The sequence below is a fragment of the Photobacterium piscicola genome (assembly GCF_900166965.1).
In the GTDB taxonomy this organism is placed as follows: domain Bacteria; phylum Pseudomonadota; class Gammaproteobacteria; order Enterobacterales; family Vibrionaceae; genus Photobacterium; species Photobacterium piscicola.
This window is the reverse complement of record NZ_FUZI01000003.1, coordinates 230687-288357: the sequence shown is the minus strand read 5'-3', so window position 1 is coordinate 288357 and position 57671 is coordinate 230687. Positions and strand designations below refer to the sequence as shown.

Genomic DNA, 57671 nt, shown 5'->3' with positions numbered 1-57671 from the left:
AAAAGAGATCTATCACTTGTGAGTGTTTTAAATTCACATGTTGAGCATATTATTCCTAAATCTATTTATTCTAAATTTATATTCGAGCCGAAAAATTTGTGTGTTATATGCGCTGATTGTAATCAAATAAAAAGAGGTCAGGAAGTAATGCATTCGATTCCAAATACAGTGAAAAAGGAATATAAAAGATATCCTCGAACATCAAAATCATTTTTAATTGTACATCCTCATTTTGATAATTGGCATGATTATATTGAAGTTTATAATGGTGCTTATGTTGGTAAAGATGATCATAAAGATAGAAAAGGGTCTTTTACTATTTATGCCTGTGGTTTAAATAGGAAATTATCAAAATTTGGATATGAAAAGGAAGTTTATAGTGATAATGATTTAATGGAAGCTGCTCGGCAACTAGTGGATGGTAGAGATCTGTTAACAAAAGCATCTGCTATTAGTATGCTAAAAAAAATTCTTTGTGATAATTAATAAGAGTAAAAAGTTTCATTAAAATGAGTATTATATTATGAACTTTAAAATTAAAGCAGCTCGTTCTGAAGATATTATGCAGGCATTTGTATGGGTAACTAATACTAGTGGCTTTGATAAATTTCAAATTGTAAAGATTAAGAATTTATCTAATAAAAAAATCATATGGGTTACATTGCTACATGCAGATCAATCTTTTATAAAAAATTATAATAATAAAGAAATAAGAAATACAATATCTATTACTAGTGATGAACAGTGCTTAATAATTAGTGAATGGTATCGAGATTTATTGGAGATAGAAAAAAATAAGATTCATAAACTTGATATTAAACAGTACAGTATAGGGTGCATTAAGTCTCTTTTGATGAGTAAATATCATCCAGATACAACTGTTCGTTTATCGGCGACTCTTGGTTTATTTTCAATAGTATTAGGAATTATCGGTATATCTCAACCAATTAGTGATTTAATAGTAAATTTTGATCTTTTTAGGATAAAAGAAGTTATGGATTGTCTAATACAAAAAACATTTAACAAATTATATTAATAGATATAAATTAATAATATCGGCAGCAATTCAATATTAACTACTCGGCGAGATTTGTTGTTTAGGTATCTATAATTACTTAAAGGTAGTTTATTCTATATTAATTATCTGATGATAATTTTGATATTATAGATACAATTTTCTTTGTTTTTATAGCTATGTTGTATATAACAAATTGAAAATAAAAATAGCAATATCGTCATGTAATTATACTGATGGATTATGTTATGAAAAACTTAGTTACCTTACAGATAATAGAACAGCTAAAAGACACAAGTCATCCTCCAATTGTTCTATTAGATGGAGCATGGGGGGTCGGTAAAACTTACCTTATTGAAAATGGAATAAAACCACAGATAGAATTAGATAAAGCATGTTTTGGTGATTTCCATTATTTATCTGCATATGGAATGAGAAGTGTCACTGATTTTCAAGATCAGGTTGTATCTTTGTATTTAAGTAAGCAAAAGGAATGTTCTGATTATATCAGAAAGACAGAGAAAGACAGGACAGCCATAACTTTCTCTTCATAAAACTGATAATTCTTATGCTATTATCTAGGACTGATCATCGTCATGTCCTATAGTGAATGCTCTCGCAATGGCGAATCTACTTTCAATGGGTTGAATTTTAGTTAATATATGGTTGTCCTATATTTCGATGCGTTCATAATTAGTAAATCACGTCTTGCCCAATTGTTTAATGAGCCGAACTTATTCAGTGTGGATGAGCTACTGGCGATATCGAGTAATGTGAACAAAACTATTGCAGAAATAGCAAAGCTGCAAGATGCGCGGTTAAGCAGATGAAGAAGCAGTGAGAATAGAAGAGGCCCTGTATGGGCCTTTTTGTGAGCCGCCGACTGAAAGACGTTAGCTTTATATTTTCTTAAAACCATAACGCATTAATAAAAGCGAAATAATTAAAGAGAAGCTTTCTTAAGAAAATTAGTATAATCAGTTACTGTACGTAGACTTACCTGATCATTACCTTCTGTATATAAGCCTAATTGACCTGTTGATTTATTGTGGCCAAGAAAACGACCATCATAAAGATTACTTAACTTATTAGAATTTTTCACCCACAGCCAGCGCTGACTTAAACTCATATTACAGGTTTTTAGTTGACTCAATGATTCGCCATCTAAGCATAAATTAGTATTAGAGGCACTCACATAACGACTATGTTTATCATAAATAAAGGATTGTGAAACATTATTTTCAATACATTTATTACTAGTTAATATGCTTCCCATTGGAGATATCTCAATACATCGATCATTAAAGCTCCCTAGCTGTAAATCAACTAATCGACTGCCACTAAATACAGGATGTGCCCAATCAACAGTGAATTTAATATTTTTATTAACTCTCCTACGAGGCGTATCCTCTAAACCATAATATGCCTGATGTGCGCCAACCATATAATAATAGATATAAGTTCCATGATAGATAGGGCGTATATTAATAGAAGAATTAATATTAAAGTCTGTAGTACCTACTGTATCGGGTTCAGCTTCAAATATAACATCCATTTTAGGAACGAAGCTCTTATAACCAATTGGATTTATACGATTTTTATCCGCAGGATAAGTAGTAACCCATATCGCATCGCTAGAACGGTTTAGTAATGACTCTGCAGTAGAATAATGGTGACGATTCCATTTAAAACTCACATTATTACTATCTGTAGTACTTCTCTCAACACGGTAGTCTTTTGTTTGAAAAGTTAACCATCTTGATTGTGTATAACTGGCATTTGCACTTGCCGTAGCTTTAGGCCCGGCCTCAGCACCTACTGTAACCCCTACAGTAAACCCTGATATTTCTTTAGTTTCATAATTAGCATTTAGATTACTGCGTGGCACCGTCCTTAATATTGCCGCTTTTTTATTTGAAGTATTAAATGAAAAAGTATAATCCTGTGCAATCGCATCTGTAGCCCATTCAGTGGCATACCCTATATATACAATATATTTTGCATAACTATATACCGATGATAATGAATTATTTAGGTGAATACCTGATCCTGAGCTATCATCATCTAAACTTATACGGACAATTTTTGCGTCTGGTGTTTCTATCCCCTCAGTTCCATACGCAAATGAACGTTGCAAATTAACTCTGTAAATTAGTGATATATTTGCATTTTTACAAAAATATCTGTAACCATACTCAGACCAAAGTGTTGACCTCCTAAAAAGACATTCTCTACCGTTAATTGCTCTGTTTACATTCAAATAGAATGATAAATGAGGTAATGAAGTATTCTCATTTATATTTTGCACATCTTCTATACGTGCGGTTAAATCAACCTCATCAACATTGTCAGCCTCTAATAAACTGATGGCAGGGGCATTATCATCTTCAATTGGAGAAAACATTAAATTCCCTTTGTGCTTCGTCACAATTAAATAATCATTTGGAAATGAAATACCTATTTGTGTTCTTAATAGCGCTTTTGCTTTTTCTTTTTGAGATTCATCAATAATACGACTAAAGTCAACCAACGTCGGTTTGTTGTATTTTAATACATTTGTCTTTATCTGTTTCAAACTAGATTGAGGGTTTTTATTTATATACTGATTATTATCAATCAACCAGTTTTCTGCATTAACATAATTAACTTTTCTACTATCTTGAAGTTGACTCAATATTTGAACAGCTAACCCTTGTGGTAAATCATCGTTGGCTTTAGTTTCGGGGCTAAATATTCCAAAAACTGCATAAGTAACACATAAAGCCCATCTTCTACTTATTAACATACAACCTCCTATAAATATAAACTTTATAAATATATAAAGAGAGATAGAACTATATTGTTTATAGTTCTAATATTTATCAATGCAAATAAATTGTAAAAAAGGTTAACAAATATTGACGAACATGGAAGTGTGTTGCGATAAGCCATCATTAAATAGGGGATTACCTTACTCATGTTTCCTAATAAGTCAGTTGTAAGTAACAACCAAAATCAATGGCTGCATCGTCTCGATGATATCGGGTATCAGGCGGTAATATGTTATTTAGCAAGCGAAGCTATCGCGATTATTACTGAATACATGAGGCATTATGAGCAGAGCAATTGAGTTCTTCGCAAGAATGCATGAAGTACGTAGTGTGACTGCAGACGAGCGCGGTCGCCAAACATTAACTGGTGACGTTATCTTAGCTGTATTTGGTAAGGTCCAACATAAGATGCTATTGGGAATGGATTTGTTGATGGCCAAGTACGTTAAAAAAGACAGGACAGCCATAATATTCTCTTTATAAAACTGAGCATTATTACGCTATTATCTAGGGCTGATTATCGTCATGTCCTATAGTAAATGCTATCGCGATGGTTAGAGGGAATCTATTTTTAGCGGATTGAATTTTCAAAGTAAATATATGGCTGTCCTATATTTTTTAGAACCAAATGATCCGCTATTACGGTTTTTTATCAATGCGTCGTCGTGGAAATCTCTGCCGAAAGTTTATGCTGCTTTAGATATGAAAATTGAAGCAGAGCCAAAGATGCCATGTTACGCATCAATGCTCAAATGGTACGTGAAAGTCGATCCTTACGAATGTATTTTGTGTAAAAGCCGTTTGGTATTTAGGAATTTCCGAGTTGGTAATTCGGTAGCAGATTGGATCATGCCATGATCCAATCTGAATTAAGGGCCGCGTAATCATAGAAAATAGGGTAAGTGTATCTAGAAATCGCGAAATGAGGCTAAGGTTAAGTACTTCTCATCATGAAGTAAAGCCTCTGTGTTCTGCCTGTATTTGGTTAAACATAGGGGCTTAATTATCCTCACCCACCTAATTATCACTTTATCTACATTTCCATAGTAGCCATAAAAGGCACTGATAATACTAGTGCGTTATAGCCATAAGTATCACTGTTACCCTAACAGTAAGGACTAAGCTTTTGATCCAGATATTCTTATTGAAAAGGATTCGGAGATGATTCCTTGCCATTTTAATATTAACAGCCACTACTCATTTTTTTCTGCATGGGCAGCTAGGATATTACATCTATCACCCCAAGATACTTGAAGATTAAAGCTTGGGTTCTCGGATCCAATAATAACTATATTTATACCTTTCTGGGAGGAGTATAATAACTCACATGAAGGCATTCCCTCCACCGCAGTCAAATCTTCATTAAATTTAAAATCTACTCCACCATCCATATCTGAAGCTGTCATATGCTTAATGGTAACAGGAACGAACTGTAGTCCTTCTGTAGATAATTTCGAGTGATCAGGTGCCGCAAACACTGATGTAGAAGCTAACAACGACAAAAGTAGCGTTTTTTTTATGTGACATATCATAATAATCTCCTTAAACATAATTCTCATATGCACAGTGCAATTGAGTTTATATAAATTACAATCTGCCCAGTAGATACTAGTACAGGTAAAGAGAATTACTATTTTTATGCATAGCGATTTATTGTTAGAAGCTGCATCTAAATTTGAATAGTATATAGAAGCCATCCTAATGATGGCTTTTAATCAATTTCTTTGGTGGATGTTATGTAGAGTATTTTTTATTTAACTATTTATTTATACACTAAATATCAAAATGTAAATTCTTACTTATAGTGTGTAAAAGCGATAGTTGTTTATTTTTTTTGTGATATATATGTAATAAAGAAATAAAGTTCAGTTATGAATTCCAATAAAAATATTATCAAAATAATAAAGGAACTGTCATGAAAGACTATTTTAATACTGCATATCCATCCATCGATCTTCTAAGAAAAAAAGCCAAATCACGGTTACCGAAGTTTGCGTTTGAATACGTAGATGGCGGTTGTAACAATGAAATTGGTTTAAGACGAAACACTGATGATATTCGTAAGCTTGAACTTATTCCTTATTATTTAAGAGATTATAAGGATGTGTCTTTAAAAACCACATTGTTTGGTGAAACTTACGATGCGCCATTTGGTGTAAGCCCCGTTGGACTTCAAGGCTTAATTTGGCCGCAAGCACCTGAGATTTTAGCTAAAGCGGCTTTTGATCATAATATACCGTTTGTATTGAGTACGGTTTCTACTGCGTCGATTGAAACTATTGCTGAAATCACTGAGGGTAAAATGTGGTTTCAACTTTATCACCCTGTTGATGATGCTATTACGGATGATTTACTTGCCCGTTGTAAGGCGGCAGGGGTTAAAACCTTAGTATTATTATCGGATGTTCCCACCTTTGCTTATCGTCCTAAAGAAATAAAAAATGGATTGGCGATGCCGCCAAAAATGACAGCAGAAAATATGCTGCAAATTATGCTTTCTCCTGAATGGGCATTGGAGACATTAGTTAAAGGTAAGCCGGAATTTAAATCGTTAACCAAATATATGTCTGGTTCAATGAATATGCACCACTTAGCGTTGTTTATGGATAAAACATTTAATGGACGTTTAAGTGAAGAGAAAGTACGTAAGTTACGTGATAAGTGGGACGGTAACTTAGTGCTAAAAGGGTTATCTACTGTTGAAGATGCGAAAAAAGCGATTGAAATCGGTCTTGATGGGATTATCGTTTCAAACCACGGTGGGCGTCAATTGGATGCGGGTCCATCAACCATTAGTAAAGGTATTGAAATTCTTAATGCTTGTAAAGGCCAAACAACTATTATGATGGATAGTGGTATTAGAGAAGGTTCTGATATTGCTTGTACGCTGGCTGCGGGCATGGACTTTACATTTATGGGCCGTAGTTTTATGTACAGTGTGGGTGCTCTTGGTCAAAATGGGGGCTATCACGCGATGAATATGTTGAAAAAGCAACTTCAGCAAGTAATGGAACAAGTGTGTTGTGAAAAACCACAAGATTTGCCGAATCATCTGGCTCAAATTAAAAATCTTTGGTAATTAACTGTTTATTGATATTACAAATAAGCATGATAAGAAGGTGTACTGAGTGCACCTTTTTTATTGGTTAATGATGAAACGGTTAAATTCTATTTTTATCTTTAAATGAAATATTTGTACACTGCACCATTGCGTGATGTTCTTGCTGATGTTGGTGTAACAGAAGATATGGCACACTATAAAGTGCAACGTCGCTGTAAAAAATCACAGGGTGACGGCAGTATTTTATGTGACGTTTAAAACGACACTAAAGTAGTTGTTAACTACTGCTTGAATATAATCAGCATCTTTAAATTGTGAAATAAGCATAGAACCTTCTAATGACACAAAATAAAGGCGTGCGGCATCTGTGGCAATTAATTGTGATGGAAATTCACCGTTGTTAATACCTGCTGTTATTACTTGTTCTATCCATTGCTCATTAAAGGTAACGAATCGATCAAGCTGAATTTCTAAGCTATTAGTGAGAGAATAAAAATCCGATGCATACATACCACATAAACAAAGTTTATCTTCATCACGCACTGTAATAAAAATATTAGCTAACGCTTTTAATTTATCGGCAGCGGTTACATGTTGTTGTTCGATGGTTATTAACGCCGTTTTATACCGTGTAAGGTAACGTTCAAATACAACGATGGCTAAATCTTGTTTAGTTTTATAATGATAATGAATGCTGGCTGTTTTTATACCCAGTTCATCTTGAATATCACGAAAACTAAACCCGTTAAAACCACGACATTGAATGTATTTTTCGGCAATATCAGCAATTTTTGCTGCTGTAGGATTAATGTCTTTCATCATTGATATTCACATTACTAAGAAGATCAATAATCTATCATTTAGAATTAAAGATCACAATTTTTTCTACCTATGAGTAGAAAGGTAATGGCGACGTATTCATCGCCATTATTCAATAAAAAATGACTGTTATTGTTTCTGTGTATTAATTGCGTCCCGCCATCACGCCGCCATCGACGTCAAGCACCGTACCTGTGATCCATTTTGCTTTATCTGATAATAAAAACTCAATCGCATCTGCAATATCGGTGGTTGAGCCGATGCGTCCAATAGGGTGAAAATCATTAAATCCTTGTAGAGCGGTTTCAATTTCATCTTCAGCAATGAATGACTTATAGATAGTTGACAGTACAACCGCAGGGGCGACAGCATTAGCACGAATATTGTAATCTGCTAATTCCATCGCTAAATTGTGGGTGAACGCATGTAAGGCTGCTTTTTGCATTGAATAAGCCGATGATGGGGTTGCTTTAATTGCTTGATGTGCCCACATTGAACCAATATTTACGATTGAACCACCACCATGTTGTTGCATGTTTTTTGCAACGGCTTGAGTAATGAAGAAAAATGCTTTGTTGATATCTAATTGAAGATTGTAATCTTTTTCAGTATGTTCTAGAAAACTTACCGGTTTAAAAAAACCAGCAGCGTTAACTAGATAGCCAATATGGCGGTTTTCGTTTTCAAGTTGACCAATAAAAGTATTCACGTCTGCAGGGTTATATAAATCAACTTGTGCTGTTTCAACAATGCCGCCTGTACGTTGTTCTAAATCGGCTTTTGCAGTGGCTAGGTTTTCTGCATTGTGAGATAAAATCATAACAGGAATCCCTGCGGTTAATAAGCGTTCTGCGGTTGCTTTACCCATACCTGATGAACCGCCAACGATGAGTGCAATTGATGATGTAGTAAACATAATGTATCCCTTTATTATTTGACTACCTACTAGTTGGTAGGTGTGTGGCTAAAAAAAGAAGCGAGCATCTAAGTTAAATAGTTTGTGCTTCGCTTCATTGGTTTTAAATATAAGGTGATTTGTTTTTAACGTCAAATCATTTATCTACCTATCAGATGGTAGGTTTGTTATCATTTTGATTTTTAAAGAATTAAAATTATTACCTTTTGGCGCAACTGTTTTGTATTTTCGACTAAGATCACACTGCTATAAAGTGACTATGTATGCTCACATCCAATATGTATAACTCAAATAAGAGTGAAAAGGCATCGTATTTAAATTGGGCTTGCTCTGTTTCTTGAGATGTTAAGGTAAGTTATTAATGGTTTTATGCTAGATCATTGGCACTAACCGAAAGCTAGTGCCAATAGTATTAAGACTCTTTAGTTTATTGAAACACTGGTAATAATTTTTTGAGCAATATATTTGTGCATCGCTGTGGTTGGGTGGGTAACACCCCAGAAGACATATTTATCTGAACCGTGTTGTGCGCAATCATTGGTTAAACTATGGCTGATGAGATAATCCTTTGATGAACTACGATTGATATCCATACAAGCATCTTTTGCATTCACAAAACCATATTTTTGAGGTTCAGACGTGACGTTTTCAAATATCTGATATGCATCGACAAATGTAATATTGATGCCTTTTTGTTTATAATAAGCCGCTTGTTCTTTTATGAAAAGATTGAATTGTTTAATTTGCTGACTGACTAAAGCGACTTTATCTGCGGTGGCGAATTTAAATTGAGGCGCTTTACTCGCATCAGGTAATGTCATCAGTAAAATATTTTTGGCTCCGGCATCGGTTAAACGAATCAACGCTGTACTGTAATCACTTTTTACTTCAGTCACATTACGGTCGTAATTCATAAAATCATTAAGGCCAAACTCTAGAGTAAATAACGTATTTTCAATGTGATAATTTTTTGCAGATTTCATGTATATGTTGAACGATGAAATCTGATCATAAATACCAGTAAGAATGCCATATTCATTTACACCTGCAGCACCACCAACAGCCCAGTTATATAATGGCAGTTGTTTTGCGTTGGCAAGATATTCTGTCCAAACTAGACCATTACTGAAATGGCCTAGGAACCAGCTATTACTATTTGGAAATAGCCATTGTGAGCCATTAAAAGTATTTCCTGCATCTGAAAGGCTATCACCAAAAGCGACGATTCTATTGATTGTATTGGCTTGATTCGCAGTATCATTAGTCCAGATTGTATGACTATAAGATGCCTTTATATCTGAAGCAAAGAACGTAATGTCAGCATTTTCATTATGAGTATCGATAGATGCAGCGCAGCGTTGTGCGATTGCTTTATTTGATACATCAGTATAGAACATATTCTTAAATGAAATAGACGACCACCAGTAACCTGGCAGTTTATAATAACTATTATCATTATTTTTAGCCCACACCCAATCTGCGGCGGGTTCATCATGGCTGACACTGGTGCGATACCAGCATTTTACATAGGTATAAGTATTGTTAGTATCGGGTGTGACATTTTGTTGTGATGGATGATTTTCAATATGTTGAACGTTATCAGAAGCAGTTGTAGCAAAAGGGGTTAATAACGTTAATAGTAAATATGCCTTGTTCATGACAGTCCTTTATTTTAATAATTCTTTTTTAATTACAGTTGTTAATTACAGTTGTTAATTACAGTGATAAATAACATCCACAGGCAATGTCAGTGGTTGCATTGTTTTGCTACATTAATAGAGCCAGCAATAAGAGTCATATTTTATATTCCATAGTGGGATATTCTTCTAATAAATTGATTAATTAGACTATTTTGGTTTTGATATGCAAGCATATCGTATCTTTATTTAATCAACTGTAAATTGACATTATTCTTTATGTGAATAAATGAAGGTATGGTTTGCGGTTAAAGCGCTAAGAAAAGTGGTTGTGAGCGATGTTTTACCATGATGGCTAAATTATCATGGAAGATAACTAATATGCTGAAATATATTATTAAACAGTGATGATATTGTTAATTTTATGCGGAGTAATTGGGTCAGTCACGATGGGGATATGACAATTCTGTTTTATGTTATAATACCGTCAGTGTTTCCAATTAGATAAATGAACTATGCTTGGCTATTACCTTCATACAAAAAATGCGCAACAGGCATTAGATGCCATCAAGCAAGGACTTTCTAGCGTCCGAATATCGACAGATCTTAATCTCACAGAGCAAGACTTTATCGTAAATGATCAAGGTTTAATTCTTGATGAAGAGAATCATCTTTCTATTGCTGATCTGAAAAAAATCGTTAAAAAAACGCAAAGAATTTATCTTTGTAATGATGGCGAGATGGATCCGTTAGAAGATCGCAGTGTAGGTTATTACAAATTAGCACCAACAGAGGGTGCGCCACTGCTTGAGATAAGTGGTGTTAAAATGCATATCTCGAAAGGAACCGATCCTTTCAAAAGTGCATCAGAGATGGCGCAACAAGCGGTTCGTTGTGGTGATAATGTACTCGACTGCTGCAGTGGTTTAGGCTACGCCGCGATTGCCGCACACCGTTTAGGTGCTAAAAAAGTATTAACCATTGAACTAAGCGAATCTGTAATGGGTTTACGTGCTCAGAATCCTTGGTCAAGTGATTTGAACAATGATGGGATTGAACAACGTCAGGGCAGTAGCTTTGAGTTGATAGAGACAATGCCTTCGATGTCTTTTGATGCCGTTATTCACGATCCACCACGTTTTTCTCTTGCTGGTGAACTGTATAGCGAAGAGTTTTATAGTGAGATTTACCGTGTGTTACGTCAAGATGGACGTCTTTTTCATTATACGGGTAATCCGCATATCATGAAAAAAGGCAGCGGTTTTGTTGATGGAGTTATCCGTCGATTAAAAGCGGCTGGTTTTAAAAACATACAGAAGATTGATCACTTAATGGGTGTGAGTGCCCAAAAGTAATGCGGTAGAGTAGGAGCCGAAAATAATTATGCGCAGTTGCGAGTAATTGTCACGGCTCCTTTTTTATTGGTGCTTAATCACGATTATTTGTTTTTGTTTTTCTTTATAACATGATGCGCTTTATTGCCAGGATGATGAAATTTTGAATTGATCACTCTATTGTCAATAACGGTTGGTATTTCTATTTTTTGGCTGATCTTTTTGTTATTTGGGTTATGGAATTTTGAATTTATAACGTCAGTACTAGAGAAAGCAGATGTTGAAACAAATAATAAACAGAAAATAAAAGAAAGTTTCATATGAATTGTCCTTTTTTCATGTGCATACTTATAATTCTATATGTTATAGCTATATTAAATTATAGCTGTTATACATGTATGCGAATAAACTTACATTTATCCTTATGCCATTATAATGATTATTATCAAAGACAATTATTATTGATATGTGACCGACGTCAAACGTGAAATTATTTAAAATATGACATTATGGAAAGAGGCTAGATGGCCATTATGTTTTTATAATGGCTATCTCATTAAAATAACTACTTATTATCATTAAGAATAATATTGATATACATTTCTTTTGCCATCGGAATTAAATTGGTGTTTTTTGTTATTTGTAACGATGCAAGTAGGCCATTAAAGATTAATTCTGCTTGCTGTGATTTAAGTTCAGCATTATTAATATTATTTTCAATTAACAACGCTTTAATCATATCGACACGCATATTCTTATAGCCACTGCATATATCTGCAATACCATCGTCAGTATGGTTAAATTCACTATAGGCTAATTGAAAATAACACCCATTAAATAAATCATCTTTTACTAATGCGACTAAGAGATCAAACCGTTCTGATAGCTTTTGTTCGAGTGTTAGCGATGGGTCAGAAAACGTAAGATCGAGGTGATTCAAGGCGCGTTCACTGAATAAAATAAGCGCTTCTTTTATAAGATTTTCTTTTGAAATGAAATACTTATATATGGTTGCTTTTGATACTCCTGTTGCAGCCGTAATCGTATCCATGCTGGTGCCATGGAAGCCATATTGCGCACATAAAGTGATTGTTTTATTAATAATATTCAATCGCTTTTCTTGTTGTTTATTCATGGACCTTACCTCTTTTGTCATTCCCTTGATCATAACAAAATAAACTGTTTAGTTCAAAACTCTTGACAGGTAAACGCTTACACACTAGATTGAACTGAACAGTTTAGTTTAATCTAGTTAGGTAGGATCAATATGGAAAGTTTAAGAACAAATACAGTAGCACCACCAGCAACAACGGTAGGGTATAAATTAGGTGTTTTCGGCGTTGTGTTAGTTTTATTGTGGATTGGTATTTTTAAATTTACGCCAACGGAAGCGGCAGCAATTGAACCGCTTATTAAAAATCATCCCTTAATGGGGTGGACATACCATTTCTTCTCAGTCCAAACCGTGTCTAATCTGGTTGGTTTAAGTGAGATAGTGGTGGCCATTGGGCTTATTTATGGTTTCTTTAATCCTAGAGTAGGTTATTTTTCTGGTCTTATCGCTAGTGCTATTTTTATCATGACACTTAGTTTCTTATTTACGACACCTAATACTTGGAAAATAGTTGATAGTGTTCCTGTAGCGAACTTCTTTTTAGTTAAAGACATTCTATTTCTAGCAATTGCAATAATGGTTGTTGAACACAATAAAAAACTATTATCAGCGGCAAATAAACAATTATAAAACTCAACTCATTCTATAATATATAGCGATGCTCTTTGAACATAAAGAGGGTCGCTGTTATATGCTAGTTGAGACTTTAGGGGTAATATATTGTCACTTAATTAGTTTACATATAATCGGAGTAATAATAGTAATGGCATTACCGATAAAATTTATTGCAACAGATATGGACGGTACTTTACTGAATGATGTAAATGAGCTTCCGCATGATTTTTTAGACGTATTTAATGCGTTAGATGCCAAAGACATTTTATTTGCTGCCGCGTCTGGTCGACAATATTTCACGTTATTAAAAATGTTTGAATCCATAAAAGATAAGATACTTTTTATTGCCGAGAATGGCACTTTAGTGATGTATCAAGGTAAAGAACTTTACAGTGCAACCATTCCTAAAATTGAAACGGATACTATTATTAATACCGTCCGCAATATTGAACATACGCACATTGTTTTATGTGGCAAAAAATCAGCTTACACAGAGACTAAGGATAAACAGGCTCAGCAAGAAATCATGAAATATTGTCATCACATTATGTTTGTTGATGACTTATTAGATGTCGATGATGAGGTGATTAAAATATCAGTATTAAACTTTAACGGTACTGAAGAACATGTTTATCCATTCGTCACCCCTTTATTTTCTGATACCCATCAAGTTGTTGTTAGTGGTAAAACATGGCTAGATTTTATGGATAAACAAGCATCTAAAGGGCAGGCGATTAAGGCTATGCGTGATCAATTTGGATTTACATTTGAAAATAGTATGAGTTTTGGTGACTTCTTCAATGATGTTGAAATGCTTAATGAAACCTATTTTAGTTACGCAATGAGTAATGCCCATCCTGATATTAAAACATTAGCTCGGTTTATTGCGCCAAGTAATAATGAGCAGGGCGTTGTTACTGTAATTAAACAGCAGGTGTTACAGTGTCACGAATGATGGGTAATAGATGCCCTTTTTACGCTTAAGTGAGGCGATAAATTCCATTGACAAATATTGGTAATGAATTACATTCTTATTTGGGTTGTTGATACGTTGCATAACCAAGGCGCATTTTATGAATACAGATGAACTATTTCCTTTATATGTCATTATTTCTGTCGTTGTTTTTTTATTCTTTATGTTCTTTTTATTTATACAGTTATACCTAAAAGCAAAAAAAGAAAATATTGGGGGTTGCTGTAACGCAGAAGTAAAATCATCATCAAAGAAAAAAAGGAGCAATCATCATTAATTTTTCCGTTGAAAGAACACCATTATGCAATGTGATGGTGTTTTTTGTATTGAAAGATAAATAGATAATATGATGTGTTCGTTTTACTATAAATTTTGAGCATATTATTTAATGTAGATCAGCTTTTATCGCTCAAGTCATTGGCTTTTTGATTAAAATTAACCTCATTAACAGGTAGAATATTCAATATTAATAATAAAATGTTGGAATAATTACTGTTTATGACATCTTCAATCAAATTTATCGCAACAGACATGGATGGCACGTTACTGAGTGATGATAAGGTACTTCCTGCTGATTTTTACGAAGTATTTAATCAATTGGATGCTAAAAATATTCTGTTTGCTGCGGCGTCTGGCCGACAGTATCAGAGTTTAGCGAATACGTTTGAGCCAATTAAAGACAAGATGTTATTTATTGCTGAAAACGGTACATTAGTGATGCACCAAGGCAAAGAGCTTTACAGTTCAACCATTCCTACTCCTGAAATTCATGCCATTATTACTAGTATTAAAACGATTGATAATACCTTTATTGTTCTCTGCGGTAAAAATTCTGCTTATACTGAAACAACAGATAAACGCGCGCTAGAAGAAATTAAAAAATATTACCATAATCTTGAATTCGTTAATGATTTACTGGCTGTTAACGATGAATTTATTAAGATTGCGGTACTTAACTTTAATGGTACCGAAGCGCTGGTATATCCCATTATTGCGCCGTTATATTCTCAAACTCATCAAGTAGTGATCAGTGCTAAAGTATGGCTTGATGTGATGCATAAAACCGCCTCTAAAGGTGCTGCGATTAAAGAATTACAACGTATTTTTGATTTTACGTTTGAAGAAAGCATGAGCTTTGGTGATTTCTTAAATGATGTTGAAATGCTAAAAGAAACCTATTTTAGTTATGCGATGGACAATGCTCATCCTGAAATTAAACAACTAGCGCGCTTTCATGCACCGAGCAACAATGACCAAGGTGTAATGACAGTGATTAAAGAGAAAGTATTAAACTAAATATTGGGACAGAGTATTGATTTTATTTAGATATTAACAAATTATTCAAACTGTTTTGATGATGATGTTTTTAAATATAATGAAGCAATACAGTGAGTTGTATTTGTATACTTAAATAAAGGGAAAGGAATGTCACCTCAACGCATATTTGCCAGTGTTGCACTTGTTATTGCTTTAGGATCGCTAGAAAAAAGTATTGTTACTACACCATTATCTCTTATTGGTCAGGATCTCAATGCAGGACAGGCATTAACTTGGGTCGTAACGGCTTATTTATTAGCAGCAACCGCTGTTCTTCCTGTTTACGGTAAATTGAGTGATATTTTCGGCCGTGTAAAGATGCTCAATGTGAGTATTGTCTTATTCATGTTAGGGTCTATCGCATGTGGATTATCTGACACGTTAGGCCAATTAATTGCAAGTCGTGTTTTGCAAGGACTGGGTGGCGGAGGCTTAATTGCATTAGCCTTTACGGTGATTGCAGACAGTATTCCTGCTCGTATTGTCGGTAAATATCAAGGTTATATTTCGATTGTTTATGCGGTATCCAGTATTGCAGGGCCATTACTGGGTGGTTTTTTTGCAGAACATCTTAACTGGCGCTGGATCTTTTGGATCAATTTACCATTAGGTTTACTGGCTTTATTGATGGTTAATCGTACTTTATCTCATTTAAGTAAAGGTCGAAAATCGCCATTTGACTGGAAAGGGGCGGCATTGCTTATCAGTGTGACGACACTGGTGTTATTACTGTTATCTCCTGAATCTCAACTTCCAATAGGTTGGGTGTCAGGTGCGTTATTGTTATCGTTAATACTGCTTTATATTGTGGAAAAATTTGCGAAAGATCCAATCCTTCCTGCTCGTTTAGCGCGTTTGCCTGGTTACTTAGTTAGCGTGAGTTTAATTTTATGTTCACAGTTACTGATGTTTGCCGTGTTGGTTTATTTTCCTTTACAGCTTCAATGGCAAAAAGGATTAACCGCATCAGAGAGTGGATTATTTATGATGATCTTCATGTTTAGTATTACAACCGGCGCATTTATTGGCGGTAAGTTAATCGCACGTTGGGGTAATTATAAAATTTTCGTCATGCTTGGATTTTTAATGACTGCCTTGGCTTTATGGCAATTACATTTTGATTTTGAAGTGAAATTAGCACTTATTTTTGCTGGTCTTGGATTGGGTTTTACATTGCCAGCTTTAAGTGTGGTTGTACAAAATGTATTACCACCGCGAGATCGTGGTATTGGTATGTCATTATTTAATTTTGGACGTGAGTTAGGCGGTGCTATTGGTGTTGCTGTTTGTTCTGCGGTTTTCCATTTCCAATTGCCTGATAATGTGTTGGCGAGTAGTGAAAATGGTTTAGCGGGGGTTGATTCTCGTCTGTTAGAGTCTGGGTTTACTTCAACTTATCTTATGATGGCAGTCGTCGCTGTCGTTGCCTTGATTTTGGCTGTGTTTGCCTTAAAGAAACGCCCATTATCAGATGAAGTTGAGATAGATTCATAAATAAATCAATTGTGGAATAATGTGATACAAAGACTGAGGGTAATATCTAAATAAAGCGGGTTAATCACAGTATTATTATTCAGAGGCGAATGTTGCCAACTGAAAGTGATACAAATCTAACTATTGGGATTATTGAGTATCTCCTACAATTTGATAGGAGTAATGTCTTTATTCAAGAATACTACTATTCAGAGGTGATTATGAGTTTGTTTTATGTTGATAAAAATGCGCAAGATAACGGCGATCATGAAATTCATACAGCAACATGTAGCCACAGCCCAGGTTCAAAAAATTGTGATGCGCTTGGTTATCATACTGCCTGTAGTACTGCATTAGAGGCAGCTAAAAAGATATATCCTCAATCAAATGGTTGCTATTACTGCTCATATTCCAGTTATACATCTGAAAGTAAGTAAAATATTACTAGTGACGTAATAATACTGATTATTACGTCACTATTTTTTTGCCTGTAATTTCCTCCCTGTATTTCATCTTTGAACCTTATAGCAGTAAATTAATTGTTGATATTGGCACGTTATAATCACAATCTAGTGTAGTATTCACGCCATAGAAAGCGTTAGTGTCAAAGGGTTAAAATGGAAATCGATTATAAAGTTAATCATCCGATTACAGTAAATCAATACATTGAATTAATGAACAAAACAGCACTAAATGAATGTCGATCAATTGATGATGAAGCGATTGTCCAAGGCATATTAAACAACAGTAATTTAATTGTAACGGCATGGGTTGATGAGCAGCTTGTTGGTTTGGCGCGTGCAATGACAGATTTTTATGATTGTTGTTATTTATCTGATCTTGTGGTTGATGAAAGTGTTCAATCGATGGGCATTGGTAAATACCTTATTTTAGTGGCTGCAGAATCTGTGGCTGAGCGTTGTAAAATAGTTTCATTATCCGGCCCAAAAGCAGCAGGCTATTATTCTAAAATTGGTTTTAAAGAACAGAATAGTGCGTGGGTATTAACGGATATTAGTGAGTTAGTCCTGCCTTAATATAATGGTTATATTGCTTGTTATGAGTAGTACGTTATATAAAGTCATAATTACAGTGTAATAAGAAGATCTGATTATTGTCTTGTCTATCTATTGACCATGTTAGTAGATCAATGCAAAAAAATAGAGATTGGACTATCATATTACTTGCTATAAATCTGTATCTTGGTGTAATTTCTCACCACTATTTATTTTTGGAATAATGATCATGCCAAAGGCTAGTGATATTAAAAAATTTGCTGCTATTGAACTTAACGGTAAAGTAGCTTTAGTTAAAGAAATTACTAAGCTAACGCCTAGTGGTCGTGCAGGCGCAAGTCTTTACCGTATGCGTATTTATGATGTTGCAACGGGCTCAAAATCAGACGTTAGCTTTAAAGCTGATGAAATGATTACATTGGCAGATTTCCGTCGTCAAAAAGCATCTTTCTCATACATCGATGGTGAAGAATATGTGTTTATGGATGATGAAGACTACACTCCATACACTTTCACTAAAGAAGCAATTGCAGAAGAATTACTGTTCATCACTGAAGATACTAAAGGTATTGAAGTATTGACTGTAGACGGTGCACCTGTTGCACTAGAACTACCAGCAACAGTAGAACTAACAATTGTAGAGACAGATCCGTCAATTAAAGGCGCATCTGCAAGTGCTCGTACTAAGCCTGCAACATTGTCTACAGGTCTTGTTGTTCAAGTTCCTGAGTACATTGCAAATGGTGAAAAAATTAAAATCAACACCGCTGAACACAAGTTCATGAGCCGTGCTGATAAATAATAATTAGTTATTATTGTTTTATAAAGCCAGTGTCGTTTATTCGACGCTGGCTTTTTTATACTCATCGTAAACATAATGCATAGGGAATAATGTGGTTCAGACAATAACGATTGGTGTTGCTAAAAAAGAAGATTTATATGCGGTGTATCAGTTAGAACAGCGGTTGTTTGGTGAGCATGGCTATCCTGATTTTTTTATTCGCCAAGCTTATGATTGTTGGTCCGCTGGATTATTAGTCGCTCGTGATCTCGATAATGTTGTTGGCTATGTGCTGTGTGCGCCTCAGTTTAATGATCTGTCATTAACAGCATCAGAAGGGTGGATATTGGCATTAGCAGTTGATACTAGCGTACAGGGACGCGGTGTGGGTAAAAAATTAATGCAAGAGGCCATGGCTACATTAGCTGGATGCAAAAAGCTCTGGTTAACGGTACACCCGAATAATCATGCTAAAAAGCTCTATCAACAGTTGGGTTTTAAGGACGTTGAACAAGAAAGTGATTATTTTGGTCTCGATCAACCACGCGTAAAAATGGTACACGCAGTGGTGTGATCTGCGGTTACATAAAGAATAGTTATAAAAAAAGGGTATCTAAGATACCCTTTACTTCTTTCAACTGTTCGTTGAAAAATTAAACGCGCTCAACGTTAGCAGCTTGAGGACCTTTTTGGCCTTGCTCAACGTCAAAAGAAACTTTTTGACCTTCAGCTAGAGATTTGAAGCCTTCACCAGTGATAGCACGGAAGTGAACGAATACGTCAGCGCCGCCATTGTCTTGAGTGATAAAACCGAAACCTTTCTCATCGTTGAACCACTTAACGATACCAGTTGCTTTAGACATGTTATGTCTCCTGAAAAAATAAATTAATAGCGTGCATTACGCTGTTTTACTTATGTACAAAAGAATAATGAACCGCTTCAGGACAACTGTGAACATTTGAACAGTGTATCGAAGTTTTCTCTTTCAATTTGTTGCATAAATAGGCCTTTAATAAAACCATGAGTATTAGGCCATTTTCACTTTAAAAGGGCAAGTTTCTCTTGTAAGAACAAACCAATAATGTGACCCCTTTAACAAAATAACATGTTGGAATATTATGCTATTTCATGCTTATGGTGAGAAAGGTGGAAGTGGTCAAAAAAGGATAAGGTTTTTATGCTATATCAAATAGTATTAGTGTTTATTAAGCTTGCATTTATGCGGAGATCTATAACCAAAGAAGGTTTTTTTTATGCGTATTATAATGGCTGAAATAGAAAAAAGGGCCTAATGAGCCCTTTAATATTGTTACTGTTCAAGGTTACGTTATTAGACTCTTTCAACGTTTGCTGCTTGAAGACCTTTAGGACCTTGTTCTGTTTCGTAAGACACCTTCTGGCCTTCAGCTAAGGTTTTAAAGCCATCACCACTAATCGCACGGAAGTGTACAAATACATCAGCACCGCCGTCATCTTGAGTGATAAAACCAAACCCTTTTTCTTCGTTAAACCACTTAACGGTACCTGTTGCTTTTGACATGTTGTCTCCTGATCAATCTATTCATCACACGGTATAGCCAATATTTGATTACGGAGCGATTTGAGTGTTGAACTCTGTTGCTGATCATGAAGATGACAGCGAAGATATCCTTGTTCAGATTGCTTTAAATGTAAATAAGTACTGGTCTACTATGAAGATTAGGCGGTGATTGGTGATTTGCAAATCAAATTGATTATTTTTATGCAGAAAACATCATTAATTGTCGTGTCATCATTATTTCTTTGGTCTTTCATCTAAATGTCTTGTTTGTCAGTAATTATCTCAAATGTTTCTTGAACGAAATCAAAGCAAACTTAAATAAGAAAGGGCATAATTTAGCCAAGGAAATATCTTTGAGCGTATGTTAACGCATCACCTAGATGATAATCTGCGGGTATTACTTGAGTTTACAGCAGATTTTCTGTTATAACGATTTTAGAAAAAAACTGAGACTCGACGGTTATGTACTAGGAAGTGCATTTTTCCTAATTATTAGCATTAAATCAGTTTCACAAGGCTTTATTTTCAGACTAAGGACAAAACATGAACAACATCCTTGAACTTGTTCGTCAGACTCGCCGTAAAAATAAACTTAAACGCGAGATTCTAGATAACGATCGTAAAATTCGTGATAACCGTAAGCGTGTAGAATTACTAGAAAACATGCTGGATTATATCAAACCAGATATGAGTCACGATCAAATTTTAGAAATCATCGAAAACATGAAAGGTGATTACGAAGATCGTGTTGATGATCATATCATCATCAGTGCTGAGCTATCTAAAGAGCGTCGTGACGTTAGCAAAAACGTTAAAGACCTTAAAAAAGCAGAAATTACAGCACACAAACATAACTAATTTTATGTATGTAGGCTAATAAAGACCTGGGCTATTATGCTCAGGTTTTTTTTGCTTATTTTTTATGGCAATGTTTAGGTAAGAGTAAGCAAATAATGACAAGCCATAAAAAGAGCCCGAAACGATTCCTGTGTCGGGCTTAGGGGAATGGCTCACTAATGAGCCTTGCGCTAACTGGTTATGTCTGGAATTTGATTACACTATCAATATTAGTTTAGCTTTGACGATTTTCCAGTTTTTATGACAAGCTATTGCTTATTTCATCAATAAACGGGTGGTTAACTTTGGCGCATTGAATAAAATTAGATATCAAACAAGTTAGTATCGCGTACTAATTCGCGAGGTAAACCATTTTTAATTCGATTTCCAACCCATTTACCGATGCCAATAGGGTAATCACGGTAAGTGACAATAACTTCACCTTTACCTGTTAAGTCTTCAGGGCGAATATCTCGTCCCATAAACCACTCTTTAGCTTGTGCTGCGGTTAATGCGATAACAACGGACTCTTGACCTGTCGCCAGTGTCATGATCGCTTCATGCTGCCAGCGATAACCTTTCTTATGTTGTTCAGCAAGCTTAATACCGATACGTTGGAAACGAATTTCACCAATTAATGGTTTAATTTGTGACGGGAATAGCCACACTTCTTTATCACGTAGCCAAATATCACTGTTTGTCGATAAATGGATATTAAGATCGGTATTGAGTTGGTCAGCAATCAGTTGTTGTTCATCGGCTTTAACTTGAGTAAATGGGAATTTACCCATGCGCTTTTTAACTGGATCGGTATCAACGGAAGCATGTTTACGAATCCGTGCAACAAAGAAGCCTTCACTATCAAAAACCTGAGGATAAACGTGTAAGAAGCCTTCAGTCGTTAATGCTTTGGGTGCGCTTTCAAATAACCCCCCTAAAGATTCAAATTCAACGGCATCACCAAAGGTTTCTTTTAGGTAATGACAGACTTCTTGGTTTTCACGCTGGTTAAGGGTACAGGTTGAATACACCATAACGCCGCCTGGTTTTAATGCTTGGAATGCACTAACAATTAATTTGCGTTGTACTGCGGCAATTTCATCGATGGACTCAAGGCTCCAGTTCGCCATAGCATCATCGTCTTTACGAATCGCGCCTTCACCAGAACACGGTGCGTCGAGTAAGATTGAGTCAAACGCTTCAGGTGCCCATGTACCAAAGACACAACCATCAAAGTGCGTTAAAGCTGCGTTATGGACGCCACAACGCTGTAGATTGGCGTGTAATACTTTAATGCGGCTTGCAGCAAGTTCATTTGCTACTAATGCGCCTTTGTTTTGCATCGCACAAGCAATTTGAGTTGTTTTAGAACCTGGTGCTGATGCCATATCAAGCACGCAATCAAGGGCGTTGTTGTTATCAAGTAAAGCGGTAACCGGCATCATTGAACTGGCTTCTTGAATGTAAAACAATCCAGCCATATGTTCAGCAGTGTTACCTAATGAAACGCTTTCTTCATCCTCACGTTTGATCCAAAAACCTGTATCACACCAAGGAACAGGGGTTAAGGTCCAATCTTTATCAGCAACGCGAGTAAGAAAGTCAGCTACAGTTATTTTAAGTGTATTAACGCGAATGCTGCGACGTAGCGGCGTTTTACAACAGCTAATAAACTCATCAATACTCAGATTTTCTGGCATTGTATGCTTGATGAGATCAATAAAAGCGTCAGGAATATAGATATTAGGATGCAAGGTAGCACTCTCTGTCAAACTAGCAATGTCGGGATTCTATACTAAATAGGAACAAATATATATCAGCTATCAATGCTTCTAAGTTTGTTATAGATAAGGGCTGATTATCAGTTTTATATTGTGTACAAAAACCGTATTCATTTGCGTTAAGCGATCAAAAAAGGAGCATTAGATGCTCCTTTTATATAGGGTGTTTATGTGATTATTTAATAGGAATAGCGGTGCGCCAACTTACCCATTGTGGATTCACTTCTTTATTAAGTAAAAAGTGTTTACCTTGTTTTGCCTGTGGTGCCAATGGTTGTGTTGCAGGTGTTGCAAATGAAATCCCACCGCGTAGTAAGCTATCAAATGTTCCTGCTTTGACTTTAGCACCTGTAATACCTACATCAACATTTAATCCAGAAGCATTCCAGAAAACGCTGTTAGCACGAACAAGGTGACGATATTTTTGTTCAATTTGAACGGTAATTAATACCCGATCAGCCAATGTGCCTAAAGCAACATTAATGACTTGTCCAACTTGAATGTCACGGTAAAGTAGTGGTGTTCCTTCACTGACTGAGCCTCGTTGTTCACTTTCAAGAATAAAGGTTTTTCCTGCGTCAAATAATTCAGCAGAGCCTAATGTAAAACGATTAGCGCTGACACCATTACCCGGTTGCACTGCAATGTAGGAGCTTAATAATGAGTCTAAGTTTTCACTGCCACTTAAACTGATTTTTGGCTTCACAATCCAGAAGTAACTATCTTTACGCGCAATGATATTGGCATATTGAGGGAATAAGCGTGCTTCTACAGTGACATTATTATGGTTAAAGTTTGGCTTGATATTATCCACTTTACCAATGATGACACCTTGGTATTTGATCGCGGTTGATTTTGAAATCGAACGCGCATCATCAGCCGTTAAGGTGATCATTACACCAAAATGTTGAGCATCACTTAAACTTGAGTAAAGCTTATAATCATTACCTGAACGATTAACTACACCTTTAATTGAATCAAATGCAATGCCACCTTTTAATAGCGTTGAGAGTGGATCTGCTTTGATTTTAACGCCGTTAAGTCCGGCTTCAACTTCAACCCCTGAGCGGTTCCAAAAGACGGTATTACTGTCGATTAGATGGCGGTATTGCTTTTGTATATTGAGTTTAATTTCAACCCCTGAGGTTGTAAGTGAAAAACTGGTGATTTCACCTACTTGTAAATTACGATAAAGCACGGGGCTACCTTCAGAGATAGGTGGCAAGTTTTTCGCTACAAGTGTTAGTGTTGTAAAGCCTTTTAATTTATCATCAGCAAGTTTAGCTAAGTGTCTATTTTTAAATAGAGAATATTGCTTTTTAATCCCCGGTTTGCCACTTGCAGTAAAGCTTATTGCACTGCTTATTAGTTGGTCTGCTGCGGGAATAGAAACGTCGACACCTTTATTACTGATATTGGCTTCAATACCCCCATCAATAAAGAATCGACTGTGAGATCGAACTAAATGAGTATATTGCGGTTGAATTAATGCATCAAATCGAACCTGATCACCATCGAGTTTTACTGCTGTTATATGACCAACATTAATACCACGGAAACGCAGTGCTGTACCGGATTTTAAGCCATAGCTCTTGTCTGCAAAAAGAGAGAATACAGCAACACCGGGTTGTTGTTCTTCAAGTGCATTTTGGGTAATAGCGGTAAAGTGACGGGCTTTTTTACCTTCGCCGGGAATTAAGCGTAAATAGTTACCGCGTACAAGGTTACCAATATTTTTAACTCCAGAAAGTGAGACTTGTGCTTCTTCAAGTAATAATCGAGACCCACTATTGAGCAAATCACTCATGCTTGGCTCAATTGCAGCGTGAGCAATAATTTTATTGGTTTTATCATCTAACTTTAGATCGGAAATTTTACCAATTTGTAAGCCTCGATACATAATGGGCGCGCCTGAATTACTGACGTCATTGTTATCTGGCAATGTAATAGTGATCGCAATACCACGCCCAGCAGTATTAATGTCTGGATAGAGGTTAAATAAGTGTCCTTCATCAATCGGTTTGCCAGCATCAGGTGAATCAAAGGCAATTGCTCCGGCAATGAGTGCTGATAGACTTTCAAATTGAACATCAACACCATTAAAACCAATATTGGCATTTACACCGCTAACATTCCAAAAGCGACTTTTATTGGTGACTAAGTTGGCATAACGAGGCTTGATAAGTGCATCAATTAAGACTTCTTTTTTATTAGCACTAAGTGTGTAGTTATAAATTTCACCAACAGGGATCTTTTTATAAAAAATTTGGGAGCCAATACTTAAGGAACCTAAATTAGGGGCTTTTAATTGCAGGGTTAAACCATTGTGTGCAGGTAAGTTAGAGGGTTGATTTTCAAGTGCAGTAAACTTGGTCGCAAACTCACCAGTACCTGGTTGAAGGGCAATGTAGTTACCAGATACAAGGGCATCTAACCCGGAAATACCAGTAATGGATGCTTTGGGTTTAACGAGCCAAAATTGAGTATGTGTGTGTAACGTTTTGACTGCTTCCGGATAAATATCAGCAGACACATAAATACTTTTAAGATCTTTTGATAGTGTCACATCTCGAACGATACCGACTTCTAAGCCTTGATAACGAATTGTTGTACGGCCTGCAACTAAACCGACAGCATCATTAAAGTGAATTTGGATACGTTCGCCACCTTCATTAACTGCTTTATATAATAACCAGCCTGCGACAATAATGGCGAGAAGAGGTAATAACCATAGGGGAGATAAGCCGCGGTCACGACGAATATTAACCTTTTGGGGTTGTGTGTTATTTGCTTCGTTGTTCATATTTGTCCCAGATTAGACGAGAATCTAAGCTCTCTGCTGCTAACATTGTTAAAATAACGACCATGGCAAAAGCGATTGCTCCTGGTCCTGGCGTGAAATCAAGAATTTGTCCACGATCGATTAAAGCGACCATAATCGCGATAACAAAAAGATCCATGACTGACCATTTTCCAATCCAATGCACAATTCGAAAAATACGCATACGTTGTAGGCGGTGTCGATGCTGTTTAAATTGAATGCATAACAATATATATGCTAATCCAATAATTTTAGCGACGGGAACAACAATACTAGCCACAAATATAATGATGGCAATGCCTGTCATTCCTGTTTTAACGAGCCCAGCGACTCCTGAAAAAATAGTATCTTCAATACGCTTGCCATTATTCATAAAGATAGAAATAGGATAAAGGTTTGCGGGTAAAATGAAAATACTGGCGGTAATAAGGTAAGCCCATGTTTTTTGTAGCGACTTAGGAATTCGATGATGCAAGTGGCTATTACAACGGCGGCAATTGGGTAATGCTTCTTGAGTTAATTGACAGCAATGGCAAACAGTATCGAGCTTATCACTGATATGTTCATCTTCTGGCTGCCATGCATCCCAGTAACGACGAACACTAATTTTCGTTAGTAATACTGACAGTAAGATTTGCATACTGATTAAACAATATAACCCTACACCAACATAAATTTCAGCGACTTCTTGTACTTTAAAACATGAAATAGCCAAGCTGACTAAAAAGACTTCCAACATTGTCCATTGTTTTAAATGGGATAAAATCCATAACGATACTTTAAAAATACGGAAATGGCGAAAACGTAATGAGAACTGTGCCCCTAAAACAGCGCTGATAAGTAACAAGGGGGCAATGGCGCTACAAAAAAGTATTAATATGGCGACGGCGGGAAAAGTTGGAGCAAGTGCAATGGTGCCAGATGCCAATGTAGCAGGGATCATTTGACCAACAAGACGAATAGTAATTAGCGGTAAACTAATAGTGGGGATATAAATAATAAGACAAGCAACCGCAAGCGCTAATTCTGCATTAAAGTGTGCAATACCACCGCGATAGAGTCGAGTATGACAACGTGGGCAATAGGCACTGTGTCCTTGCGTTGCCATTTCGGGCAGCACAAGTAAATCGCAGCCTGGGCAGCGTCGAGCCTTCGACATGGTGCGTTTCTTCCTTTTGTAATTAGGTGCACAAAAGCGCTCATTGAGTGACGAGTTATCCATTGTTTATATAAACGATGAATACTCTCAATGAGCGCCGATCGGTGACACTATATTATTTTGCGTTGACGCTGGCTACTGCTTCGTGAGAATCGATATGATGAGAAGGGACGTCAGCTGATTGAATTGATCCATAAAGTGTTTGATACAGTCCTTGTGTATTGACTAATTCTAAGTGTGTGCCTGACTGGCTAACTAAACCATCTTCAAGTACATAAATAATGTCAGCTTGTTTTACTGCAGATAAACGATGAGCAACAATAAGTGTGGTTTTGTTTTTCAAAAAACCATTGAGTGCGGAATGTAGTGCTGCTTCTGTTGAGGTGTCTAATGCTGATGTCGCTTCATCAAGAATAACAAACTCAGGATTGGTTAGCACCATACGCGCAATGGCTAATCGTTGACGCTGTCCACCCGATAAGCGAATACCTTGACGGCCAATTTCAGTATCTAAGCCATGGGTTAAGCGTTCTGTTACATCAGCAAGTTGAGCGATATCTAACGCTTGCCATAATTGCTCATCACTAAATGATGCGCCAAGGGTTAAGTTATGACGTAACGTTTCATTAAATAGTACGGGTTGTTGTAATACCACCGCCATTTTTTCACGTAAGGCTTCATAGCTAACGGCTTCAATAGGATGGTTGTTTATTAAAATATCACCACTGCTTTTTTGATAAATACCTAATAGCAATTGAATTAATGTCGATTTACCGCCGCCAGAGGCACCCACCAAAGCCACACGCTTTCCTGCTGGAATATCAAGGTTTAAGCCGCAGAGCACTTCTTTGTCGTTATCATAAGAAAAATGTAAGTTACGAATTTTAATTGCGATAGTTTGATCGTCATTAAAAGGATAAACCGTTGCTGGTGGACGAGTTTCTTCTTCCAGTGATAATAAACTATTAAGGCGCTGCATTGCTGCAGATGCGCCATACCAAGCGAATTGAATACCCAATAATTCTTGAATTGGTCCTAGCATAAACCATAGATAACTAAAGACAGCTAACATTTCACCAATGGTTAAATTACTAAATAACACCATCAGCATGGCGGCAGCACGAAATATTTCAAATCCGATTAAGAATAAGAGAAAGGAAACACGACCAGCGGCTTCTGATTGCCATGCATATTTATCAGCGCTGTGGCGAATATCACTGGCATTACCTTTTAATTGATCTAAAAAATCACGTTCACGGTTAGATGCTCGTAATTGGTATAAGCCATCTAAAACTTCAATTAAACGATGTTGAAAGACTTCATAAGATTTGTTTTCTTTACTTTTTAAATTCTTAACACGACTTCCCATGAGCTTAGAGGCATAGACAACAATAGGGTTGATGATCAAAATAAAAAGTCCAAGCTTCCAATCTAGCCATAAGAGAACGCCAGCAGTACCAACGACGGTTAATAGCCCAATAATAAAGCGGCTTAGTGTATCGCCAACAAATTTATCAATCGTCTCGACATCAGTAATAAGGTGGGAACTAATACCGCCGCTGCCACGCTCTTCATACTGACGCATACTTATACGACCTAATTTATCCAGTAAATGTTGGCGTAAGTTATAGGTTATATCTTTTGATACTAATGTAAATTGTCTACTTTGCAGTATATTCAATGCCTGACTCGCCGTACGCATTAATACAACCAAGACTAGTACTAGTAGAATATACCCCGTCGCATTGTGCCAAGCCGAAGGTAATAGGGCGTTGAGATAAGTGATGCCTTCACCGGGTTTATGTAATAAAACTTCATCCACCATTAATGGCATTAAAAGTGGAATAGGGACACTGATCAAGGTTGCGATAACCGCAATAATGTTCGCAACAATTAATCTTGGTTTATGTAACGTCGCTTGTTGTAGCAACCAAGACCAATTAATCATAAGATGGTTCTTATCTTTCACTGTGAGAATAATTCCTATTATCAATTTTATTCTTGTTATTCTAACGGCTATATACGGAGTAAGCTATGGAAAATACACCCGCTTTTTATAATCGTCTCACTCAACAGGCATTGGCGTTGATTGAAGGTGAAACGGATCTTATTGCTAATATGTCTAATATTAGTGCGTTATTAAATATGGAGTTAGAACAAATTAACTGGGTGGGGTTTTATTTACTTAAACAAGACCAATTAGTCTTGGGTCCATTCCAAGGAAATCCAGCTTGTGTTCGTATTCCTGTTGGACGAGGTGTGTGCGGTACCGCGATTTCTGAGAATAAGGTGCAACGTATTGCTGATGTACATACTTTCCCTGGGCATATCGCTTGTGACGCTACAAGTAATTCAGAAATCGTAATTCCGCTTACAGTGAAGGGGAAATTAATCGGCGTGCTGGATATTGATAGCCCAAATTTGTCAAGATTTGACCAAAATGATGAACAAGGTCTAGTTTCTTTTGTAGAAGCACTACAAAAAGTACTCTAATTTCATGCTTTCGGTGGTTTTTCCTCGTTAGGTAATTATAATAGCAGCACTATTTCTTTTTGAACAAAGCACAAATAACGAGCAATCCTCGTTTATGTCAGGAAACTCCATGGAAAACTCTGAAAAGTTAACGAACAGTAAAGAAGTTATTGCATACATCGCTGAGCGTTTCCCAAAATGTTTCACTGTTGAAGGTGAAGCGAAGCCACTTAAGATTGGTATCTTCCAAGACCTTGCAGAGCGTCTTAATGAAGATCCAAAAGTAAGCAAGACTCAGTTACGTACAGCTTTACGTCAATACACATCTTCTTGGCGTTACCTTCACGGTGTTAAAGCGGGTGTGAACCGTGTTGATCTAGATGGTAACGATTGTGATGTTCTAGAGCAAGAGCACGTTGATCATGCGCTTAAAGCTTTAGAAGAAAGCAAAGCTAAAGTACGCACTCGTCGTAAAGAGCAAGCAATTGCAAAAGCGGCAAAAGAAGGCGAAGCTAAAAAAACACGAGCAAAAACAGTTAAATCTAACAACACTAAGCCAAAAACAGCTACTATTAAAAAGAAGCCTGTAGAGACAACACGTGTGCTTAATGCTGATGAAGTAATCGTAGGCAAAAATGTTCAAGTGAACATGGGTTCAGGTAACATGCCTGCGACTATTGTCGAAATTAACAAGGACGATGTGCGAGTTCGTTTAAATAATGGCCTAGTAATGGCTGTTAAAGCGGAGCACTTGCGTTCATAAAGGAGAATGCGCGACACATGAATTGTCGATTCCGTTTCTCACTGATAGCTGCTGGCATGGTACTAGCAGCTTCGGTTCAAGCCTCTGAGGCTAAGTATTCATTAAGTGATGTGCCGCATCTTGCTTCTGAAAAGCAGCATGCAACGGCGAGCACTAGGGTGGCTTCGCGTTATATGCGTTCTCACTATAAGCATTTTACGCTTGATGATCAGTTTTCTGGACAAGTATTCAATCGTTATATTGAAATGCTTGATTATAATAAAAGCTTTCTTAACGCAACAGATGTCAAACAGTTTGGTAAATGGAAAAGCCAGTTAGATGATCAACTGAAATCAGGGAATACATCAGCTGCGTTTGATATTTTTAATAAAGTCCTTCAACGTCGTTTTGAGCGGTATCAGTTTGCGCTTACGCAATTAAATACTGAAATAAAATTCGATGGTAAAGATGATTTTGTTATTGATCGTTCAGAGCTTGAATGGCCAAAAGACAATACTGAACTGAATGAGATTTGGCGACAACGCGTTAAATATGATGCGCTAAATCTTAAACTAGCAGGAAAGAAGTGGCCTGAAATTCAAAAGACGTTAACTAAACGCTATAACAATGCGATTAAACGTCTAACACAAACACACAGTGAAGATGTATTTCAGTTATATATGAATGCTTTTTCACGTGAGGTCGATCCACATACAAGTTATTTATCGCCACGTAATGCTGAACAATTTCAGGCAGAGATGAATCTGTCATTAGAAGGGATTGGTGCGGTATTGCAGGTTGAAGACGACTATACCAAAATTCGTTCTTTAGTTGCTGGTGGACCAGCGGCAAGTTCGAAAAAAATTACAGCAGGTGATCGCATTATTGGCGTAGGTCAAGAAGGCAAGAAAGTTGTTGATGTTATTGGTTGGCGTCTTGACGATGTTGTGCAGTTAATCAAAGGGCCGAAAGGCAGTAAGGTTATTCTGGATATACTACCTGAAGGCAATAATGCAAAGAGTTACACCGTAACTATTGTACGCGATAAGATTCGTCTTGAAGATCGTGCAGCGAAGTCGGAAGTGAAGACTGTCGATGGTAAAAAAATTGGTGTACTTGAAATTCCAAGCTTTTATGTGGGACTGTCAGAAGACACCAAAAAAGAACTGGTCAAATTAAACGATCAGAACGTTGATGGTGTTGTGATCGACTTACGTAATAATGGCGGTGGTGCATTAACTGAAGCGACAGCATTAACAGGACTCTTTATTGCAAGTGGACCTGTCGTGCAAGTTCGAGACAGTTATGGTCGAATTAAAGTAAATGGTGATTCAGATGATCAAATTTCTTTTGATGGCCCATTAACTGTATTGATTAACCGTTATAGCGCATCAGCGTCAGAAATATTTGCTGCCGCTATGCAAGATTACGGACGTGCTATTGTTTTAGGTGAACAATCTTTTGGTAAAGGTACGGTGCAACAACACCGGTCATTAAATCATCTGTATGATTTATTTGATAAACCATTAGGCCATGTTCAATATACTATTCAAAAATTCTACCGTATTAATGGTGGAAGTACTCAGAATCTAGGTGTTGTGCCTGATATTTCTTTTCCTTCAGCTATCGATCCTGCTGAAACAGGAGAGAGTGTTGAAGATAATGCATTACCTTGGGATAGTATAAAACCAGCAGGTTATAAGAAGTTACATAATTACACTACGCTTGTACCGAGACTAACCGCTGACCACCAAGCTCGTATTAAAAATAATATGGAGTTTGGTTTTATCAATGAAGATATTTTGACCTATAAAAAGGAAAAAGATATCAATACGATTTCATTGAATGAAAAGACACGTGTAGCTGAACAAGATAAAGAAGATTCAGATCGTTTAGCCCGCTTAAATAAACGTCAAAAAGTATTAGGTAAAAAACCTTTTGCTGATTTGGATGCGGTGCCAAAAGATTATGAAGCACCAGATGTTTATCTTGATGAAGCTGTCGCGATAACAGCAGATTTTAGTGATCAGAAACAATCGTAATATTGAGTAACGGAATGACATTACTGTGTTGATGTCTCTATTATTAAAGCGCTCTTAGGAGCGCTTTTTTTTGATCGTACTTTTAGTGTCTTATTATTGAGATAGATGAAATCACAAACTGTGATATTCCGCATATTTTTCATCGAGAATTAGGTTTCCCAACTAGCTTTAAGTATATGACCTCTGCAATTTGAAGAGGTGATACAAAAACTAAAATCTTCACCAAGGGGAAATGCGTATGATGAAGGCGTTTTATTTTTTCTGGTTATTTATCTTAAGCTTGTTTAGCTTTCATTCTTCTGCTGATGATATTACTGAATTTGATTATCCTTTCTTATTAGGTAATTGGTATTGGTTTAGTGATCAACAAGAAGGTATTGAAAGTGATGGTGAACGATACCGAGCAATGCATGTCATGTTCAAATCAGATTATCAATTTGCAATGCGTTTATTACGTATAGATGGTCAAGTTGAACAATGGACAGGTGGTTATGATATTGATGACACCAACATCACTTTTATTTCAGCGGGTGAAGATGATCAAATTCATACTTATTTACTAAGTTACAATCGATTTATTCTTGATGGTGCTCAGTTTACTAAATTAGCGCCTGAACATTTAGCGGGTAATTGGAGAACAAAAGATATTTCAGGCCAAGATGTTGCTGATAATATTTCAGAATTTGCCTTGTCATTACGACCAGATTTTTTATTTTCTGCTGAAATTTCTAATCAGGCAGGTAAAACGAAAGAGCACCGTGGCGTGTATTATTTAGAAGATGATCAAATTGTATTGTTATATGAAGAAGGACAACATGATAGCCGTTTTGTATTAAATGGACATAATACCTTAACGTTGACGAATAAACATTTTGGAATGGAAGCGATATTAAATCGAGAATAATATAATTAATAAAAAGTATTAATTATGGGTTTGGGGAATAATAAAAGAGCGAACAATAACTTGTTCGCTCTTTTAATTAAATAATGATGAGTAGGTTATTATTCGTTAACTAACTGAAATGCAGTACGCAATTGATCAAGATAGTCTTCATCACGACAAATACTTTTACCTGGTTCATCTGATATTTTGGCAACCGGTCGACCTTCACACTCTGTCAGTTTTAAAACGACATTCAATGTTTTTACATCAGGTAGATCACAAGTAAGTTGCGTACCAATACCAAAGCTAACATTGATGCGATCATTAAAGTGTTTATAGATCACTAAAGCTTTATCAAGTGTAAGGCTGTCTGAAAAAACCAAAGATTTTGTTTTTGGATCAATACCTAATGCTTGGTAATGTGCAATGGCTTTTTCACCCCAAGAAATAGGATCACCACTGTCATGGCGTAAACCAATAAAACGCTCAGATAAACGCTGATCGAAATCACGTAAGAAAGCATCCATATTGATGCAGTCTGTTAGTGCTATACCTAAATCATGTGGATATTCTTGTAACCAGCGGTTAAGTGCTAACTGTTGAGAATCAGCCAATTCACCAGACAGTTGTTGATGTGCTTGGAACCACTCATGAGCTTGAGTACCAACAGGGGTTAATCCGCGAGTATAAGCTAAATAGTAATTCGATGTGCCTTTAAATTCAGGCATATTATCTTTAAGATAATCAACAACATGGTGATGAACGTCTTTTGAAAAACGACGACGCGTACCAAAATCAACTAACGCAAATTGGCTCAAATCACAATCTTTTGCATCATGATAGAAACGGTCAATTTTTGTTTTTAGTTGTTCAATAGCAATGGCGGCTGTCGCTTGTGGATAAAGATGCTTACAGCGCGTTTCACAAATAATGGCAAGTAATGGTACTTCCCATAAAATGATGTCTAGCCATGTACCACGAATAGTAATCGCCAGTTGATCACCTGAGATATCAATATCAACGTTATTTGCTTTAAGTTTAAAATCTTTTAAGAATGCAAGGTAATCAGCATGAAAAAAAGTTAGAGTCGATAAGAAGTCGAGTTCACCTTGGGTGAAAGATAAGGTCGCAATGTGATCAATTTGTGCTTGAATTTCAGCAGCGTAAGGACGTAGATCTTCTTCGCTACGGCAATGAAATTCTGCCACAGCTTCAACGCCTGGGTATTGATGGAAAACTGCTTGTTGCATATGCAATTTATAAGCATCCGTATCAAGCAGGGAGTCGATAACCCCAATATTGTGTCTGTTATTATTCATACCTGGTAATAGATACTCAAATTAATAAACTTAAAGAATTTATTTTTATAATTATAGGATCTTTAAATTCAATGTCTTGGACATGGTTTATAAGGTTTAGTAAATAAATAACTAAACTATTTAACTGGTGTGAGATTGTGACCTAAGAGGTGAACTACGTCAAGGAATATCAAGTTTACGCCTTGTGACTGTTGCATTAATCATCTCAACGTGTATCACGAGTAAAACACGGAAACGATTTCGTTTGTAATAATATATATTGTCGATTAAGTCATGCTTGAAAAGTGTTAGTCGTGACACAATATTAATATATGACAGTCAACATTAATCGGTCGCTCATGCCTATCGCATTTGAGCAATCATAAAGGATATAAAAATAATGACAGAACATTCTACAGTGACTCAACCTGCGGCAAAATATCGTTCAGACTATCGCTCGCCTGATTACACCATTACGGATATCGATCTGACATTTGACCTTCATGATACCAAAACAACAGTTGTTGCTATTAGTCATGTAGTACGACTTAGTGAGCAAGAAAATGCTGAGTTAGTGTTAGACGGTGATGATTTAACATTGATCAGTGTGACTGTGAATGGCCAAGCGTGGTCAGATTACCACCAACAGTTAGGCCATTTGACGTTAACTAATCTTCCTGCTGATTTTGAATTGGCAATTACGACTGAAATTAATCCTGAAGCTAATACGCTACTTGAAGGTCTATATAAGTCTGGCGGTGGTTTTTGTACTCAGTGTGAAGCAGAAGGTTTCCGCCGCATTACGTTCTATTTAGATCGCCCTGATGTTTTAGCACGTTTTACTACTAAAATTATTGCAGATAAAGCCGCTTTTCCTTACATGCTAAGTAATGGTAATCGAATTGCGGAAGGTGAGCTTGATAATGGCCGTCATTGGGTACAGTGGCAAGACCCATTCCCTAAACCATCGTACTTATTTGCACTTGTTGCTGGTGATTTTGATGTATTGCGCGACACATTCACCACTATGAGTGGACGTGATGTTGCACTAGAAATTTTTGTCGATAAAGGTAATCTTGATCGTGCTGATTATGCAATGACATCATTGAAGAATTCCATGAAGTGGGATGAAGAACGTTTCGGTCTTGAATACGATCTAGATATTTACATGATTGTGGCGGTTGATTTCTTTAATATGGGTGCAATGGAGAATAAAGGTCTCAATGTCTTTAACTCTAAGTTTGTATTAGCAAATCCAAATACCGCAACAGATACTGACTATCAAGGTATTGAAGCTGTGATTGGTCATGAGTATTTTCATAACTGGACAGGTAACCGTGTTACTTGTCGTGATTGGTTTCAATTAAGTTTAAAAGAAGGCCTAACCGTTTTCCGTGATCAAGAGTTTTCTTCAGATTTAGGCTCTCGACCTGTTAACCGTATTGCTAATGTGCGTATTGTTCGTGGTCCACAATTTGCTGAAGATCGTGGCCCAATGTCTCATCCAATTCGTCCTGAAAAAGTCATTCAAATGAATAACTTCTACACATTAACTGTGTATGAAAAGGGCAGTGAAGTGATCCGTATGCTACATACTTTATTGGGTGAAGCAAATTTCCAAGCGGGCATGAAGCTATACTTTGACCGCCATGATGGTACAGCAGCAACCTGTGATGATTTTGCACAAGCAATGGAAGATGCTTCTGGGATTGATTTAAGCCGTTTCCGTCGTTGGTACAGTCAAGCAGGTACACCGGTCGTTAGTGTATCAACCGCTTATGATGCATCAGCGAAGAGTTACGCTGTCACTATTAAGCAGCAAACCTCACCAACAGCCGAGCAAGTTGAAAAGCAACCACTGCATATTCCGTTTGATATTGAATTATACAATAGTAAAGGTGAAGTGATTGCCTTACAAATCAATGGTGAAACAGTACATAATGTACTTGATGTAAAAGAAGCAGAGCAAACATTTGTATTTGAGAATATCGCAGAGCAGCCTGTCATTTCGATGTTACGTGAATTCTCAGCACCTGTGATCTTAGAATATGATTACACTGATGATGAGTTGATTTTCTTAATGGTTAATGCATCGAATGAATTTGCTCGTTGGGATGCGGGACAAATGCTATTAGCGAAATATATTCGTCAAAATGTAGCCCAAGTACAACAAGGTCACAGTGTAACGTTACCTGACGCTGTTATTGATGCGTTCCGTGGTGTATTACTGGATGAAAATCTTGATCCTGCTTTTATTGCTGAAATGCTAACACTGCCAAGTGAAAATGAAATTGCAGGTTGGTATACAACTGTTGACGTTGATGCGATCAATCAGGTTGTAGGTGCATTTACCCAGTTACTTGCTTCTGAAATGGAAGATGAGTTTAGTGCGATTTATCATAGCTTAACGCAAGGTAGCTATAGCTTAGATCATGCGGCAATGGCACAACGCGCACTGCGTAATAAATGTTTGTCATACTTGGCATATACCGCACAAGGTAATGCATTAGTTGCAGCACAATATAAAGCAGCTGACAACATGACAGATACGATGGCCGCAATGTCAGCAGCCAATAATGCGCAACTTGATTGTCGTGCAGAGCAAATGGCTGATTTCAGTGATAAGTGGAGTCATGATGGCTTGGTGATGGATAAGTGGTTTATGCTGCAAGGCACTAATCCTGCGGCAGATGCATTAGAAAATGTGCGTCAGACAATGAATCATCCTACATTTAGCTTGAAAAATCCTAACCGTACTCGTAGTTTAGTTGCAGGTTTTAGTGCTAATAACCCAGTACATTTCCATGCTAAAGATGGTTCAGGTTATGCGTTTTTAACTGAAATATTAACGATTCTAAACACCAGCAATCCACAAGTAGCGGCACGTTTGATTGAGCCTTTACTTAAACTTCGCCAATACGATGCTAACCGTCAACAACTGATGCGTGAGCAACTTGAAAAGTTAGCCGCGATGGATAATTTGGCTAAAGACTTGTTTGAAAAAGTCCAAAAAACACTTGTTCAAAAATAAGTGATTGATGTTTTAACGTGAGTGTAAGCGAAAGCCAGTGACTGATTGATAATAGTCACTGGCTTTTATTTTATCTTATTGTTTTAAAGATTTTATATAACAACGAATGGGGGATTAGCGATGCGCAGTTTTACGTTTACCATTAATATTAGTTACACTCTTTTTCTGCAACATTATTCAGGTGCCACCAGTAGTGTGGTGGTTTTAACTGATACTGGCTTAAAACTTCAACTTCCTGCAGTAAGGTTGCGAGGTTTTTTAACTCATGCAGGTATTACAGGGAAATTTCGTGTCATCGTTAACAGTGATAATAAATTTGAGGCAATCGAACGCCTTTAACTGTGGTTTTACCTATTTTTAATAGCGACAAATAACGAATGGAAATAATCTTATTGCATGCTATTTTACAAAGTGATCATTGTTCTCACTGCATTAAATGCCATCATTAATCTTGTTTGTTTAAATAAAAAAAATAAATAATAGCAAAAATGAAAAGTAAGGAAATACACGTTTGTGGTTAACCGTTTACTCAATCTTTCGTCTACACCTTATTAAAATAAAAAGTATATTTGTTTACTTTTAGTGTAAATAGAATGTATCAGTTAATATTATTGTGTGTTTCAAATGTTACTAGATAGTGCGTTTTACTTGAACTCACGAAAACGTTTGCTTTTGATGATAATTATTTGAAATTAATGCTACTCATAAGCCATTGTAAATATTGATATAAAATATAAGTCCATGTTTTATTGATAATAATCAAATGAATAGGGATTGTATTTAGCCTTATAACTGTGAATAATACCACCCCGTTTATACGGGATTTTTAATGGAGTTATAATGTTATATCGCATCGCACGATCCGCTATTTTCCAGTTGGATGCAGAAAAAGCACACGACCTCGCTATTCAGAATTTTTCTCGCTTTACTGGTACTCCACTTGATCTCTTTTATCGTCAACATGTTCCTGAGCGTCCTGTTGAAGTTATGGGTATTACGTTTAAAAATCCTGTCGGTCTAGCGGCTGGCCTAGATAAGAATGGCGAATGTATTGATGCATTTGGCGCAATAGGATTTGGTTTTGTTGAAGTTGGTACTGTAACACCTCGCCCTCAGTCGGGTAATGATAAGCCGCGTTTATTCCGTTTGATTCCTGCTGAAGGTATTATTAACCGTTTTGGTTTTAATAACCTCGGTGTCGATAATTTAGTTGAGAATGTTAAGAGGTCGACTTATGACGGTGTGATTGGTATTAATATCGGTAAGAATAAAGATACACCGATTGAAAAGGGTGCTGAAGACTATTTAATCTGCATGGAAAAAGTTTATCAGTATGCAGGTTATATTGCCGTCAACATCTCATCACCAAACACACCAGGATTACGTTCGCTACAATATGGCGAAGCATTAGATGATTTATTATCACAACTAAAACACAAACAAACTGAGCTAGCTGAATTACATGGCAAGTATGTACCGCTAGCACTTAAGATCGCCCCTGATCTTGATGATCAAGAAATTGTTCAAGTTTGTGAATCACTCATTCGCAATAATATTGATGGCGTTATTGGTACTAATACCACATTAGATCGTACCTTAGTTGAAGGTATGGATCATTGTGATGAAATGGGAGGCTTAAGTGGCCGTCCATTACAAAATAAGAGTACTGACGTTATTCGTAAAATGGCAATTGCGTTGAATGGTGCATTACCGATTATTGGTGTGGGGGGTATTGATTCTGCAATGTCTGCTCGTGAAAAAATCCAAGCTGGTGCGCAATTGGTTCAAGTTTATACTGGCTTTATTTACCATGGTCCACGTTTAGTAAAAGACATTGTTAACGGCCTTTAATATAAACAGCTAAGCTCATCCATCATACGATATTTATTGATAAGCCAAATTGGATCATGCATTCAATTTGGCTTTTTTATATCTACAAATTAAAAAATTAATAAAACTACATAATTAATGATGAAATATTGTCATCATTTTTCCCCTTTTAATTTGTCATCTGTGACGTAAAATTTTATCTATAATCGTTGATACAGAGTAAGAGAGCGAGGGATCCATGCTAACTCCAAACAATTCTTGGCACTGGCGGTTTGATATAAAGCGCAATACATTGATGCTCGATCTTGGCAATGAATTATTATTTTGTGTTTCTATACCAACAAAAAAATTAGTTGAAGAAGCTAGATCAACATTAAAGCAAGTCTTTACGGTAACCGATGTTGCTGCTTACCAAGCGTTTAAAGAAGGGATGGATGAGTTATCACTATCTGAAGCGCGTAAGTCTGAACTGGCACTAAATGCCGTAGCAACGTATCGTTTTCAAAAACCGATAATGGCTAAAAGCTGGTTCTTTACGCCGCAAGTCGGAGCTGATCCTCATTGGGGTGAAGTGGTTATGTTACAAACTGAACATGGCTGTGCTCGGTTTATTGTTATTGAAAATGACGGTAATTCAAGCCTTTGTATGTTAGCTGATGTGACACCCATGGCATTAGATAATAATAAAGTAATGAGCTTTTCTGATACGATCCGTGTGATGAATAATCGAATAACGTCTTATTTAGGCTCTAAGTCAATGAACTTTGCTTTAGTAGGGTAGGGAATAGTTATTTCGTTATTCTCTATCTGCTTTAGTCAGCTGTTTGTAACATGCTTTATCACCTATTTTCGAAGTTATCCTCACGTAATAACATGCCTTATTCATTGATATAATAATAACCTGATCCTATCTCTTTTTACTCTTCCTGCTTTGTTTATATTTTATCACTGTTATCACTGTTATCACTGTTATCACTGTTATCAGCTTGGTTATTTTCAATCGGTGTTTGTTATACCGTCCTACCTACAAACCATCATTTCTTAATTTCTTAATATAGCTATATTGGCTTATATATTTAGCGATATAGTCTTGCTCTTATTTTACCTATTACCTTATTAGTGTGCTGGTGGTTTTAATTAAATTGCGCCAAAAAAGTGATATTAGTATCAATATCTGTGTGATCTATGTCAAAAAAATGATCATTTGAGTGTGAAAAATGAGCAATATAGAGACGACTATAGCCAAATAATCGCTCTATATTGTTACAAACAACCTCATTATTTATCTGTTAATTTCCTTATTTTAAAAACACCAACCTTGTGGTTGCAAAAGAGTAAGTTAAATTATTCCAATTATTCCCTTTGGTCGGTTTTACGTAACTATGGTGTTTTGATTCGATGTGGTATTTATTATTTTAATGTGGTTTTTTGCTTATTATACTTTTATTAATCAACATCCTAGAAATTGTCTTTGTGTGGGCACAATTGTTTTTTTAGTATTTTGTTTAATAATAAATGGTTGAGGTGAGCTATATTGTTTCCGTGAGGGGTTAATGCTGTTTTTGATAGGGTGAATGATCTACTAGTAAAAAGATGCGCTGAATTTGTGTTCAAAAAACGAGGTTAAAAGGCCTATCAGTTATCAAAGGCTGGTTTTTTCATCTAATTAGGAAATTGATTGTGGTAAAAGCGAGGTATTTAATGTGATTTCAGTTATAATTCGACGCAATATTAGTGTGAAAAGAACGCCATGAATCAATATTTAGCGATTACTTCCCGCGGCCTAGAAAACTTGCTTGCGGATGAACTAGAACAATTAGGTGCACAAAACATTCAAGTTGTGCATGCCGGTGTCCGTTTTAAAGCAGATCAAGCAATGGCTTATCGTTGCTGTCTATGGACTCGTATTTCCTCTCGAATCATCCAAGTGTTGAGTGAGTTTAATGTCCGTGATGATATGGACTTATACTTAGGTGCAACGGCGATTAATTGGATGAGCCACTTTGATAGCAATACCCGTATTGTGGTTGATTTCAATGGTACTAACCGTGAAATTCGTAATAGCCAATACGGTGCGATGAAAATCAAAGATGCGATTGTTGACCGTTTTACTAAAGCGGATCTTCGTCGCCCTAATATCGATCGTGAAAATCCAGATCTACGTATTCATATGCGTCTTTCTGGTGAGAAAGGTATCCTTGGCCTAGATATGGCAGGCAGCGGTTTACACCAACGTGGTTACCGTAGCGAAGCCGGTCGCGCACCTCTTCGTGAAACTCATGCTGCGGCATTAGTGATGAAAAGTGGCTGGACACCAGAAACTGCATTGTTAGATCCAATGTGTGGTTCAGGTACGTTAGTGATTGAAGCCGCTATGATGGCTGCTGACATTGCCCCTGGCCTTAAACGCAAGCGCTGGGGTTTTGAGTCAATTAAAGACTTTGACAAAGAAGCATGGTTAGAGATTCATGCTGAAGCGACAGTGAAAGCGCGTCGTGGTCCTGCAAAAGTAACCACAAAGTTCTTTGGTCGTGAAATGGATCAACGTGTATTAGCGATTGCTCGTGATAACGCGGGTCGTGCTGGTGTGAAGAGTTTGATTGATTTTGCCTATGGTGATGCAACACAACTGATTCGCCCAGAAGGCTTTGATACTGGCATCATTCTTTGTAACCCTCCTTACGGTGAGCGTTTAGGTACAACATCTGAACTTATCTCATTGTACAAAGAGTTTGGTAACCGTTTAAAACTTGCCTTTGAAGGTTCAGTTGCGGCTATCTACTCAGGTTCAAATGAATTGCTAAGTTGTATGCGTATGCGTGCAGACAAACAATTTAAATTAAGTAACGGTGCATTAGATTGTGTACTTAAAACATACTTAATTACGGCAGGTAGTGTTAAGAAAGAAGACGGCGAAAAAGAAGGCGTTATTGTTCAAGAAGACGTAGCCCCTGATTTTGCCAACCGTTTGAAGAAGAATATTGCTAAGTTAGGTAAGTGGGCTAAACGTGAAGGCGTTGAGTGTTACCGTATTTACGATGCGGATCTTCCTAACTACAATGCTGCTATTGATAAATACAATGATTATCTGATCATTCAAGAATACGCAGCACCAAAGACAGTTTCTGAAGAAACCGCACGTCGTCGTATTATGGATGTATTACGTGCCACGATTGAAGTAACAGGTGTTGAGCCAAATAAAGTTATTTTAAAAGTACGTGAGCGTCAAAAAGGTCGTAATCAATACCAAAAGCTATCAAGTGCAGAACGTCACATGACAGTGGATGAATACGGTATTAAGTTTAAAGTGAATCTTTATGATTACCTTGATACAGGCCTATTCTTAGATCACCGTATTACACGTCGTATGCTAGGTAAAATGGCAGCAGGTAAAGATTTCCTTAACTTGTTTGCTTACACTGGTTCTGCAACGGTTCATGCAGCAGTCGGCGGTGCTAAGTCGACAACAACGGTTGATATGTCGAATACTTACTTGCGTTGGGCTCAAGAGAACATGGAGCTTAATAACCAAGTAGGTGATCAACATGAGTTTGTTCAAGCTGATTGTCTCCAGTGGCTACAAGAAGTTGATGATACGTTTGATCTGATTTTTATCGATCCACCAACGTTCTCAAACTCTAAGCGTATGAAGCAGACGTTTGACATTGAACGTGATCACATCATGTTAATGGAAAACTTAAAGCGTATGCTGCGTCCAGAAGGACAGATTGTATTCTCTAACAATAAGCGTCACTTCAAGATGGATCTTGAAAAACTGACTGAACTTGGTTTGCACGCTAAGAATATTTCAGATAAGACTTTACCACTTGATTTCGCTAAGAATAAGCAAATCCATAACTGTTGGATTATCACTCACAAGGAAGACTAAGTGTTAATAACACTTTATAGCACACAAGGATGTCATCTCTGCGAGCAAGCTTATGGTTTGCTGGTGGAGATGGGTGTGCAGCATCAAGTAAGCATCGTTGATATTGCCTTTGACGATGCTTTATTCTCTCGTTACGGTGTAACAATACCCGTACTCTCAATTTCAAATCATGATGATCACACTATTTCGAAGCCAGAACTTCATTGGCCGTTTGATCGGAATAGGTTAACAGCATGGTTAACTACTAATGAGCTTGGTTAAAAAAAGATGGCACTAATTAAAATCAGTAACGCCCAACTAGCCTATGGCGATCATGCTTTACTTGATAAAGCAGAATTTCTTCTTCATTCTCATGAGCGTGTTTGTCTTGTTGGTCGTAATGGCGCTGGCAAATCAACATTAATGAAAGTGATTGCTGGTGAGGTATTACTTGATGACGGTAGCATTCAACGTCAAAACGAGCTGGTGGTTTCGCGCTTAGAGCAAGATCCACCACGTAATGCTGAAGGTTCAGTATTTGATTATGTTGCTGAAGGTCTTGCTGACGCCGGTCGTGTATTACGAGAATATCACCACCAGTTAGATTTAGTGACAGAAGATCCTAGTGAAGCAAATATTAATAAGCTAGCACGCATTCAAGAACAAGTTGATCACCATAATGGTTGGCAGCTTGATACACGCATTGCCGCTGTACTAGAAAGTTTAAAATTAGAACCACATACATTGTTAACTGACCTTTCTGGTGGTTGGCAACGTAAAGCGGCACTTGCTCGTGCGCTTGTATGTGATCCTGATATCCTTTTATTGGATGAGCCAACAAACCACCTTGATGTAACAACGATTGAATGGCTTGAAGGTTTCCTAAAAGATTTCCGTGGTTCAATTATCTTTATTTCTCACGACCGTGCATTCATTCGTTCAATGGCAACACGTATTATCGATTTAGATCGTGGTCAATTAGTGTCTTTCCCTGGTGACTATGAAGCTTACTTAGATGCTAAAACTGAACTATTACGTGTAGAAGAAGAACAAAACGCATTATTTGATAAGAAACTAGCGCAAGAAGAAGTATGGATTCGTCAAGGTATCAAAGCTCGTCGTACCCGTAATGAAGGTCGTGTCCGTGCGCTTAAAGCATTACGTAATGAGCGTAGTGAACGTCGTGACGTTGTAGGTAAGGCTGATATGCAGCTACAAGATGCTAACCGTTCAGGTAAGATTGTCTTTGAAGCTAAAAATATCGGGTATAGTTATGGTGAGAAGCAAATCGTTAAAGACTTTAGCTTTAATGTTATGCGTGGCGATCGTATTGCACTGATTGGTCCTAACGGTTGTGGTAAGAGTACGCTGATTAAAGTGATGCTTGATAAATTACAAGCAACAGAAGGTAACTTCCATTGTGGTACTAAGCTTGAAGTGGCTTACTTTGACCAATACCGTGAAATTTTAGATCCAGAGAAAACGGTAATGGATAACCTTGCTGATGGTAAGCAGGAAGTGACCATTAATGGTAAGACGCGTCATGCATTAGGTTACCTACAAGATTTCTTATTCCATCCTCGTCGTGCCCGTACACCGGTTAAAGCACTGTCTGGTGGTGAGAAAAACCGTTTGTTACTCGCAAAATTGTTCCTTAAACCTAATAATTTATTGGTTCTCGATGAACCAACAAACGATTTAGATATCGAAACATTGGAACTTTTGGAAGATATTCTTGCCAATTATCAAGGGACATTGCTTTTAGTGAGTCACGATCGTCAATTTGTTGATAATACTGTGACGACAAGCTGGATTTTTGAAGGCGATGGCGTTGTTAACGAATACGTTGGCGGTTACCATGATGCCCAATCTCAGCGTGCTAATTCTTATGCAAATCAAGCAAAAGAGCAGGCTGCTCAAATTGAATTAGCAAAAAAGAAAAAAGCAGATCAAGAACAAAAGCAGCAACAAGCAACACCTAAACGTGCAGGTAAGAAGTTATCTTTTACGCTTCAACATGAGCTAGCAGGCTTACCGCAAAAAATTGAAGACTTAGAGAATGAAATCGCAACATTGCAGGAGCAAGTTAATGATCCTGCGTTTTTCTCGGATCCGAAAAAAGATACTCAAGCGACGCTAACAGCTTTAGCTAAGCTTGAAGAAGAATTTGAAGTAGCTTTTGAACGATGGGAAGAGCTGGACGCGATGCAAAAGGAATCCTAATGCCACATAAGATGTTAAAGCTTTCTACACTTGCTATTTTAATTGCAGGGGCATCACAAGCGAGTGCTGCTGTATATACTGTTGTACCTGTTGCAAATGCTGATAGTGCCGGCGTTAAGCAACTCGCTAATCAAGATTATTTTGCAGAAGCTCAAGCTAACGCAAACAGTACGCCGATCACTGTATCAAGTACGGGTATTAAACCATCAGCTGAGAATGCTAACTGTTTTACAGGTACTGAGTGTGCTGTTGATGATTACACTGTTACAGGTGTTGCTCGTCGTGGTACAGAAGGTACACCGATTGCAGATGTAACGCCGTATAATCAAAATAGCCAAGAAATCGTTAATCAATATGAATTACGCCGCTATTGTGATGATTACTTAGGTTATGGCACTTGTGATGTTTGGGCTGAAAGTCAGTTTTTTGGTCTGAAATACACTGATGATGACGAATGGAATGGCCAAGGCGTAGGTGGCTTACAGAAAAAGTTAGCCGCTTGGGTATACGGTTACCATTCTAATGCTCAAGGCTTATTGAATGGTGAAGCTGTAGATTCTTTTGCTACTGATGCTACAAAATACGATGGTACTCAAAAAGCAAACCTTGGTAATATTATTGCCGACACTACAGACACGCTTGTAAAGGGCGCTGTAGGAACTAATTTTGTTTACGGTATTACGTCATCGTCATTATTTAAGAATGGCTCTGGTATGCCTCGCGCATTTGAAAAGCGCGGTTTTGTTAATACTAACGGTGAGTCTGTTCAATTAGCGCCTGTAACTACATCAAATGCGCTTGTTTCAAATATGGGACAAACACAGGCTAATGATGCTGTTGCTATGACTGACGGTAAGTTACTTGTTGTTGGTTCATCGTCTTATGCGCCTAGTTTCTTTGCTAAAGATAGTGATGGTAAAGATCGTGAAGATGATAATAAATTACCAAGCTCTGATGATATTTTAAATAATGGCTCACATCCGCTAAATTTTAACACAATGAAGCAATGTGCAATTAAGTCATCAGATAATCTGTATGCAAATTGGGAATGTCAGTTTAGTACGTTTGCAAACGAAGCTGCATATTGGCTGGTGGATACCGATGGGACTGTAACATCTCATGCCATTACGGCGGGTAGCGGTGATAATCGTGATGGTTTAGCTGTTATTGATAAAGACAATGACGCATTATCATTCCAAGCATCTGCTCAAGCGGTAGCACTGGATACTAATGGTGCTCCAATTGCTGTTGGTTATTCAACAACAGATGTTAGAGATGACTTTTACGCAATACAAGCAGCATATTTTACTCCAAAATCGGCTGATTTAACGTCATGGACACGTACTTTAATTCCTGGATTAGATATTAAGCCAGGTGATGATCGTGACTTTACTTACACTATGGCAAATGGCGTTAACAATAAGTCTGTAATTGTAGGTGATGCAAAAGGTAATGGTGAAAAGCCACAACGTGCATTCGTTTACAAAGCAGGACAAAGTAAAGCGCAGTTTTTTGATGATCTAGCTCCCGCTATTTTCTTCAAAGATTCAAACAGTAATGCAGCCGCAGTCAATGATAATGATCAAGTTGTAGGCTGGGTTGATATTGAAGCAAGTAAAGGTAAAGAAGCACGTCATCGCGCATTTACTTATATGACAAATAATTCTGTTATTAAGAATGCCAATGGTGAGGTTGTACTTGCTCCAAATAAAGCGTGGATGCTTGATGACCTAACTAATGATCCAAATGCTGGTGCGGGTTCTGTAGCAAACTCATACCGTATTTTAGACGCGACTGGTGTTAATAATGCGGGTGTAATTGCGGCAACTGCTTATTACTGTCAAGGTGGCTATGCGAATCTTAGTAACCTTGCACACTGTAATGGTACAGAGCAACGTGTCATCGTTAAGCTAGTGCCTAATGCAAATGCAACCGCTAATGATATTCAACCTCGTGTAAAAGATGAAGATGAACCGTTGAAGCGTTCTGGTGGCTCACTAGGTATTTTAGCTTTGACAGCGTTAGGCTTTATTGGTTTCAGAAGAAGAAAATAATTTTTTAATTAAATTGTTTAATTGCAACGGGCTCACAATTTGTGGGCCCGTTTTGTTTTTGAGCTTGATCAATTTTAGAATTTGACCCATTTTTAATAAAGGAGTCATAACACTCCGTCATTACTTTATTGTAATGAAAAGTACCAAACAGATAAGGATGAGGATCGAACTATGAAGAGACAAAAGCGGGATCGTTTAGAACGCGCACAAGCTCGAGGTTATCAAGCCGGTTTGAATGGCCGTTCTACAGATGATTGTCCGTACAACGGTACTGACGCCCGTACGAATTGGTTAGGCGGTTGGCGAGACGCAAGAGAGGAAATGCAACAAGGTCTCTATAAATAAGATAACCTCCCTCATGGTTAACCTTTCTGAGGCCCCTTAGGAGAAGGGGCTTTTTATTATAACAAGTATTATTGCTATCATTTTTGCGTGGCGTTGATGATTACCCTTGCACAATAAGCTATCTATTTTTGATTTATTGCTGTTGGAATTTAAATTAGCTAGCATTAATGTTGAAAGACAGTATATTTGTAGAAGTATTGCTTGAGGTAATTGCTTGAGGTAATTGCTGGTGGATGCGATAGAATATTAAATATTGTTCATCAGTATAAAACGGGTAAAAAAAAGCCCTGAAGAAAACTTCAGAGCTTTAATGTGTTAGCTTCTAATCGAATTAGAAGTTATCGGTATCTTTGAATAGACCTACTTTAAGATCTTTAGCAACATAGATTTCTTTGCCATCAACAAGTACGCGACCATCCGCAACTCCCATAATAAGCTTACGATTAATAACACGTTTAAGCTGAATATCGTAAGTGACTTTTTTAGCTGTTGGTAGTACTTGGCCTGTAAATTTAACTTCACCTACACCAAGTGCACGGCCTTTACCTTCACCGCCAGACCAGCCAAGGAAGAAACCAACAAGTTGCCACATAGCATCTAAGCCAAGACAACCTGGCATTACTGGATCACCGATAAAGTGGCAGTTAAAGAACCATAGATCAGGATTGATATCTAATTCCGCATGGATAAACCCTTTGCCGTGGTCTCCACCTTCTGCAGAGATATTCACAACACGGTCAATCATCAGCATATTATCTACTGGTAGTGATGGAAATTCAGGACCGTATAGCTCGCTTTTACCACATGCAACTAGTTCTTCGTGTGTATAAGAATTCTGGCGTGTCATTAGAATCATTTACTCCTTCAAAAGTATGCAAGCAATTTAGCTTACACGTGTACGCTAAACAACTCGGATCAGTTCTGGCCCAACCAGTTGGATATCATTAATCGAAGTCGATTCACAATACCAATCTCACTTGAAAGGTCACCATGGTGGAAATAATCGATGCGTTCTTCAATTAAAGAGAGGATAGTTTCGTCGTCCTCATTTTCACTGCGGAACGCTTTATTTGTAAGACGAGGGATTGCCTCATCAACATTATTTACCGCCCAAACATGGAATTGTTTCGCTTTAATTGCTTCAATCACTTCGTCGTTTAAGCAAAGACTAGATAGATTCGTATGCGGTAAAATCACACCCTGATTGCCAGTAAGGCCACGATGAACACAAACCTTATAGAAGCCTTCAATCTTTTGGTTGATACCGCCAACCGCTTGTACACGACCAAATTGGTCAACAGCACCAGTCACTGCAATCTCTTGATTAATCGGTTGCAATGATAATGCAGACATTAATGCACAAAGTTCAGCTAATGATGCGCTATCACCATCAACTTCTGAATAGGATTGTTCAAAAACAATCGACGCAGAGTAGGGAAGCGCTTGATCTAAATCGAGTGCTGTCGCAACAAAGGCTTGCATAATCATCATGCCTTTTGCGTGAATATTACCGCCAAGTTCAACTTTTCGTTCAACGTCAGTAATATCACCATCACCAAAGTGGACCACACATGAAATACGAGCCGGTTCGCCATAAGCGCTCGGGTGTCCTGGCATTTCAACAACAGTTAAGCCATTTACCTGACCAATTTCTTCGCCTTCAGTGGCAATTAATACTTGGCCATGATGAATATCTGCAATAGCACGTTCAGGTAAATATGACTCGCGGTATTCTTTTGCCCTTAACGACGCTTTAATGTTACCCGCAGTAATAGGCTTGCCTTCTGATTCGACTGATGCTTCTGACAGTAAATTTAAATGCCATAATGGACATAAAGGTAAACGTGTTTGATCTTCTGCGTGGCGAGCACCTGCCAGTAATAAAGCATGGATCGCATCTGAGTCAGCAAGAGCAGGTAAGTTATAGTATTGGCTAATACCTTTAACATAACGGATGTAATCGGTCAGCGTTGCTTCATTAAGCAATAGATCTTGCTCAAATTCACCATACATTGCCATACCATCACTTAAATCCGGCTCAGCAGCATCAAGCTCAGCCATGAGATAACGTTCGCCTATAATTATAAGCTTAACGTTAACTGTTTCTGATACTGGTATTTCATAGAGACGTTTATTCGTGATAGGTTGCCATTCAAGTTGGCCATCCATCAGAACATTTTTTAACTGTGGCCATAAGCTAGGATCACTTAAAATGGCTGTAATAGATAAAACAAGGTAACCGTTATGGGCTTGATGAAGTAGACCGTGTTTTAATTGTGGTTGTGTTTCACCGTCTTTAGCCGGATAAACTGCGCCAAATAACTTCTCATGAGTGACGTTGTCACCAGCAATGATGATGGGTTGTTCTACTGTGTTTCCATTATTTACACTTGATTTATTAATACTTTTTTTTAGCAATTCAATAATGTAATCACGATATAACGTGTTATCAGAAGCTGTAATGCGTAGAATGCGTGGCTGTAAATTCATCGCGGTGAAGCGGCGTATAGCATCTGACAAGCGGGACTGAAGGATGCCGACCAGAGTAGGTTCTAGATCATCATATTGATCTAATACGTGCTGATACGGGCTGTAATCTGGAAACATGTTACGCCAAGATTCTTCATGCATAAATTTATGATTTCTATTGTTACTGTGATAAAGATGTGCAGTATAAAGCAATCAAAGGGCTCATAATAGACACTTATCGTCTATATTTAAATTTCAATATTAAGCCGACTTAATATTAAGAGAATTGATTGTCATTTTACCGATCAAGAGTTACACTGTAACAGTTAACCTAAATAGTTTGAGAATTATCAATCCTATGAAATATCAGCAACTTGAGAACCTTGAAGCAGGTTGGAAATGGACTTATTTGGTGAAAAAATGGAAAGAAGGAGAGGCAATAACAAGCTTTATTGATCAAAGTGAAGCTGACGCAGCAATACAAACCTTGCTTGCGATTGAGCATGAACCAACCAAGGTTATCGAGTGGATTAATAATAATATGGCGAATAGTTTAGAAAATAAACTAAAACAAGCCATTAGAGCCAAACGAAAGCGACATTTTAATTCTGAACAGACGCATACCAAAAAGAAATCGATTGATCTGGATTATCGCGTTTGGGAAAAATTAGCTGAAAAATCACAAGAGTTAGGTTCAACGTTATCAGACACAATCGAATACTTGATCAGTGAAAGCTCTCGAACCGAACAAGCAAGTAAAACCGTTTCAAATTTGAAGAACGATCTTAACCAACTACTTAATTCAGATTCTTTTGAATAATATACTTTTTGATAAAGTCGTTGGGGCTTTTCTTTCAAGCTAAACTTTATTATTAAGGAGTGTGTAATGGAATATGTTCTTTTATTAGCTGTTGTGGTCATTTTTCTTGTATTTAAAGATCGACCTATAATGGTACTAGAGTTTAAAGATGGTGATCTTATCAAGACAAAAGGGCAAGTACCTACGGGATTTCAAACTGCGTGTCGAGATATTGCCCATAAAACCCCATTTTCTGGACGTGTAAAAGTATATAAAACACGATTTGCTACCAAATTAGATTTTTCAAATACAATTCCACAAAAAGTAAAACAACGTATAAAAAATGTTTTCCCTCATAATGTATCTACATCTAAACGTGGAAAAAGAGCGTAAATGTGGATTTTAAATAAAAAACGCTATCATTAACGGTGCGTTTTTTATTTAAATAAGGTTTAAAATGATAACTCCTTACGCAAAACGATTATTAAAAGGGGATGATCTACGTCATTCACTATTAGAATTTATTCAATTAAATAAGATACAATCTGGTTCATTATTAACAGGTGTTGGTTGTTTATCTCAAGCTAAAATCAGATTAGCAAATGAGCAAAAAATATTACATCTCGATGGACCATTAGAAATTATATCTTTGTCTGGAACATTAACACCTAAACATGTTCATATACATATATCTGTAGCTAATGGTGAAGGGCGGGTATATGGTGGTCATTTAGTTCCTGGTTGTATAGTGTCTTATACCGCAGAGCTCTGTATGATTGAATATAATAATTTAAGATTTGAGTGTGAATATGATCGTCAAACTGGGTTTGATGAATTGGTTATATCGAACAATAACTAATTAGCCCAAGTGATGCATTCTTGGGCTGTAATTGTTATCTAATAGATTTCATTAATGCTTCTTTACTTTGAATAAAAAAGGCTATTTTTTCTTTTAATTCAGCTAGTTCATTTTCTGCTTTTAATCGTAGAATTGTTTCTTGTTCTAATTTTTCACCTATTTCAACGGCTAAATAACCACCCTTAATTAATGCCTTTGTTGTTACATTTGTTTCTGTCAGAGATTTTAATGCTTCAATCATGTAATAATGCTGATCGATATCTCTAATTGTAATTGCCATAGATACTCCTTTTGTTATTAATAATATCAAGAAGATAGCAATCAGTGAACCTTTTATTCTAATGCACTATAACTTTTAATATATCTTATAAAAAAGCCACCTCTCGATGGCTTCAATACTCTAACTTATTGTTCTTTTGCCTATTAAAATCTCTGAGAAATCCGTGTTTTGACAAGAGAAAGGAGAGCGTGATATATAAATAGCATCACCAGAACGCAATGAATCTATAAAAAAGTTACTAAACATTAATTGTGAATTATTATTATCTAAATGTTCCATTCCTAATAAGTAATAATGATTTTGGAATCGTAGAAATAAACCATTAAAACGACTAGAATAATAATTATTCGTACTACATTTTCGTGAAATCACCATTGATGCATGACCATCATTTAATGTTAACTGTAATGTATCTTGTGTAGCGTTATTATTTTTTGTTGAAAACTCATATGTAGCTTTCGTATTTACCGAGCTGATAATTGCTTGGATTAATAAAAAAACAATAGCACTAATAATGCCAATAAGCGCTTTATTTAACACTACAAATTTCCTGTTTAACGGTTGATGAGAAATCAACAAAATGGCCATTACTTATGCTAAACAATTGATAATAATTACATCCTTTACTCATCGGGAAGGCATACCATTGGCTTATACTGCTATTATCATTCTGTAATATTGCATTCTGTACTGGCTTAGGTAAATCAATACCATTATAAATAACAGGTAAGCCCTCAACAGAAGTTGTATCAACAAAAAACAAAAAACGATAACAAATTATTAATGTAGTAAAGAAAAAAGCAAGGCCAATAATAATATCAAGAAGTTTAATATTGCGACTACGTGTTTTTTTAACGGTCACATTATCTAATTCTTGATGAATCAAATTTTCTTTTTTTTCTAAATTAACAATAGGTTGAGTTTCATTTATTACATGTATATTTTTGTCTTCATTACTTACAACATTATTTTTCGGAGGGTGAGAACCATCGTCAATCAGTGCTGTTTGCCGAATACAGTAACCTAATTTAGGCTCCGTTGTTATTATTTTATGTTCACCAATTTTAGTAAAGGCAGTACGTAAATTTTTAATTGCAACCGTTAATGAATTATTGGTAACAATTTTACCTTGCCAGCATTCAGCTAATAAAACTTCTCTATATATTGTATTATTAGCAGCTTCAGCAAGAAGAGTGAAAATTAAGGTTTCCGATCGTGATGCTTTAATAAAAGCACCATCACTAATCCGCGTTATGGTTCTACGTGCAAAATCAACATCGAAACGCCCAAGACGTTTACAACCGCCGTTTACTTCATCGTTCATTTTTATTCTTATCTATCAGTTTTAGCTATAAAACAATAACTAAATTGTCATCAAATACACAATATCAAAGTAGAGACAGTGTCTTAGTATTCTATACAAAACCGCTAAATATGCAATTGTGAAACGGGTATAACTATCATAAAACCTATAACTCTTCGACATGATTTATTCTCTTTAAAAGATAATCTATACATTATTGTCTTAAATCTAAGTATTTTTATCGTAAATGTTAATTTTCTGCCTGATTAATGCAAGATAACTTATATTTTATGATACTGATAGTGCAGAAAATTTAAATACGAAGAGCAAAACGCTGGTTTTTTATGGCTAAAAATAGGCAATAAAAGGGGATATTATTCATAGAGACTGATATATTTTGTTGAATTCTGCCTTAATCAATGGATGTTGATTACGATAAAAATAGTGTTAAATAAGCTATAGTGATAAAGCTAAGATTATAAAGCAGGGAAGTTAGGCATTTTTCAAACATCTAAAAAAAAACCAATTTCGATGACCATATTGGATCGCAATGGTGCCATCTGGACGATCAAGAACCTTAACGACTTGATGCACAAGCCATTGGTTTTCTTCAGTTGGATCAATCAAATAGATAACTTTGTCGTATTGAAATGTCAGTGATTTTGATACTTTTCTTGGCTCTTGCCATGCAAAAATATCATGTAATTCATCTGTAGATTCACGTAATGGCCGATGCATGTCTTTAGGATATTGAGCAGCTTTAGCAAAACGTTGGTTAAAATCAGTGATAAAGTCGGGGAGCCACGCATTAGCTTGTTCAATATTATCAATGTGTTGTAAACGCATTTCTTTGACTAAGCGATCTTGTAAGGTTTTGTTGGCACGCTCAACACGACCTTTGGCTTGAGAGCTGTTTGCGCAAATCAATTCAATGTTTAAGTCATGTAATACACGACCAAACTGAGTCACGCGGTTGGTTTTCGCATCCCGTTTACTGACATGAAACACCGCATGTCGATCGCTGTAAAAAGCAGTGGGCTTACCATGGTGTTCAACATATTCACGCGTGGCGACCATGTAATCAAACGCAGATTCTGTTTCACTAAAACGTAAGTTCATCAGTTTGCCGGTGGCGTCATCAATGAAAACCAACAAACAACATTTGTCGCTGCGGCCTTCAAACCAATCGTGATGTGAACCATCTATTTGAATTAACTCGCCATAACAATCACGACGATGACGAGATTGATAAACACGAGGCTTACGTTTGAAATGTGGTACCCAAAAGCCATCAGCGATCATCCATTGTTGGCGTAAGGTTTCTAATCCAATTTTAATGCCGTGACGTTCAATCAATTTTTCACGTGCCAATGTGGGTCCAAAGTCTGAATAATATTCGTGGATGAGATTTAAAATACGCAGCCTAAGATTATCATCATAGCGATGATTACTTGGCACACCGCGTTGTTGTGAAAGTAATCCGCTAGCACCGAACTGAGTAAAGCGTTTTACTAATCGAGATACTTGACGACAGCTCAAGTTCAGTCATAGTGAGCAACATTTATTGATTCCAGTTCATAGCAAAACCTATGATCTGAAGATAGTTCAACATGACATTTCTAAATGGGACCTACAACTTAAGTGCGCATTATGTTCAATGCAATTATGTTGAATGCTTGGCTTTGCTTGACCATAGTCAAACGTGGGCGAGGGACGAGAATCGTTTTTCTTTGGTCAACATTTAATATAATTCCATAATGCGAATTGGAGGTTTGGTTTTTGCTTGGAACATCGTAGATACTAAGCCGCTTATCTTTCACGTCATTATTGCATCCTCGATATATCATCACTGGGTGATTTTTTAGTAACTAAATAAAATCACCATCCTGCCAAGCATCTTTTGCTTTTAGTTCGTCTCTACTGCAATAAAGGTTTCTTTAAAGTAGTAGGGAATCTGTTAACAATTTTCAAATTACCAAGCAATAATAAAAAAATGCGGAGGGAGGCAAGCTTTAGCGCCATTCGCATTTTTATGTCACGTATCTGGTTTTACTTCATTAATTGGTTCATCAATCAAATTAATTCTATTTAAGAATAATCGGTAAATTATTCTTGTGTATTTGGCTCTTTTTGGGGCTTTTTCACCCCCCGCCTAGTAACACGGGGGGAAAGGTTTCGGTGTTGCATATTGAAACACTATGTGCCAAGATGAAACATCTTTCTTTTTAGGGTTTGGTTATGGCTGATTTAGAGCGTTTTATGGAGTTTCAAGGTATTCGGTTGCTTTTAGGTTTGAATCAATCTCAATTTGCTGAGCATCTTGGTATTTCTCGAACAACAGTTTATCGACTTGAAAAGAATCTTATGGAAATTGATAACCGTACACTTTATGCCGCTCGATATTTACAATGTACGGTATCTGCTGAACGGCGTGGCGAAAGATTACCTGATGGGTGGTCTTTAGGGATTACTGGAGGTCAGGCTGTTCAATATATAGATACTAAAATGCCAGTTAGAATAAAATCAAATGTTCCAGCTAGAAACAATGTTTCAAATCGACACAATGATTCAGATTGCAACAATGATTCAAATCGAAACATCAAACCAGCAACTAATGAACCTAAGCCGTCATCAAAGAATCAGGCTAAACGAGCTAGAAAGAAACGTAAATAATAATCTGATACCTCAGTGCGCATTATGTATATTATGTTAAATACGGTATTAAATGTTCAGTATCTGATGTTATATTGTATGAACCTACGTTTAAGTACTCCTCTCTATCTTGTGCTTTATCAACAAAACCTGCTATTTAACAGTATTGGCTATTTACCATAAAATAGGTAATTAACACTTAATTTAAATACTGCCGCACATGTTCATTTTGCTTGGTACTTAAATTAAGTATTAATTACTCATAGATCAAAAACCAAAAAAACGGACAACCATTAAAATTGTCCGTTTAGTTCGTCTGTCAATAATCGTTTATGAAGATACTTTGCTAATAGATTTCAGATTTTGGTATTTCTCTAACATTAAATCTAGCTCTTCAGGCTGTATTGGTTTGGCTAAAAAACCATTCATACCAGCTTGCTGATAAAGAAATTGATCGCTTTGCATTGCATTTGCCGTTAAAGCAACGATTGGAATGTTAATATTGAGCTTTCTGATGTGTTTTGTTGCTTCTAACCCATCTAAAACTGGCATTGAGATATCCATAAGCACTAAATCATACGTTTTGTGACACTGTAACAGTTTTAAAACGGCTTCTTGCCCATGATTGGTTATGGTAACCTTATGTCCTCGACGCTCTAGCATTAATTTAGCGACTAACTGATTAGTTGGACTGTCTTCTGCAAGTAATATATCTAGAGGCCGTGTTGAATGTGTTAACTTATCAGTCGTTAAACTCGTAATCTGATCAATGGCTGGATTAATTGGAAAGATTATTTTAAAACAACTGCCAACACCCAATTGGCTATTAAGTGTAATGTTGCCATGCATTTTTTTAATCAATAGCTGACTGATCGTTAACCCTAATCCTGTACCACCATACTTACGAGTGATGCTACCATCTGCTTGATGAAATGGATGAAATAGATTTTCTTGAGCATCTTCTGCAATACCAATTCCGGTATCAAAAACAGAAATTTCAATATCGTTATCTATTTTATTGGCCACAATTTTAACTGAACCGTCATCTGTAAATTTAATCGCATTACCAATGAGATTAAACATGATTTGAATAATTCGATTCTTATCGGCAAAAATGTATTCAGGAATTGATTTAGAAATATTACATTCAAGGAGTATGCCTTTTTTATTAGCCTCTGGTTGAAGTTGGTTCTTTACTAAAACAATACTATTAGAAAGATTTATATTACTGTTGAACAACTCAAAACTGCCTGATTCAATACGTGATAAATCAAGGATGTCATTGATAATGGTTAACAGTAAATGTGCTGATTGCTCCATTTGCCCTAGCCATTGTTGTTGCTCATTTTCCAAACCTGATGACGACAACATATCCATTAAACCTAATACAGCATTTAATGGAGTGCGTATTTCATGGCTCATCATAGCGATAAATTGTGATTTAGCTTTGTTAGCCGCTTCTGCTTGTTGGCGGGCTTGCTGTAAATCAAATAGCCGTTTT

At 36.7% G+C, this 57671-nt stretch carries 54 protein-coding genes and 2 pseudogenes (2 of these 56 running past the window's edge); 35 read left to right on the top strand and 21 right to left on the bottom strand.

Annotated elements, in window-relative coordinates; translation table 11 throughout:
* From CZ809_RS10250 to CZ809_RS10240, 3 genes are all read left to right on the top strand, one after another.
* Positions 1-486: the 3' portion of an HNH endonuclease family protein gene (locus tag CZ809_RS10250; RefSeq protein ID WP_144396186.1), read on the top strand. 177 nt of this gene lie to the left of the window's left edge; only the last 486 of its 663 coding nucleotides appear in the window; the start codon falls outside the window, past its left edge; the stop codon is at positions 484-486.
* 37 nt (positions 487-523) lie between these two features.
* Positions 524-1036: a hypothetical protein gene (locus CZ809_RS10245; protein ID WP_080157515.1), complete on the top strand. Its 513-nt coding sequence runs from the start codon at positions 524-526 to the stop codon at positions 1034-1036.
* A 227-nt stretch (positions 1037-1263) separates the two neighbouring features.
* Complete coding sequence (locus CZ809_RS10240) at positions 1264-1569, top strand: P-loop NTPase fold protein (RefSeq protein WP_080157513.1); 306 nt, start codon at positions 1264-1266, stop codon at positions 1567-1569.
* Positions 1570-1958: 389 nt separating this feature from the next.
* On the opposite strand, the gene CZ809_RS10235 is transcribed toward CZ809_RS10240, so the two are convergent.
* Positions 1959-3800: a leukocidin family pore-forming toxin gene (locus tag CZ809_RS10235; RefSeq protein ID WP_080157511.1), complete on the bottom strand. Its 1842-nt coding sequence runs from the start codon at positions 3798-3800 to the stop codon at positions 1959-1961.
* A 307-nt stretch (positions 3801-4107) separates the two neighbouring features.
* On the opposite strand from CZ809_RS10235, the gene CZ809_RS10230 reads away from it, so the two are divergent.
* Positions 4108-4308 carry a hypothetical protein gene (locus CZ809_RS10230; RefSeq protein ID WP_080157509.1) on the top strand — a complete coding sequence of 67 codons (201 nt, stop codon included), beginning with the start codon at positions 4108-4110 and terminating at the stop codon, positions 4306-4308.
* Positions 4309-4450: 142 nt separating this feature from the next.
* Positions 4451-4709 (top strand): annotated as a pseudogene (locus CZ809_RS10225) (IS91 family transposase); the annotation flags it as partial.
* A 309-nt stretch (positions 4710-5018) separates the two neighbouring features.
* Here CZ809_RS10225 and CZ809_RS10220 read toward each other — a convergent pair.
* On the bottom strand, positions 5019-5375 hold the full coding sequence (locus CZ809_RS10220; RefSeq protein ID WP_144396184.1) for a hypothetical protein: 357 nt from the start codon (positions 5373-5375) through the stop codon (positions 5019-5021).
* Between the two features lie 365 nt (positions 5376-5740).
* Here CZ809_RS10220 and CZ809_RS10215 point away from each other — a divergent pair, with 365 nt between their 5' ends.
* The gene (locus tag CZ809_RS10215; protein ID WP_080157505.1) at positions 5741-6904 is read left to right on the top strand and encodes an alpha-hydroxy acid oxidase; all 1164 of its coding nucleotides are present in this window, start codon (positions 5741-5743) and stop codon (positions 6902-6904) included.
* Between the two features lie 105 nt (positions 6905-7009).
* Positions 7010-7144 carry a hypothetical protein gene (locus tag CZ809_RS21475; protein WP_255418358.1) on the top strand — a complete coding sequence of 45 codons (135 nt, stop codon included), beginning with the start codon at positions 7010-7012 and terminating at the stop codon, positions 7142-7144.
* On the opposite strand, the gene CZ809_RS10210 is transcribed toward CZ809_RS21475, so the two are convergent.
* The 3 genes from CZ809_RS10210 to CZ809_RS10200 all read right to left on the bottom strand — a co-directional run bounded on the left by CZ809_RS10210 (position 7130) and on the right by CZ809_RS10200 (position 10279).
* Positions 7130-7705, bottom strand: a complete 576-nt coding sequence (locus tag CZ809_RS10210) for a TetR/AcrR family transcriptional regulator (protein WP_080157773.1) — start codon at positions 7703-7705, stop codon at positions 7130-7132. The genes CZ809_RS21475 and CZ809_RS10210 overlap by 15 nt on opposite strands.
* 145 nt (positions 7706-7850) lie before the next feature.
* Positions 7851-8621 (bottom strand): SDR family NAD(P)-dependent oxidoreductase, encoded by a 771-nt coding sequence (locus CZ809_RS10205; RefSeq protein WP_080157503.1) that lies wholly within the window; start codon positions 8619-8621, stop codon positions 7851-7853.
* Between the two features lie 422 nt (positions 8622-9043).
* Positions 9044-10279 carry an SGNH/GDSL hydrolase family protein gene (locus CZ809_RS10200; protein WP_080157501.1) on the bottom strand — a complete coding sequence of 412 codons (1236 nt, stop codon included), beginning with the start codon at positions 10277-10279 and terminating at the stop codon, positions 9044-9046.
* Between the two features lie 494 nt (positions 10280-10773).
* Between CZ809_RS10200 and CZ809_RS10195 the strand changes: the two genes are divergently transcribed.
* Positions 10774-11613: a class I SAM-dependent methyltransferase gene (locus tag CZ809_RS10195; protein ID WP_080157499.1), complete on the top strand. Its 840-nt coding sequence runs from the start codon at positions 10774-10776 to the stop codon at positions 11611-11613.
* 83 nt (positions 11614-11696) lie between these two features.
* Here CZ809_RS10195 and CZ809_RS10190 read toward each other — a convergent pair whose 3' ends face one another.
* Positions 11697-11912 carry a hypothetical protein gene (locus CZ809_RS10190; protein ID WP_080157497.1) on the bottom strand — a complete coding sequence of 72 codons (216 nt, stop codon included), beginning with the start codon at positions 11910-11912 and terminating at the stop codon, positions 11697-11699.
* Positions 11913-12157: 245 nt separating this feature from the next.
* Entirely contained in the window at positions 12158-12727 is a 570-nt protein-coding gene (locus CZ809_RS10185) for a TetR/AcrR family transcriptional regulator (RefSeq protein ID WP_080157495.1), read from the bottom strand.
* A gap of 132 nt (positions 12728-12859) precedes the next feature.
* Between CZ809_RS10185 and CZ809_RS10180 the strand changes: the two genes are divergently transcribed.
* The 9 genes from CZ809_RS10180 to CZ809_RS10145 all read left to right on the top strand — a co-directional run bounded on the left by CZ809_RS10180 (position 12860) and on the right by CZ809_RS10145 (position 19455).
* Positions 12860-13336, top strand: coding sequence for a DUF417 family protein (locus CZ809_RS10180; RefSeq protein WP_080157494.1), 477 nt, complete (start codon positions 12860-12862; stop codon positions 13334-13336).
* Positions 13337-13469: 133 nt separating this feature from the next.
* Positions 13470-14276: a Cof-type HAD-IIB family hydrolase gene (locus tag CZ809_RS10175; protein ID WP_080157492.1), complete on the top strand. Its 807-nt coding sequence runs from the start codon at positions 13470-13472 to the stop codon at positions 14274-14276.
* A 118-nt stretch (positions 14277-14394) separates the two neighbouring features.
* Positions 14395-14571, top strand: coding sequence for a hypothetical protein (locus CZ809_RS21265; protein WP_162841601.1), 177 nt, complete (start codon positions 14395-14397; stop codon positions 14569-14571).
* A 221-nt stretch (positions 14572-14792) separates the two neighbouring features.
* Positions 14793-15590 (top strand): Cof-type HAD-IIB family hydrolase, encoded by a 798-nt coding sequence (locus CZ809_RS10170; protein WP_080157490.1) that lies wholly within the window; start codon positions 14793-14795, stop codon positions 15588-15590.
* Between the two features lie 129 nt (positions 15591-15719).
* Positions 15720-17105, top strand: coding sequence for an MDR family MFS transporter (locus tag CZ809_RS10165; protein WP_080157488.1), 1386 nt, complete (start codon positions 15720-15722; stop codon positions 17103-17105).
* Positions 17106-17305: 200 nt separating this feature from the next.
* Positions 17306-17521 carry a hypothetical protein gene (locus CZ809_RS10160; protein ID WP_080157772.1) on the top strand — a complete coding sequence of 72 codons (216 nt, stop codon included), beginning with the start codon at positions 17306-17308 and terminating at the stop codon, positions 17519-17521.
* Positions 17522-17701: 180 nt separating this feature from the next.
* Positions 17702-18121 (top strand): GNAT family N-acetyltransferase, encoded by a 420-nt coding sequence (locus CZ809_RS10155; protein ID WP_080157485.1) that lies wholly within the window; start codon positions 17702-17704, stop codon positions 18119-18121.
* A gap of 208 nt (positions 18122-18329) precedes the next feature.
* Complete coding sequence (efpL, locus tag CZ809_RS10150; RefSeq protein ID WP_080157483.1) at positions 18330-18902, top strand: elongation factor P-like protein EfpL; 573 nt, start codon at positions 18330-18332, stop codon at positions 18900-18902.
* 91 nt (positions 18903-18993) lie between these two features.
* Positions 18994-19455, top strand: a complete 462-nt coding sequence (locus CZ809_RS10145) for a GNAT family N-acetyltransferase (RefSeq protein WP_306341422.1) — start codon at positions 18994-18996, stop codon at positions 19453-19455.
* A 79-nt stretch (positions 19456-19534) separates the two neighbouring features.
* On the opposite strand, the gene cspE (CZ809_RS10140) is transcribed toward CZ809_RS10145, so the two are convergent.
* Positions 19535-19744 (bottom strand): transcription antiterminator/RNA stability regulator CspE, encoded by a 210-nt coding sequence (cspE, locus tag CZ809_RS10140; RefSeq protein WP_080157481.1) that lies wholly within the window; start codon positions 19742-19744, stop codon positions 19535-19537.
* A 468-nt stretch (positions 19745-20212) separates the two neighbouring features.
* Entirely contained in the window at positions 20213-20422 is a 210-nt protein-coding gene (gene cspE, locus CZ809_RS10135; RefSeq protein WP_080157479.1) for a transcription antiterminator/RNA stability regulator CspE, read from the bottom strand.
* Between the two features lie 543 nt (positions 20423-20965).
* On the opposite strand from cspE (CZ809_RS10135), the gene CZ809_RS10130 reads away from it, so the two are divergent.
* Complete coding sequence (locus CZ809_RS10130; RefSeq protein WP_080157478.1) at positions 20966-21280, top strand: DUF496 family protein; 315 nt, start codon at positions 20966-20968, stop codon at positions 21278-21280.
* 302 nt (positions 21281-21582) lie between these two features.
* On the opposite strand, the gene rsmF is transcribed toward CZ809_RS10130, so the two are convergent.
* From rsmF to CZ809_RS10110, 4 genes are all read right to left on the bottom strand, one after another.
* Positions 21583-23013 (bottom strand): 16S rRNA (cytosine(1407)-C(5))-methyltransferase RsmF, encoded by a 1431-nt coding sequence (gene rsmF / locus CZ809_RS10125; protein WP_080157476.1) that lies wholly within the window; start codon positions 23011-23013, stop codon positions 21583-21585.
* Positions 23014-23215: 202 nt separating this feature from the next.
* A complete protein-coding gene (locus CZ809_RS10120) occupies positions 23216-25843 on the bottom strand; it encodes an MlaD family protein (RefSeq protein ID WP_080157474.1) in 2628 nt (875 codons plus the stop codon).
* Complete coding sequence (locus CZ809_RS10115) at positions 25824-27020, bottom strand: paraquat-inducible protein A (protein ID WP_080157473.1); 1197 nt, start codon at positions 27018-27020, stop codon at positions 25824-25826. The genes CZ809_RS10120 and CZ809_RS10115 overlap by 20 nt, the downstream gene beginning before the upstream one ends.
* A 115-nt stretch (positions 27021-27135) precedes the next feature.
* Positions 27136-28968 (bottom strand): ABC transporter ATP-binding protein, encoded by a 1833-nt coding sequence (locus CZ809_RS10110; protein ID WP_080157472.1) that lies wholly within the window; start codon positions 28966-28968, stop codon positions 27136-27138.
* Between the two features lie 86 nt (positions 28969-29054).
* Here CZ809_RS10110 and msrC point away from each other — a divergent pair, with 86 nt between their 5' ends.
* From msrC to CZ809_RS10090, 4 genes are all read left to right on the top strand, one after another.
* Complete coding sequence (gene msrC / locus CZ809_RS10105) at positions 29055-29513, top strand: free L-methionine (R)-S-oxide reductase MsrC (RefSeq protein WP_080157470.1); 459 nt, start codon at positions 29055-29057, stop codon at positions 29511-29513.
* Between the two features lie 109 nt (positions 29514-29622).
* Positions 29623-30255, top strand: coding sequence for an RNA chaperone ProQ (proQ, locus tag CZ809_RS10100; RefSeq protein WP_080157469.1), 633 nt, complete (start codon positions 29623-29625; stop codon positions 30253-30255).
* Positions 30256-30272: 17 nt separating this feature from the next.
* Positions 30273-32276, top strand: coding sequence for a carboxy terminal-processing peptidase (gene prc, locus CZ809_RS10095; RefSeq protein ID WP_080157468.1), 2004 nt, complete (start codon positions 30273-30275; stop codon positions 32274-32276).
* 238 nt (positions 32277-32514) lie between these two features.
* Positions 32515-33180, top strand: coding sequence for a hypothetical protein (locus CZ809_RS10090; RefSeq protein ID WP_080157467.1), 666 nt, complete (start codon positions 32515-32517; stop codon positions 33178-33180).
* A 98-nt stretch (positions 33181-33278) separates the two neighbouring features.
* Here CZ809_RS10090 and pncB read toward each other — a convergent pair whose 3' ends face one another.
* Positions 33279-34478, bottom strand: a complete 1200-nt coding sequence (gene pncB / locus CZ809_RS10085; RefSeq protein WP_080157466.1) for a nicotinate phosphoribosyltransferase — start codon at positions 34476-34478, stop codon at positions 33279-33281.
* 379 nt (positions 34479-34857) lie between these two features.
* Here pncB and pepN point away from each other — a divergent pair, with 379 nt between their 5' ends.
* The 9 genes from pepN (at position 34858) to rmf (ending at position 47808) form a co-directional block, all read left to right on the top strand.
* The gene (gene pepN, locus CZ809_RS10080; protein WP_080157464.1) at positions 34858-37488 is read left to right on the top strand and encodes an aminopeptidase N; all 2631 of its coding nucleotides are present in this window, start codon (positions 34858-34860) and stop codon (positions 37486-37488) included.
* A gap of 120 nt (positions 37489-37608) precedes the next feature.
* A complete protein-coding gene (locus CZ809_RS10075) occupies positions 37609-37827 on the top strand; it encodes a DUF2835 domain-containing protein (RefSeq protein ID WP_080157463.1) in 219 nt (72 codons plus the stop codon).
* 501 nt (positions 37828-38328) lie between these two features.
* Positions 38329-39339 (top strand): quinone-dependent dihydroorotate dehydrogenase, encoded by a 1011-nt coding sequence (gene pyrD / locus CZ809_RS10070; protein WP_080157461.1) that lies wholly within the window; start codon positions 38329-38331, stop codon positions 39337-39339.
* 217 nt (positions 39340-39556) lie between these two features.
* Positions 39557-40099, top strand: a complete 543-nt coding sequence (locus CZ809_RS10065) for a cell division protein ZapC (protein WP_080157460.1) — start codon at positions 39557-39559, stop codon at positions 40097-40099.
* A gap of 969 nt (positions 40100-41068) precedes the next feature.
* On the top strand, positions 41069-43207 hold the full coding sequence (rlmKL, locus tag CZ809_RS10060; RefSeq protein WP_080157459.1) for a bifunctional 23S rRNA (guanine(2069)-N(7))-methyltransferase RlmK/23S rRNA (guanine(2445)-N(2))-methyltransferase RlmL: 2139 nt from the start codon (positions 41069-41071) through the stop codon (positions 43205-43207).
* A complete protein-coding gene (locus CZ809_RS10055; protein WP_080157458.1) occupies positions 43208-43468 on the top strand; it encodes a glutaredoxin family protein in 261 nt (86 codons plus the stop codon).
* 6 nt (positions 43469-43474) lie between these two features.
* Positions 43475-45409, top strand: coding sequence for an ATP-binding cassette ATPase Uup (gene uup / locus CZ809_RS10050; RefSeq protein ID WP_080157457.1), 1935 nt, complete (start codon positions 43475-43477; stop codon positions 45407-45409).
* A complete protein-coding gene (locus CZ809_RS10045; protein ID WP_080157455.1) occupies positions 45409-47463 on the top strand; it encodes a DUF3466 family protein in 2055 nt (684 codons plus the stop codon). Before uup ends, CZ809_RS10045 begins: the two co-directional genes overlap by 1 nt.
* Positions 47464-47634: 171 nt before the next feature.
* Positions 47635-47808 (top strand): ribosome modulation factor, encoded by a 174-nt coding sequence (rmf, locus tag CZ809_RS10040; protein ID WP_036794667.1) that lies wholly within the window; start codon positions 47635-47637, stop codon positions 47806-47808.
* A gap of 331 nt (positions 47809-48139) precedes the next feature.
* Here the strand turns inward: rmf and fabA are convergent, their stop codons facing one another.
* Entirely contained in the window at positions 48140-48655 is a 516-nt protein-coding gene (gene fabA / locus CZ809_RS10035; RefSeq protein ID WP_045029019.1) for a 3-hydroxyacyl-[acyl-carrier-protein] dehydratase FabA, read from the bottom strand.
* A gap of 68 nt (positions 48656-48723) precedes the next feature.
* Positions 48724-50439 carry an AAA family ATPase gene (locus CZ809_RS10030; protein ID WP_080157453.1) on the bottom strand — a complete coding sequence of 572 codons (1716 nt, stop codon included), beginning with the start codon at positions 50437-50439 and terminating at the stop codon, positions 48724-48726.
* A 196-nt stretch (positions 50440-50635) separates the two neighbouring features.
* Between CZ809_RS10030 and matP the strand changes: the two genes are divergently transcribed.
* The 3 genes from matP to CZ809_RS10015 all read left to right on the top strand — a co-directional run bounded on the left by matP (position 50636) and on the right by CZ809_RS10015 (position 51935).
* Positions 50636-51097, top strand: coding sequence for a macrodomain Ter protein MatP (matP, locus tag CZ809_RS10025; protein WP_080157452.1), 462 nt, complete (start codon positions 50636-50638; stop codon positions 51095-51097).
* Between the two features lie 66 nt (positions 51098-51163).
* The gene (locus CZ809_RS10020; protein WP_080157450.1) at positions 51164-51469 is read left to right on the top strand and encodes a DUF3634 family protein; all 306 of its coding nucleotides are present in this window, start codon (positions 51164-51166) and stop codon (positions 51467-51469) included.
* 64 nt (positions 51470-51533) lie between these two features.
* A complete protein-coding gene (locus CZ809_RS10015; protein ID WP_080157449.1) occupies positions 51534-51935 on the top strand; it encodes a PPC domain-containing DNA-binding protein in 402 nt (133 codons plus the stop codon).
* Between the two features lie 34 nt (positions 51936-51969).
* Here the strand turns inward: CZ809_RS10015 and CZ809_RS10010 are convergent, their stop codons facing one another.
* The 4 genes and pseudogenes from CZ809_RS10010 to CZ809_RS09995 all read right to left on the bottom strand — a co-directional run.
* A complete protein-coding gene (locus CZ809_RS10010; RefSeq protein WP_080157448.1) occupies positions 51970-52215 on the bottom strand; it encodes a hypothetical protein in 246 nt (81 codons plus the stop codon).
* Between the two features lie 120 nt (positions 52216-52335).
* The gene (locus CZ809_RS10005; protein WP_080157446.1) at positions 52336-52755 is read right to left on the bottom strand and encodes a hypothetical protein; all 420 of its coding nucleotides are present in this window, start codon (positions 52753-52755) and stop codon (positions 52336-52338) included.
* Entirely contained in the window at positions 52745-53539 is a 795-nt protein-coding gene (locus CZ809_RS10000) for a winged helix-turn-helix domain-containing protein (RefSeq protein WP_080157445.1), read from the bottom strand. Before CZ809_RS10000 ends, CZ809_RS10005 begins: the two co-directional genes overlap by 11 nt.
* Positions 53540-54043: 504 nt before the next feature.
* Positions 54044-55063 (bottom strand): annotated as a pseudogene (locus CZ809_RS09995) (ISNCY family transposase); the annotation flags it as partial.
* Between the two features lie 693 nt (positions 55064-55756).
* Between CZ809_RS09995 and CZ809_RS09990 the strand changes: the two are divergent.
* Positions 55757-56191, top strand: coding sequence for a helix-turn-helix domain-containing protein (locus CZ809_RS09990; RefSeq protein ID WP_080157444.1), 435 nt, complete (start codon positions 55757-55759; stop codon positions 56189-56191).
* A 309-nt stretch (positions 56192-56500) separates the two neighbouring features.
* Here the strand turns inward: CZ809_RS09990 and CZ809_RS09985 are convergent, their stop codons facing one another.
* Positions 56501-57671: the 3' portion of an ATP-binding protein gene (locus CZ809_RS09985; protein WP_080157442.1), read on the bottom strand. It continues 926 nt past the right edge of the window; only the last 1171 of its 2097 coding nucleotides appear in the window; its start codon lies beyond the right edge, outside the window; its stop codon occupies positions 56501-56503.

What these genes read in the sequence shown, in the direction of transcription:
- CZ809_RS10220 (WP_144396184.1), bottom strand. Translation starts at nt 5,375, where the DNA reads ATGTTTAAGGAGATTATTATGATATGTCACATAAAAAAAACGCTACTT.
- CZ809_RS10120 (WP_080157474.1), bottom strand. Translation starts at nt 25,843, where the DNA reads ATGAACAACGAAGCAAATAACACACAACCCCAAAAGGTTAATATTCGT.
- prc (WP_080157468.1), top strand. Translation starts at nt 30,273, where the DNA reads ATGAATTGTCGATTCCGTTTCTCACTGATAGCTGCTGGCATGGTACTA.
- CZ809_RS10015 (WP_080157449.1), top strand. Translation starts at nt 51,534, where the DNA reads ATGATAACTCCTTACGCAAAACGATTATTAAAAGGGGATGATCTACGT.
- CZ809_RS10170 (WP_080157490.1), top strand. Translation starts at nt 14,793, where the DNA reads ATGACATCTTCAATCAAATTTATCGCAACAGACATGGATGGCACGTTA.
- rmf (WP_036794667.1), top strand. Translation starts at nt 47,635, where the DNA reads ATGAAGAGACAAAAGCGGGATCGTTTAGAACGCGCACAAGCTCGAGGT.
- uup (WP_080157457.1), top strand. Translation starts at nt 43,475, where the DNA reads ATGGCACTAATTAAAATCAGTAACGCCCAACTAGCCTATGGCGATCAT.
- CZ809_RS10165 (WP_080157488.1), top strand. Translation starts at nt 15,720, where the DNA reads ATGTCACCTCAACGCATATTTGCCAGTGTTGCACTTGTTATTGCTTTA.
- CZ809_RS10155 (WP_080157485.1), top strand. Translation starts at nt 17,702, where the DNA reads ATGGAAATCGATTATAAAGTTAATCATCCGATTACAGTAAATCAATAC.
- CZ809_RS09990 (WP_080157444.1), top strand. Translation starts at nt 55,757, where the DNA reads ATGGCTGATTTAGAGCGTTTTATGGAGTTTCAAGGTATTCGGTTGCTT.
- msrC (WP_080157470.1), top strand. Translation starts at nt 29,055, where the DNA reads ATGGAAAATACACCCGCTTTTTATAATCGTCTCACTCAACAGGCATTG.
- CZ809_RS10115 (WP_080157473.1), bottom strand. Translation starts at nt 27,020, where the DNA reads ATGTCGAAGGCTCGACGCTGCCCAGGCTGCGATTTACTTGTGCTGCCC.
- CZ809_RS10000 (WP_080157445.1), bottom strand. Translation starts at nt 53,539, where the DNA reads ATGAACGATGAAGTAAACGGCGGTTGTAAACGTCTTGGGCGTTTCGAT.
- CZ809_RS21265 (WP_162841601.1), top strand. Translation starts at nt 14,395, where the DNA reads ATGAATACAGATGAACTATTTCCTTTATATGTCATTATTTCTGTCGTT.
- CZ809_RS10200 (WP_080157501.1), bottom strand. Translation starts at nt 10,279, where the DNA reads ATGAACAAGGCATATTTACTATTAACGTTATTAACCCCTTTTGCTACA.
- fabA (WP_045029019.1), bottom strand. Translation starts at nt 48,655, where the DNA reads ATGACACGCCAGAATTCTTATACACACGAAGAACTAGTTGCATGTGGT.
- CZ809_RS10130 (WP_080157478.1), top strand. Translation starts at nt 20,966, where the DNA reads ATGAACAACATCCTTGAACTTGTTCGTCAGACTCGCCGTAAAAATAAA.
- CZ809_RS10215 (WP_080157505.1), top strand. Translation starts at nt 5,741, where the DNA reads ATGAAAGACTATTTTAATACTGCATATCCATCCATCGATCTTCTAAGA.
- CZ809_RS10030 (WP_080157453.1), bottom strand. Translation starts at nt 50,439, where the DNA reads ATGCATGAAGAATCTTGGCGTAACATGTTTCCAGATTACAGCCCGTAT.
- CZ809_RS10245 (WP_080157515.1), top strand. Translation starts at nt 524, where the DNA reads ATGAACTTTAAAATTAAAGCAGCTCGTTCTGAAGATATTATGCAGGCA.
- CZ809_RS10205 (WP_080157503.1), bottom strand. Translation starts at nt 8,621, where the DNA reads ATGTTTACTACATCATCAATTGCACTCATCGTTGGCGGTTCATCAGGT.
- CZ809_RS10090 (WP_080157467.1), top strand. Translation starts at nt 32,515, where the DNA reads ATGATGAAGGCGTTTTATTTTTTCTGGTTATTTATCTTAAGCTTGTTT.
- CZ809_RS10190 (WP_080157497.1), bottom strand. Translation starts at nt 11,912, where the DNA reads ATGAAACTTTCTTTTATTTTCTGTTTATTATTTGTTTCAACATCTGCT.
- CZ809_RS10230 (WP_080157509.1), top strand. Translation starts at nt 4,108, where the DNA reads ATGAGCAGAGCAATTGAGTTCTTCGCAAGAATGCATGAAGTACGTAGT.
- pyrD (WP_080157461.1), top strand. Translation starts at nt 38,329, where the DNA reads ATGTTATATCGCATCGCACGATCCGCTATTTTCCAGTTGGATGCAGAA.
- CZ809_RS10075 (WP_080157463.1), top strand. Translation starts at nt 37,609, where the DNA reads ATGCGCAGTTTTACGTTTACCATTAATATTAGTTACACTCTTTTTCTG.
- proQ (WP_080157469.1), top strand. Translation starts at nt 29,623, where the DNA reads ATGGAAAACTCTGAAAAGTTAACGAACAGTAAAGAAGTTATTGCATAC.
- CZ809_RS10175 (WP_080157492.1), top strand. Translation starts at nt 13,470, where the DNA reads ATGGCATTACCGATAAAATTTATTGCAACAGATATGGACGGTACTTTA.
- cspE (WP_080157479.1), bottom strand. Translation starts at nt 20,422, where the DNA reads ATGTCAAAAGCAACAGGTACCGTTAAGTGGTTTAACGAAGAAAAAGGG.
- CZ809_RS10240 (WP_080157513.1), top strand. Translation starts at nt 1,264, where the DNA reads ATGAAAAACTTAGTTACCTTACAGATAATAGAACAGCTAAAAGACACA.
- CZ809_RS21475 (WP_255418358.1), top strand. Translation starts at nt 7,010, where the DNA reads ATGAAATATTTGTACACTGCACCATTGCGTGATGTTCTTGCTGATGTT.
- CZ809_RS10160 (WP_080157772.1), top strand. Translation starts at nt 17,306, where the DNA reads ATGAGTTTGTTTTATGTTGATAAAAATGCGCAAGATAACGGCGATCAT.
- CZ809_RS10045 (WP_080157455.1), top strand. Translation starts at nt 45,409, where the DNA reads ATGCCACATAAGATGTTAAAGCTTTCTACACTTGCTATTTTAATTGCA.
- CZ809_RS10185 (WP_080157495.1), bottom strand. Translation starts at nt 12,727, where the DNA reads ATGAATAAACAACAAGAAAAGCGATTGAATATTATTAATAAAACAATC.
- CZ809_RS10065 (WP_080157460.1), top strand. Translation starts at nt 39,557, where the DNA reads ATGCTAACTCCAAACAATTCTTGGCACTGGCGGTTTGATATAAAGCGC.
- CZ809_RS10195 (WP_080157499.1), top strand. Translation starts at nt 10,774, where the DNA reads ATGCTTGGCTATTACCTTCATACAAAAAATGCGCAACAGGCATTAGAT.
- CZ809_RS10235 (WP_080157511.1), bottom strand. Translation starts at nt 3,800, where the DNA reads ATGTTAATAAGTAGAAGATGGGCTTTATGTGTTACTTATGCAGTTTTT.
- pncB (WP_080157466.1), bottom strand. Translation starts at nt 34,478, where the DNA reads ATGAATAATAACAGACACAATATTGGGGTTATCGACTCCCTGCTTGAT.
- CZ809_RS10210 (WP_080157773.1), bottom strand. Translation starts at nt 7,705, where the DNA reads ATGAAAGACATTAATCCTACAGCAGCAAAAATTGCTGATATTGCCGAA.
- CZ809_RS10110 (WP_080157472.1), bottom strand. Translation starts at nt 28,968, where the DNA reads ATGATTAATTGGTCTTGGTTGCTACAACAAGCGACGTTACATAAACCA.
- cspE (WP_080157481.1), bottom strand. Translation starts at nt 19,744, where the DNA reads ATGTCTAAAGCAACTGGTATCGTTAAGTGGTTCAACGATGAGAAAGGT.
- CZ809_RS10180 (WP_080157494.1), top strand. Translation starts at nt 12,860, where the DNA reads ATGGAAAGTTTAAGAACAAATACAGTAGCACCACCAGCAACAACGGTA.
- efpL (WP_080157483.1), top strand. Translation starts at nt 18,330, where the DNA reads ATGCCAAAGGCTAGTGATATTAAAAAATTTGCTGCTATTGAACTTAAC.
- pepN (WP_080157464.1), top strand. Translation starts at nt 34,858, where the DNA reads ATGACAGAACATTCTACAGTGACTCAACCTGCGGCAAAATATCGTTCA.
- CZ809_RS10010 (WP_080157448.1), bottom strand. Translation starts at nt 52,215, where the DNA reads ATGGCAATTACAATTAGAGATATCGATCAGCATTATTACATGATTGAA.
- rlmKL (WP_080157459.1), top strand. Translation starts at nt 41,069, where the DNA reads ATGAATCAATATTTAGCGATTACTTCCCGCGGCCTAGAAAACTTGCTT.
- matP (WP_080157452.1), top strand. Translation starts at nt 50,636, where the DNA reads ATGAAATATCAGCAACTTGAGAACCTTGAAGCAGGTTGGAAATGGACT.
- CZ809_RS10020 (WP_080157450.1), top strand. Translation starts at nt 51,164, where the DNA reads ATGGAATATGTTCTTTTATTAGCTGTTGTGGTCATTTTTCTTGTATTT.